Source organism: Klebsiella sp. HC6, assembly GCF_022605325.1.
Taxonomy (GTDB): domain Bacteria; phylum Pseudomonadota; class Gammaproteobacteria; order Enterobacterales; family Enterobacteriaceae; genus Klebsiella; species Klebsiella terrigena.
The window spans coordinates 56,028-100,650 of record NZ_CP093278.1; the positions used below are offsets into that span (position 1 = coordinate 56,028).

Annotated in this window: 40 protein-coding genes and 4 pseudogenes; 31 read left to right on the plus strand and 13 right to left on the minus strand. The window is 51.8% G+C overall.

All coding sequences use genetic code 11. The annotated features are described in order from the left end of the window. Window positions 1-115 precede the first annotated feature (115 nt). Window positions 116-675: pseudogene (locus MMW58_RS29880) on the plus strand (hypothetical protein). Window positions 676-1,060: 385 nt separating this feature from the next. On the opposite strand, the gene MMW58_RS29885 reads toward MMW58_RS29880, so the two are convergent. Both MMW58_RS29885 and MMW58_RS29890 read right to left on the minus strand, forming a co-directional pair. Next, complete coding sequence (locus MMW58_RS29885) at window positions 1,061-1,879, minus strand: nitrilase family protein (protein WP_239612803.1); 819 nt, start codon at window positions 1,877-1,879, stop codon at window positions 1,061-1,063. Between the two features lie 84 nt (window positions 1,880-1,963). Next, window positions 1,964-2,734: a glutamine amidotransferase gene (locus MMW58_RS29890; protein ID WP_200557564.1), complete on the minus strand. Its 771-nt coding sequence runs from the start codon at window positions 2,732-2,734 to the stop codon at window positions 1,964-1,966. Window positions 2,735-2,949: 215 nt separating this feature from the next. Between MMW58_RS29890 and MMW58_RS29895 the strand changes: the two genes are divergently transcribed. From MMW58_RS29895 to MMW58_RS29915, 5 genes are read left to right on the plus strand one after another with little or no spacing between them, the layout of a single operon-like run. After that, window positions 2,950-3,948 (plus strand): ABC transporter substrate-binding protein, encoded by a 999-nt coding sequence (locus MMW58_RS29895; RefSeq protein ID WP_200557563.1) that lies wholly within the window; start codon window positions 2,950-2,952, stop codon window positions 3,946-3,948. 13 nt (window positions 3,949-3,961) lie between these two features. Further along, window positions 3,962-4,651 carry a M24 family metallopeptidase gene (locus tag MMW58_RS29900; protein ID WP_200557562.1) on the plus strand — a complete coding sequence of 230 codons (690 nt, stop codon included), beginning with the start codon at window positions 3,962-3,964 and terminating at the stop codon, window positions 4,649-4,651. Between the two features lie 37 nt (window positions 4,652-4,688). Next, window positions 4,689-5,468: an ABC transporter ATP-binding protein gene (locus MMW58_RS29905; protein ID WP_200557561.1), complete on the plus strand. Its 780-nt coding sequence runs from the start codon at window positions 4,689-4,691 to the stop codon at window positions 5,466-5,468. Further along, window positions 5,461-6,252 carry an ABC transporter permease gene (locus tag MMW58_RS29910; protein WP_200557560.1) on the plus strand — a complete coding sequence of 264 codons (792 nt, stop codon included), beginning with the start codon at window positions 5,461-5,463 and terminating at the stop codon, window positions 6,250-6,252. The genes MMW58_RS29905 and MMW58_RS29910 overlap by 8 nt, the downstream gene beginning before the upstream one ends. A gap of 19 nt (window positions 6,253-6,271) precedes the next feature. Continuing rightward, window positions 6,272-7,324, plus strand: coding sequence for a LacI family DNA-binding transcriptional regulator (locus MMW58_RS29915; protein ID WP_200557559.1), 1,053 nt, complete (start codon window positions 6,272-6,274; stop codon window positions 7,322-7,324). Between the two features lie 87 nt (window positions 7,325-7,411). On the opposite strand, the gene MMW58_RS29920 is transcribed toward MMW58_RS29915, so the two are convergent. Together MMW58_RS29920 and MMW58_RS29925 are read right to left on the minus strand one after the other, a co-directional pair. Continuing rightward, window positions 7,412-7,603, minus strand: coding sequence for a hypothetical protein (locus tag MMW58_RS29920; protein ID WP_200557558.1), 192 nt, complete (start codon window positions 7,601-7,603; stop codon window positions 7,412-7,414). Between the two features lie 186 nt (window positions 7,604-7,789). Further along, window positions 7,790-8,146, minus strand: a complete 357-nt coding sequence (locus MMW58_RS29925; protein ID WP_241723822.1) for a hypothetical protein — start codon at window positions 8,144-8,146, stop codon at window positions 7,790-7,792. Here MMW58_RS29925 and MMW58_RS29930 point away from each other — a divergent pair. Next, window positions 8,145-9,125: an IS5-like element ISKpn26 family transposase gene (locus MMW58_RS29930; RefSeq protein WP_000019450.1), complete on the plus strand. Its 981-nt coding sequence runs from the start codon at window positions 8,145-8,147 to the stop codon at window positions 9,123-9,125. The genes MMW58_RS29925 and MMW58_RS29930 overlap by 2 nt on opposite strands. Before the next feature lie 131 nt (window positions 9,126-9,256). On the opposite strand, the gene MMW58_RS29935 is transcribed toward MMW58_RS29930, so the two are convergent. The 3 genes from MMW58_RS29935 to MMW58_RS29945 all read right to left on the minus strand — a co-directional run bounded on the left by MMW58_RS29935 (window position 9,257) and on the right by MMW58_RS29945 (window position 11,905). Next, window positions 9,257-9,610: a hypothetical protein gene (locus MMW58_RS29935; protein ID WP_241723823.1), complete on the minus strand. Its 354-nt coding sequence runs from the start codon at window positions 9,608-9,610 to the stop codon at window positions 9,257-9,259. Between the two features lie 36 nt (window positions 9,611-9,646). Then, on the minus strand, window positions 9,647-10,759 hold the full coding sequence (locus MMW58_RS29940; RefSeq protein ID WP_241723824.1) for a response regulator: 1,113 nt from the start codon (window positions 10,757-10,759) through the stop codon (window positions 9,647-9,649). Between the two features lie 165 nt (window positions 10,760-10,924). Next, entirely contained in the window at window positions 10,925-11,905 is a 981-nt protein-coding gene (locus tag MMW58_RS29945) for an IS5-like element ISKpn26 family transposase (RefSeq protein WP_000019450.1), read from the minus strand. 67 nt (window positions 11,906-11,972) lie between these two features. On the opposite strand from MMW58_RS29945, the pseudogene MMW58_RS29950 reads away from it, so the two are divergent. From MMW58_RS29950 to MMW58_RS29980, 7 genes and pseudogenes are all read left to right on the plus strand, one after another. Next, window positions 11,973-12,185, plus strand: a pseudogene (locus MMW58_RS29950) (helix-turn-helix domain-containing protein); the annotation flags it as partial. Window positions 12,186-12,304: 119 nt separating this feature from the next. Then, a complete protein-coding gene (locus MMW58_RS29955; RefSeq protein ID WP_016241603.1) occupies window positions 12,305-12,595 on the plus strand; it encodes a putative quinol monooxygenase in 291 nt (96 codons plus the stop codon). 172 nt (window positions 12,596-12,767) lie between these two features. After that, the gene (locus MMW58_RS29960) at window positions 12,768-13,748 is read left to right on the plus strand and encodes an IS5-like element ISKpn26 family transposase (protein WP_000019450.1); all 981 of its coding nucleotides are present in this window, start codon (window positions 12,768-12,770) and stop codon (window positions 13,746-13,748) included. Window positions 13,749-13,894: 146 nt separating this feature from the next. Then, a pseudogene (locus tag MMW58_RS29965) lies at window positions 13,895-14,089 on the plus strand (IS3 family transposase); the annotation flags it as partial. A gap of 16 nt (window positions 14,090-14,105) precedes the next feature. Beyond that, window positions 14,106-15,269, plus strand: a complete 1,164-nt coding sequence (gene dhaT, locus MMW58_RS29970) for a 1,3-propanediol dehydrogenase (protein WP_004150927.1) — start codon at window positions 14,106-14,108, stop codon at window positions 15,267-15,269. A gap of 20 nt (window positions 15,270-15,289) precedes the next feature. After that, window positions 15,290-15,643, plus strand: a complete 354-nt coding sequence (locus tag MMW58_RS29975; RefSeq protein ID WP_054627500.1) for a glycerol dehydratase reactivase beta/small subunit family protein — start codon at window positions 15,290-15,292, stop codon at window positions 15,641-15,643. Next, window positions 15,644-16,174: a cob(I)yrinic acid a,c-diamide adenosyltransferase gene (locus tag MMW58_RS29980; RefSeq protein ID WP_004210508.1), complete on the plus strand. Its 531-nt coding sequence runs from the start codon at window positions 15,644-15,646 to the stop codon at window positions 16,172-16,174. It begins immediately after the preceding gene. Here MMW58_RS29980 and dhaR read toward each other — a convergent pair. Then, entirely contained in the window at window positions 16,152-18,077 is a 1,926-nt protein-coding gene (gene dhaR / locus MMW58_RS29985; protein ID WP_096000324.1) for a dihydroxyacetone kinase operon transcriptional regulator DhaR, read from the minus strand. The genes MMW58_RS29980 and dhaR overlap by 23 nt on opposite strands. 101 nt (window positions 18,078-18,178) lie before the next feature. Then, the gene (locus tag MMW58_RS29990) at window positions 18,179-19,276 is read right to left on the minus strand and encodes a glycerol dehydrogenase (RefSeq protein ID WP_096000325.1); all 1,098 of its coding nucleotides are present in this window, start codon (window positions 19,274-19,276) and stop codon (window positions 18,179-18,181) included. Window positions 19,277-19,841: 565 nt separating this feature from the next. On the opposite strand from MMW58_RS29990, the pseudogene MMW58_RS29995 reads away from it, so the two are divergent. From MMW58_RS29995 to MMW58_RS30020, 6 genes and pseudogenes are all read left to right on the plus strand, one after another. Beyond that, window positions 19,842-20,156, plus strand: a pseudogene (locus MMW58_RS29995) (dihydroxyacetone kinase subunit DhaK); the annotation flags it as partial. Window positions 20,157-20,225: 69 nt separating this feature from the next. Next, a protein-coding gene (locus tag MMW58_RS30000; RefSeq protein ID WP_096147877.1) for an IS3-like element ISSen4 family transposase occupies window positions 20,226-21,346 on the plus strand; the annotation gives its coding sequence in 2 pieces (ribosomal slippage) (window positions 20,226-20,484 and window positions 20,484-21,346; 1,122 coding nt in all). 227 nt (window positions 21,347-21,573) lie between these two features. Beyond that, the gene (locus tag MMW58_RS30005) at window positions 21,574-22,527 is read left to right on the plus strand and encodes a cation diffusion facilitator family transporter (RefSeq protein WP_001198018.1); all 954 of its coding nucleotides are present in this window, start codon (window positions 21,574-21,576) and stop codon (window positions 22,525-22,527) included. A gap of 111 nt (window positions 22,528-22,638) precedes the next feature. After that, a complete protein-coding gene (locus MMW58_RS30010) occupies window positions 22,639-23,013 on the plus strand; it encodes a cytochrome b562 (protein WP_011977761.1) in 375 nt (124 codons plus the stop codon). A 437-nt stretch (window positions 23,014-23,450) separates the two neighbouring features. Next, complete coding sequence (locus tag MMW58_RS30015; protein ID WP_011977760.1) at window positions 23,451-24,032, plus strand: cytochrome b/b6 domain-containing protein; 582 nt, start codon at window positions 23,451-23,453, stop codon at window positions 24,030-24,032. 135 nt (window positions 24,033-24,167) lie between these two features. Next, window positions 24,168-24,857: a VIT1/CCC1 transporter family protein gene (locus tag MMW58_RS30020; RefSeq protein WP_016240364.1), complete on the plus strand. Its 690-nt coding sequence runs from the start codon at window positions 24,168-24,170 to the stop codon at window positions 24,855-24,857. Between the two features lie 142 nt (window positions 24,858-24,999). On the opposite strand, the gene MMW58_RS30025 is transcribed toward MMW58_RS30020, so the two are convergent. After that, entirely contained in the window at window positions 25,000-25,311 is a 312-nt protein-coding gene (locus MMW58_RS30025; protein WP_011977758.1) for a hypothetical protein, read from the minus strand. A 172-nt stretch (window positions 25,312-25,483) separates the two neighbouring features. On the opposite strand from MMW58_RS30025, the gene MMW58_RS30030 reads away from it, so the two are divergent. Beyond that, window positions 25,484-26,691, plus strand: a protein-coding gene (locus MMW58_RS30030) for an IS3 family transposase (protein ID WP_135735428.1) whose coding sequence is annotated in 2 segments (ribosomal slippage) — window positions 25,484-25,805 and window positions 25,805-26,691 — 1,209 coding nt in all. Because the reading frame shifts where the segments join, the coding sequence is not laid out codon by codon here. 536 nt (window positions 26,692-27,227) lie between these two features. Next, window positions 27,228-28,223 (plus strand): IS110 family RNA-guided transposase, encoded by a 996-nt coding sequence (locus MMW58_RS30035; protein ID WP_047650692.1) that lies wholly within the window; start codon window positions 27,228-27,230, stop codon window positions 28,221-28,223. A 219-nt stretch (window positions 28,224-28,442) separates the two neighbouring features. Here MMW58_RS30035 and MMW58_RS30040 read toward each other — a convergent pair whose 3' ends face one another. Then, a complete protein-coding gene (locus MMW58_RS30040) occupies window positions 28,443-29,276 on the minus strand; it encodes an oxidoreductase (RefSeq protein WP_116967863.1) in 834 nt (277 codons plus the stop codon). 104 nt (window positions 29,277-29,380) lie between these two features. Here MMW58_RS30040 and MMW58_RS30045 point away from each other — a divergent pair, with 104 nt between their 5' ends. Further along, on the plus strand, window positions 29,381-30,301 hold the full coding sequence (locus tag MMW58_RS30045; protein ID WP_012540028.1) for an AraC family transcriptional regulator: 921 nt from the start codon (window positions 29,381-29,383) through the stop codon (window positions 30,299-30,301). 295 nt (window positions 30,302-30,596) lie between these two features. Here the strand turns inward: MMW58_RS30045 and MMW58_RS30050 are convergent, their stop codons facing one another. Together MMW58_RS30050 and MMW58_RS30055 are read right to left on the minus strand one after the other, a co-directional pair. After that, complete coding sequence (locus tag MMW58_RS30050; RefSeq protein ID WP_116967864.1) at window positions 30,597-32,030, minus strand: alpha,alpha-trehalose-phosphate synthase (UDP-forming); 1,434 nt, start codon at window positions 32,028-32,030, stop codon at window positions 30,597-30,599. A 44-nt stretch (window positions 32,031-32,074) separates the two neighbouring features. Further along, window positions 32,075-33,493 carry a glutamine synthetase family protein gene (locus MMW58_RS30055; protein WP_116967865.1) on the minus strand — a complete coding sequence of 473 codons (1,419 nt, stop codon included), beginning with the start codon at window positions 33,491-33,493 and terminating at the stop codon, window positions 32,075-32,077. Between the two features lie 293 nt (window positions 33,494-33,786). On the opposite strand from MMW58_RS30055, the gene MMW58_RS30060 reads away from it, so the two are divergent. The 8 genes from MMW58_RS30060 (at window position 33,787) to MMW58_RS30090 (ending at window position 43,894) form a co-directional block, all read left to right on the plus strand. Beyond that, window positions 33,787-34,116, plus strand: coding sequence for a hypothetical protein (locus MMW58_RS30060; protein ID WP_130951664.1), 330 nt, complete (start codon window positions 33,787-33,789; stop codon window positions 34,114-34,116). Window positions 34,117-34,329: 213 nt separating this feature from the next. Then, window positions 34,330-34,419 carry a K(+)-transporting ATPase subunit F gene (gene kdpF, locus MMW58_RS30410; RefSeq protein ID WP_116967867.1) on the plus strand — a complete coding sequence of 30 codons (90 nt, stop codon included), beginning with the start codon at window positions 34,330-34,332 and terminating at the stop codon, window positions 34,417-34,419. Further along, window positions 34,419-36,104: a potassium-transporting ATPase subunit KdpA gene (kdpA, locus tag MMW58_RS30065; RefSeq protein WP_132135960.1), complete on the plus strand. Its 1,686-nt coding sequence runs from the start codon at window positions 34,419-34,421 to the stop codon at window positions 36,102-36,104. The genes kdpF and kdpA overlap by 1 nt, the downstream gene beginning before the upstream one ends. 18 nt (window positions 36,105-36,122) lie before the next feature. Continuing rightward, entirely contained in the window at window positions 36,123-38,165 is a 2,043-nt protein-coding gene (gene kdpB, locus MMW58_RS30070; protein WP_116967869.1) for a potassium-transporting ATPase subunit KdpB, read from the plus strand. A gap of 10 nt (window positions 38,166-38,175) precedes the next feature. Continuing rightward, window positions 38,176-38,751, plus strand: coding sequence for a potassium-transporting ATPase subunit KdpC (gene kdpC, locus MMW58_RS30075; RefSeq protein ID WP_116967870.1), 576 nt, complete (start codon window positions 38,176-38,178; stop codon window positions 38,749-38,751). A gap of 9 nt (window positions 38,752-38,760) precedes the next feature. Further along, the gene (kdpD, locus tag MMW58_RS30080; RefSeq protein ID WP_116967871.1) at window positions 38,761-41,463 is read left to right on the plus strand and encodes a two-component system sensor histidine kinase KdpD; all 2,703 of its coding nucleotides are present in this window, start codon (window positions 38,761-38,763) and stop codon (window positions 41,461-41,463) included. Beyond that, window positions 41,460-42,128 carry a two-component system response regulator KdpE gene (gene kdpE / locus MMW58_RS30085; protein ID WP_116967872.1) on the plus strand — a complete coding sequence of 223 codons (669 nt, stop codon included), beginning with the start codon at window positions 41,460-41,462 and terminating at the stop codon, window positions 42,126-42,128. The genes kdpD and kdpE overlap by 4 nt, the downstream gene beginning before the upstream one ends. 323 nt (window positions 42,129-42,451) lie before the next feature. Beyond that, the gene (locus MMW58_RS30090; protein WP_241723825.1) at window positions 42,452-43,894 is read left to right on the plus strand and encodes an IS1182 family transposase; all 1,443 of its coding nucleotides are present in this window, start codon (window positions 42,452-42,454) and stop codon (window positions 43,892-43,894) included. The last annotated feature ends 729 nt before the right edge of the window (window positions 43,895-44,623 follow it).

Genomic DNA, 44,623 nt, shown 5'->3' on the forward strand with positions numbered 1-44,623 from the left:
TCGAACTCTGGTACCACCTGACGATGGCGGGCCGTGCCCCGGAAGAAGTCGCCGACAGGGACCATCTGCGCCTCACCGAAATGCTCCTTCGCGCTACCACAGCAGAACAACGTTCATGGCAGCAGTAACAACCTTCCGCAGGCCGTCGCCGCTGCAGCGACGGGTGCTGATTGTGCTGGCCGCTCTCGATGCGAAACGTCGGGGGCCGGTGGCGACAAAGAATATTGAGCGGGTGCTGGAGCAGGGCGGGGACGTCCCGGTGTACGGGCCGAACCTGCGCGCCTCCTGCCGGCGCATGGAAGCCGCGGGCTGGCTGCGCACCCTGCGCGCCCCAAATTTGCAGCTGGCCGTCGAGGCGGCATTGCAGAGCCGCTCTTCCAGGCAGAACGCGAGGCTGAAACGGCACGACAACGACTGACAGACGTCCGGCGTCTGCCGTTACGCCAAACGGCTGCCGGTGATGCGGTGGAGCTGCAGCTGGGTGACGGCCGTTACTCCCTGCGGGAAGCGGCCTACGTGATCCGTCTGGACGGTACCACCTGCCTGCAGCTGACGGATGCCGGCGGCATACGCCGGATAAAAGAGGGCGATCCCCTGCAGGTGGCCTGCTGGTATCAGACCTGTTTTGATGCAGGCCTGCCGGTCACCGTCCAGGTGAATGAGAGCCGGGGCTGATCGCCACCACACAAGGAACAGGAGTATAAAATGAAAGTCACTGAACCCGGACTGAATACGCTGATCGATAACCTCCATCTATCCCGAATGAAGCCGCGCCTGCAGCGATAATGAGCTGACTATTGCAGAAGAGTAGCTATTAATTTTACATTAAATGTATGATATTTAACATAAATAATATGAGCCGCCATGTCCTCAGTAACGCACATAATACATCTGCGCTCCCACACGAATAAACGATAAACATGTGACTTCGGATGAGATTGATTTTCTCTATGAGCTAGCGAAGGGAGATTCACAAGCATAGAAATTCCCAGTACATTCAAGTAGTCACCATCCTCCCTGGCTGGGGAAGGATGGTATTTTATTTAAGTCCTTTCGCCATTTAATAGTGAGATTGGGGATATTGATCACTATAAACTTCAGGACGCCGGTCTTTTAACACCTGATTAAAGTCATTCCAGTTGCGATGTCGCCTCGCATTGGCAAGATTCAATTCAGCCAACAGTATCTCCGGAGAAGTGCGACTCGCAGGACCTGCGACCGGCCATCCTGTATAACTGACAATCAGGCTCTGGCCTATGAAAGGCTGCTCACGTTCAGTCCCAACCCGATCGGCAGCGGCAACATAGATGGAATTGCTATGGGCAGCCGCCATCAACAAGATATTTGCCATCGCTTCGCGCTTTTCATCCTGACCGGGGATAGGAACCCAGTTAGTAGGAACACAAATTATATCAGCCCCTTGTAACGCTGCCAGACGAAAACTTTCAGGGAACCACGAATCGTAGCAGATGTGACAACCTAGGTTACCAATGGGGGTTTTGAAAACCGGAAAACCCAAGTTACCCGCTTCAAAAAATAGTGCTTCCTCGCCCCATAAATGTACCTTTCGGTAGCGACCAAGAAAACCATTTGGCCCAATGATCACTGCGCTATTATAGAGAACATCTCCGTCACGCTCGGTAATCCCAGCGACAAGCCAGATTTGCAGTCTTGTGGCACAGGCGATCCACGCCTGCGTGGTTTTTCCATCTGGAATGTGTTCACCGAGACTAAAAGCCTCTTCCCTTGTGTGGAAAACATAGCCCGTGTTACATAACTCTGGCAGCACAATCAGTTTCCCCCCCTGCGCAGCAGCTTCTTCAATAAGATGAATTGAACGGGCAACGTTTTTATCAACCTCACCAAACAGTGGTTCCATTTGTAAACAGGCAACAGTAACTTGCGCTTCAGGCACTTTGGTAGCCATACAGACTCCTGGTAACAACGGGTCGTCCCGCGAGGGTTATTTTTGGGTCATCCAGTCCAGCATATTGATTAACAATTGCTTATAGCCTGGCCAGTCGATGAAAGACTGGGGTAACCAGTGTGGGCTGATGTCAGAAGTCCAGACCAATGTTTTTCCCTGGTGATACTTGCCAGTGACGAGCAAAGGATGCCCGCCTTGATCTTCCGGCAGCCTTGCCAGTATGGTGCTTTCTGGTTTGACAATCACTTCGTTGATGCCCAGCAGACAGGGCCATTCTCCGGTAATTCCCTTGAGTATCGGATGAGACTGATGAGCAGGATCGATCACCGCGTGGAACCCCTCAGGCACCTCAATACGGTCATCATAAGGCAAGCAGTTCACTGGTAAGGCTTGCTCTACCGCAGTGCATCGCCAGCGTGCTTTTCCATCAATGCCTTGAAAACTGAAGTAACCACCGAACATTGCCAGAGAGCCGCCCTCAGCCGTCCAGTCTCTTAAAATATTAAGACGATTTGGTACTGTTTTACCGTGTAACCAGACATCGGGATGTAGCAGTAATGAGTTGGCGCCGATATCGGAAAGTAATATCGCACTGTATTGATTAAGCTCTTGTTTACTGAATGGAAAATCTTCCACAGCATCGTGGGCGGACAGATGAACCAATGAATAGTCTGTGTCCTTTAAGGCTGCTTTAACCGCTCTCGCACCTGAGTGAAAGGTAACGCTTCCAAATTGATCAAAGCCTTTAAAATGAGTGGAAGAACTCACCCATGTCTCTCCAACTAACAACACTTTTTTATTATTCATAACGATTCCCTAGGATTTAGATGGATCATATTTGTGCATCTGGCGCACTATTTTGGGGCTTTTTACGCAATTATATGAATCGGTTCATTTTATTAAAAAATCATATACTATCAATTAGTTATGACTAATAAAAAATGTAATTGACAGTCATTATTGAACCGATTCAATATAGATTGTCAGATCAATTTATCATTAGTCAACACCGGGGAAAGAAAATGAAAAAAAAGGCATTTTTGCAGAGCACAATGTTGGCGGTAACATTCATGGTGGGAAGTTCTATGGTCACTTCCGCCCAGGCAGCAACAGCACCACTGACAAAAGTCAATTTTGTCCAGGAATGGCCTGTCGCAGATGGTTTCTGGATCCCTTGGGTATTAGGCAAGGAAAAAGGCTTTTATGCCGAAGAGGGGATTGACCTCAATATTATTGCTCCACCGACGGTGGCTGATACCATGAAATTTCTTGGAACCGGTCGAGCTGAAGTCGCTTTCACCACGGTGATGGATATCATTTTTGCCAAAGAGCAGGGTGCTCCGGTTGAGTCAATTGCACGTTATGGTCGAGGAAATAATTGGGGCATTATTAGTTCACAAGGGAAAGCGCTGACCGTTGCCGATCTGAAAGGAAAAACGATCGGTATATATAATGATGCCTGGACCAAAGCTCAGCTCTCATTGATGCTGGAGAGTGCGGGTTTAACCTTATCTGACGTCATTATGGTCACAGCAGCCGATGATACCGTGCCACTGCTTTTACAAAAACGCGTGGATGCCATTACCGGGATCACCAACGCGGAAGGCACGGAGATGGTCACGATGGGTAAACAGACTCTGGAATTTCTCCCTGCCGTCGGCCACGGTGTTCCAAACACGCCAATCCTGATGTTTGCAGGAAACCAGGACTGGATGAATAAGCACCCCGAATTAGCCAAAGCGTTCCTTCGAGCAACCAGCAAAAGCATCAGCTATGCCGTTGCACATCCTGAAGAGGGCGTCAGTGCTTTTGCAGCCGCGTTTAGCAAATCCTACGATCCTGCGTTTATCACTCAGCAGTGGAAAGATACCGTGCCATTGCTTTCTCCAACTGATGGTCAGTCACTCCACCAAGATGTGGCGACATGGAACAGCTTGTTGAATGCACTGCAGCAACAGCAGATTGTCAAAAAACCGCTACCTGCTGAGCAGTATTTCACCAACAAATACCTCCCTGATTAAGAGGATAATAGCAATGAAACCTGCATGGCAGTTTCGCCCCGGTCCCGATATTGCAACAACCCCCCCTATGGGACTATTTCAGGCACAGGCACTGGCCAAATCCGCCGCTCAGGTTGGTCTGGCAGCATTGAAGCCGGGTGTGAGTGAAAGAGAAATTGAAAGGGTTATCCATGATTACCTGTATCAGCAAAATGCAACCGGTATATGGACGATAACCACCGTCGGGCTCGGAGAAAATGCTCGGGTTTGTTTTCCCACTCAAGGACCAGGGGAACTGACGGCACAGGAAAAGGATGTGCTGATTGTTGATGTGCACCCGATCACTGAGCAAGGATTTTGGGGAGATTGTACGCGAACCCGGGTAATTGGCCATTACCCGGAGGCCGATCAGGCTTTGATAGATCTAGAACGCATACATCAACAGACCTTAACGCTTTGTCGCCCGGGTATGCCCGCTGGAGAATTGTTTGAGATTTCTCATCAACAACTCCTAAAGGAAGGTTTCATCCTGCTGGATCTACTAGGCAACATTGGGCACTCGCTGGGTGCAGGATCGGCTTACACGGAGGGATTCATTGATGCCAGCAACAATAAACCCATGTGGGGAGCCTGGGCTATTGAGCCTTTCGCCCAACGCGGTGATGTGGCGGTTAAAGTGGAAGATCTTGTCTGGTTTGGGCGTGATAACTGCACCGTTTTATAACGCGCTTTTCTGATTTTGAAATTATTAGGATTGAGTTATGTCATCTACAAAGTTATCCCTCAGGAAAGTTACCAAGCGTTTCGGCGATATGGTAGCACTGGCACCCACGGATCTGGATATTGAGAAAGGTGAGTTCATTTGTGTAGTGGGACCATCCGGCTGCGGTAAAAGCACATTATTTAATATGATAGCCGGCGTACTGATGCCTGACAGTGGCACCATTGCTATTGATGGTCGGGATGTAACCGGCCAGAGTGGCCAGGTTGGGTATATGCTTCAGAAAGATCTGCTGCTTCCCTGGTTGACCGTAATAAATAATATTGTACTGGGTGCAACGCTGCAGGGGGCAGTAACCAAAGCACAACTCGCCGAAGGCGTGGCACTTGCTACCCGTTATGGCTTGGGTGACTTTATTGACCATTATCCGAGTGCACTTTCGGGGGGGATGCGGCAGAGAGTGGCTCTAATGCGCACTTTAGCCATGAAGCGCGATGTCATGCTGCTAGATGAGCCTTTTGGCGCACTGGACTCACAAACACGTCTGGCAATGCAGCAGTGGTTATTGTCTGTGTGGGCGGAGCAGAAACGCACAGTCATTTTTGTCACCCATGATATTGATGAAGCAATTTATCTGGCAGATCGTGTGGTGGTTATGTCTCCAAGGCCGGGCAGAATACAGCAAATTTTGAAGGTCGAATTGCCACGACCCCGAGATATGTCGAGCCTGACAACGCCACAGTTTACGCATTTAAAGCGCCAGATACTCGATCTCATCTATAACGGAACCTTGCCTCAGGAAATCGCTGTCAATGAATAATAAATTAATTTTCTCTGTTCTGGGGCCGGTCATTGCGCTGGTAATGGTGCTGCTGGTATGGGGAATGGCTGTTCAGTATTACAACATTCCTGCCTATGTGCTTCCTTCGCCGGGGCTGACCTGGCAACATATCGTTTCCGACTGGCAGGTCTTGTGGCAAGGATTTGAGATAACCTTTGCCACCTTTTTGTTAGGGTTCATTGTTGGTGCCGGTGCCGGATTTATTTTCGCCGTGATGATGGATGCCAGCCCTTTCATACGGAGCGTGCTTTACCCGATTCTGATTGCCAGCCAGGCTGTTCCCGTTATTGCCATTTCTGCGGCGCTGACGATTTGGCTAGGATTTGGTCTCGCCCCAAAATTAGTGATCGTCGCGCTTGTGGTATTTTTCCCAGTAGTCGTTAACGTGCTGGATGGCCTCAATTCGGTTGACCGCGACATGCTGAACCTAGTGAAGTCAATGGGTGGTTCAAAAATCAGTGCATTTCGCTATGTGAAACTGCCGGCGACCTATACACCGCTATTCTCTGCCCTTAAACTCTCCGCAACTTTTAGTGTGACCGGTGCTGTAATTGGTGAATGGACAGCCTCCACCAGTGGAGGGCTTGGTGCTTATTTGTTGCAGGCGAATTCAAGGCTGAATACGGCTGGTACCTTTTCCGCTATTGGCTTCTTGGCGCTGCTGGGCGTAGTCAGTTTTTTACTGGTATTGATGTTGGAGCATGTGGTCACGCCTTGGCGAACATCCTCTCGTGCGCGCAGTTGGTCACGCTACCGTTCTTAATTTTGCAGGGGCTACATTGATGTCTGAAAGTGTTCCAAAAACAACCGGGTCACGCCGTCCCACAATTCGGGATGTTGCCCGTCTGGCTGACGTGTCCGTAGGCACTGTTAGTGCAGTTATTAACGACAGTGGACGCCCCGTTGCTGAGAGGACACGCGATCATGTCATGCGCTGTATCGCCGAACTGGGCTTTGAACCCAACAGTGCTGCTCGTAGTTTAAAACATCAGCGACTGTCGTCTATTGGTTTTGTCGTGCCAGATTTAAGTAACGCTTTTTTTGCCGCTATTGCGGAAGGTATTCACAGCATTCTGAGAGAATTTGACTGCCTGTTAGTGCTGTGTCTGACGGGTTCTGATACTCAGCGTGAAGAATATTACGCAAGGGTTTTACGCACTCAGCGGTTGAATGGGGTTATTTATCTGTCGGGTAGTGGGCTGCCATGTCAGTCACTACAGGAACTGGCGCAGATCGGCTCGGTGATATTTGTCGACGAGTGTCTACCCGGCGTTAATATTCCCTTTATCAGTTCACAGAATTTAATCGGGGCGCGAACGCTGGCAAATTACGTCCTGCAGCAAAACCATCGGAAATTAGCCATTGTCACTGGCCCACAGGGATTGTGGACTAGCGAACAACGCCAGGCAGGTTTTCGAGAAGCATTTATCGGTGCCAATATAGAACCGGAATCAGTTCCCATGATAAGAGGCGATTACACAGAAGAATCGGGACGCCGCGCGGCAGAGATCCTGACAGCACTGCCTTCGGGCCAACGTCCCACGGCAGTGCTGTGTGCCAATGACATGATGGCGATAGGATTTGTACGACGTTGTTTGGAGCTTAAAATTAACGTTCCGGGCGATATCAGTGTTACCGGTTTTGATGATATTCCTGAGTCCAGACTCATCCAGCCAGAATTAACTACAGTTCGCCAACCGGGTCACGAGATGGGACGTGCAGCGGCCAAACTGTTGTTGCAGCATATAGGTGTCAGTAGCGATGTACTTAACGAGCGAGATTTTGCTACAGAACTCTGTATCCGTCATTCTGTAGCAAAGCTGGATCCTGCGTAACCGGTAACCAGCGAAGATTACTTTGTCGCGTCACGCAGCTTTACAATGAGCTCACGGTACAACTATCAACAAGGCAGGTAGCGACGATTACCCCCCAAGATTTTCCAGTAACCGAATGCCACTGCTGCAGGTCAGTGCCTGCCGGGCACGATAAACCGTCTGCAGGTAATGGAGCTTGGCTTCTAGGCCGTATTGCGTTGGTCGAGACTGCGCCAGCACAATAAATGCTTTCTGTAATCGGATATGCACCTCGACAAGAGCCGCGCGAGTTTCAGTCATACATCCGTACTTATCAAGGTGCTGTATCCAGCGGAGCAGGGTAATGACAATTATTACGATGATCATAAGCCTGACAAAAAATAGCACGACCCGGTAATGATTTCGTGAACCCCACACCCACAATTTAACATAAAATGCATTAAGCGTAGTTGCACTGCAGTGGCTAAAGATTGGTGAAAGACACCATTAGACGCTAAAAGGAATTTTAAAAAGCTCAAACGTATTGAACGCAATTTGAACATCATGCTTTTTAATTTTGGTATTAGTATATTTATTTGAGTCATCTACCAACTGAGAGATGATTTTTTTATCTTGCTTGTTTATTTTCATACCAAAGTAGATGCCAGTCATTTGTTTTCTATCGAAACTGTAAATGCCAGATTTTTTCTTTTTTATAACTCTAACCTCTTGTTCGTATTCCCAAACCTTTGCTTTAACCAAGCAAGCATTAGTCCCTGTGGTATCTGAGTTAGGGAAGGTGCGAACAAGTTCCTGATATGAGATCATCATATTCATCCGGAGCGCATCCCAGAGGGACATCATGAGCCATCAACTCACCTTCGCCGATAGTGAATTCAGCACTAAGCGCCGTCAGACCCGAAAAGAGATTTTCCTCTCCCGCATGGAGCAGATTCTGCCATGGCAGAATATGACCGCTGTCATCGAGCCGTTTTATCCCAAGGCGGGCAATGGCCGACGGCCCTATCCGCTGGAGACCATGCTGCGTATTCACTGCATGCAGCATTGGTACAACCTGAGCGACGGTGCCATGGAAGATGCCCTGTACGAAATCGCCTCCATGCGCCTGTTTGCCCGATTATCCCTGGATAGCGCCCTGCCGGATCGCACCACCATCATGAATTTCCGCCACCTGCTCGAGCAGCATCAACTGGCCCGTCAATTGTTCAAGACCATCAATCGCTGGCTGGCCGAAGCAGGCGTCATGATGACCCAAGGCACTTTGGTGGATGCCACCATCATTGAGGCACCCAGCTCTACCAAGAACAAAGAGCAGCAACGCGATCCGGAGATGCATCAGACCAAGAAAGGCAATCAGTGGCACTTTGGCATGAAGGCCCACATTGGTGTCGATGCCAAGAGTGGCCTGACCCACAGCCTGGTCACCACCGCGGCCAACGAGCATGACCTCAATCAGCTGGGTAATCTGCTTCATGGAGAGGAGCAATTTGTCTCAGCCGATGCCGGCTACCAAGGAGCGCCACAGCGCGAGGAGCTGGCCGAGGTGGATGTGGACTGGCTGATCGCCGAGCGTCCCGGCAGGGTAAAAACCTTGAAGCAGCATCCGCGCAAGAACAAAACGGCCATCAACATCGAATACATGAAAGCCAGCATCCGTGCCAGGGTGGAGCACCCGTTTCGCATCATCAAGCGGCAGTTCGGCTTCGTGAAAGCCAGATACAAGGGGCTGCTGAAAAACGATAACCAACTGGCGATGTTATTCACCCTGGCCAACCTGTTTCGGGTGGACCAAATGATACGTCAGTGGGAGAGATCTCAGTAAAAACCGGAAATAACGCCAGAAATGGTGGAAAAAATAGCCTAAATAGGCTGATTCGATTGTTTGCGGGAAAAAAATCGGCCCAGATCCGCGAAATTTTAATCAGCGAGTCAGCTTGGGAAGAAATGACCTGCTTATTCGCACCTTCCCAAGACGCCATCTTCGCTCACGGCAAGGTTATCTTTTTCAGATCGGTCAATGGTGTGTTCTTCTGATAAAACACGTTCTGTTTCGTTTTGGTATACGGCCGTTAAGCTTTCTATTGAGAGCAGCTTCTCTCTAATGATTGCTGCTTCTCTCTCCGATGAGATCTTCAACTCTTCATTTACTTTTGTGTAAATGTATTCCATGTTGTCGGAACTGATAAAATGGTTACTTATTAGGTAAACGGCAATAAGAACCAATTCCACCAGAATGAGGGGAATGATTCCGGTTTTGACCATTGAACGCCACACCCACGATTGTGTGGTGATTTTCTTGTCTTTCATGTTTGTCTCAGAAACGGCTATAAGTACTTGTCTTATCTAGTTAGTGTATTCTTGAGCAATGGCATCGAGTTCATCTGTAATTTCAGCGAAGGCATCGATGATAGTAGGGTCAAATTGAGTGCCTTTGCCTGACACAATGATATTTACTGCGTCTGAATGTGAAAACGCAGGTTTATAAACTCGCTTGCTGATGAGCGCATCATAGACGTCTGCTATAGCCATGAGTCGGGCGGACAACGGAATTTGCTCTCCAGCAAGACCTAATGGGTATCCTTCACCATCCCAGCGTTCGTGATGTGAGTAGGCGATCTCTTTTGCGACAATCAAGAACTTCATAGGCTGGCCGCATACTTTCTCAGCATTTTTAATCGCTTCATAACCGATGGTGGTATGAGTTTTCATCACTCGAAATTCATCGTCGGTCAGGGAGCCTTCTTTCTGCAAGATGTTGTCTGGAATGCCTATTTTCCCGATATCGTGCAGAGGCGCTGATTTATATAACAGGGCAATAAAGTCATCGGTCAGTTCTGAAACATAACGCGAGTTTTGGCGTAATTGCTCTGCTAAACGTTTTATGTAAGCTTGGGTACGTTTAATGTGGTTACCCGTTTCGTTATCGCGGGCTTCGGCTAACGAAATCATGGCATAAATGGAAACATCTTGAATTGCGTGAAGCTCTTCTTTTTGCCGCAAAGCTTCGTTGGTTCGTCTTTCGACCTCTTGCTCTAGCACTTGATTCTTGTCTTTTAAGATATCGGAAGCCACTTTGAGAGATACATGTGTTTTAACACGTGCCTTCACGACCTCTGGGTTAATTGGTTTGGTTATGTAGTCAACGGCACCCAATTTTAGCCCTTTATGTTCATCGACTCTTTCAGCTTTAGCTGTGAGGAATATTATCGGGATATCACTGGTTGCTGGGTTTGATTTAAGCTGCTGGCATACTTGATAACCATCTATTTCCGGCATCATGATATCGAGCAAGATCAAATCTGGATTAGCAGTTTCGGCAAGTGTAAGCCCGCGCTCACCGCCGTTTGCCCCTTTTACCTTATAATCATCTTTAAGTAGCTGATACATCAGCGTGAGGTTTTCTGGAGTATCGTCGATAACCAATACAGTTGGCTTCGATGAAGAAAAATCGAACATACTTCCTCCTTTTGGCAGGGAAGGTGCGAATAAGCAGGTCATTTCTTCCCAAGCTGACTCGCTGATTAAAATTTCGCGGATCTGGGCCGATTTTTTTCCCGCAAACACATCGAATCAGCCTATTTAGGCTATTTTTTCCACCATTTCTGGCGTTATTTCCGGTTTTTACTGAGATCTCTCCCACTGACGTATCATTTGGTCCACCCGAAACAGGTTGGCCAGGGTGAATAACATCGCCAGTTGGTTATCGTTTTTCAGCAGCCCCTTGTATCTGGCTTTCACGAAGCCGAACTGCCGCTTGATGATGCGAAACGGGTGCTCCACCCTGGCACGGATGCTGGCTTTCATGTATTCGATGTTGATGGCCGTTTTGTTCTTGCGCGGATGCTGCTTCAAGGTTTTTACCCTGCCGGGACGCTCGGCGATCAGCCAGTCCACATCCACCTCGGCCAGCTCCTCGCGCTGTGGCGCTCCTTGGTAGCCGGCATCGGCTGAGACAAATTGCTCCTCTCCATGAAGCAGATTACCCAGCTGATTGAGGTCATGCTCGTTGGCCGCGGTGGTGACCAGGCTGTGGGTCAGGCCACTCTTGGCATCGACACCAATGTGGGCCTTCATGCCAAAGTGCCACTGATTGCCTTTCTTGGTCTGATGCATCTCCGGATCGCGTTGCTGCTCTTTGTTCTTGGTAGAGCTGGGTGCCTCAATGATGGTGGCATCCACCAAAGTGCCTTGGGTCATCATGACGCCTGCTTCGGCCAGCCAGCGATTGATGGTCTTGAACAATTGACGGGCCAGTTGATGCTGCTCGAGCAGGTGGCGGAAATTCATGATGGTGGTGCGATCCGGCAGGGCGCTATCCAGGGATAATCGGGCAAACAGGCGCATGGAGGCGATTTCGTACAGGGCATCTTCCATGGCACCGTCGCTCAGGTTGTACCAATGCTGCATGCAGTGAATACGCAGCATGGTCTCCAGCGGATAGGGCCGTCGGCCATTGCCCGCCTTGGGATAAAACGGCTCGATGACAGCGGTCATATTCTGCCATGGCAGAATCTGCTCCATGCGGGAGAGGAAAATCTCTTTTCGGGTCTGACGGCGCTTAGTGCTGAATTCACTATCGGCGAAGGTGAGTTGATGGCTCATGATGTCCCTCTGGGATGCGCTCCGGATGAATATGATGATCTCATATCAGGAACTTGTTCGCACCTTCCTTAGCCGTCTGTTTCGCCAGGAAACGGGAAAGTCACCGGCTAAAGCCATTGAAGGGCTTCGGCTGGAGGCTGCCAGGCTGATGATTGAACAAAGCCACCTGTCTCTGGATTCTATCGCCCGTGAATCAGGCTTTCGTGACGGACGCCATATGCGGGAAGTGTTTATCCGTGGTTACGGCATTCCGCCGCAGTCGTTACGCAGTGGGCGATAAACCCTGATACCCGCATTTTCACCCGAAAAGTGAAGGTATTAGCACAAAAAAAGGATTTTCAACCGCCGCCACGGGTGTATGCTTATGCCATCGCTTAACTCATCAAAAGGAATATGAAAATGCATGACGCTGTGACTATTGTGGCCACCATTACCGCGCATTCAGGCTCGCGTGAGAAAGTCCTTCAGGCGCTGAAGACGGTAGAGCGTGACGTCCAGGGCGAACCGGGCTGCGAGCTGTATCAACTGCATCTGAACCGCGAGAACGATCACCAGTTCGTGATGATTGAGCGCTGGCAGTCCGCGAAGATGCTGGAGCAACACGCTCAGGCTGCCCCTTTCGGCGCGCTGGTTCGCGCAATTGAAGGTATTGCGGATCTACAGGTCACAACCTTGACCACCTCCGTCTGACGAACGACCGGCTCGCTGGTTATCCGGCGAGTCGACGACCTGCCCGTGGCAATTGCCGATGGCTGAGAGCACAAAGGTGCGACGGTCGATAAACGAAAGCTCAGGGAAGGTGCGAACAAGTTCCTGATATGAGATCATCATATTCATCCGGAGCGCATCCCAGAGGGACATCATGAGCCATCAACTCACCTTCGCCGATAGTGAATTCAGCACTAAGCGCCGTCAGACCCGAAAAGAGATTTTCCTCTCCCGCATGGAGCAGATTCTGCCATGGCAGAATATGACCGCTGTCATCGAGCCGTTTTATCCCAAGGCGGGCAATGGCCGACGGCCCTATCCGCTGGAGACCATGCTGCGTATTCACTGCATGCAGCATTGGTACAACCTGAGCGACGGTGCCATGGAAGATGCCCTGTACGAAATCGCCTCCATGCGCCTGTTTGCCCGATTATCCCTGGATAGCGCCCTGCCGGATCGCACCACCATCATGAATTTCCGCCACCTGCTCGAGCAGCATCAACTGGCCCGTCAATTGTTCAAGACCATCAATCGCTGGCTGGCCGAAGCAGGCGTCATGATGACCCAAGGCACTTTGGTGGATGCCACCATCATTGAGGCACCCAGCTCTACCAAGAACAAAGAGCAGCAACGCGATCCGGAGATGCATCAGACCAAGAAAGGCAATCAGTGGCACTTTGGCATGAAGGCCCACATTGGTGTCGATGCCAAGAGTGGCCTGACCCACAGCCTGGTCACCACCGCGGCCAACGAGCATGACCTCAATCAGCTGGGTAATCTGCTTCATGGAGAGGAGCAATTTGTCTCAGCCGATGCCGGCTACCAAGGAGCGCCACAGCGCGAGGAGCTGGCCGAGGTGGATGTGGACTGGCTGATCGCCGAGCGTCCCGGCAGGGTAAAAACCTTGAAGCAGCATCCGCGCAAGAACAAAACGGCCATCAACATCGAATACATGAAAGCCAGCATCCGTGCCAGGGTGGAGCACCCGTTTCGCATCATCAAGCGGCAGTTCGGCTTCGTGAAAGCCAGATACAAGGGGCTGCTGAAAAACGATAACCAACTGGCGATGTTATTCACCCTGGCCAACCTGTTTCGGGTGGACCAAATGATACGTCAGTGGGAGAGATCTCAGTAAAAACCGGAAATAACGCCAGAAATGGTGGAAAAAATAGCCTAAATAGGCTGATTCGATGTGTTTGCGGGAAAAAAATCGGCCCAGATCCGCGAAATTTTAATCAGCGAGTCAGCTTGGGAAGAAATGACCTGCTTATTCGCACCTTCCTTAGAGAACAATTTATTGAATTCAATGAATTGTTGCTTTTTGAGGACCTGAATTTGTTTAATCAAAGAATGGCTGAATATCTGGTGCTGTATAACAGCAAAAGGCCACATAAATCACTCGAACTGATGACGCCAGTGGACTATATTTTACGTGAGAGTAAAAATTGCAATATGTGGTGGACCCATACAACCTGAAGCGAGAAGGTATATTATGAGCTATCGTATGTTTGATTATCTGGTGCCAAACGTTAACTTTTTTGGCCCCAACGCCATTTCCGTAGTCGGCGAACGCTGCCAGCTGCTGGGGGGGAAAAAAGCCCTGCTGGTCACCGACAAAGGCCTGCGGGCAATTAAAGATGGCGCGGTGGACAAAACCCTGCATTATCTGCGGGAGGCCGGGATCGAGGTGGCGATCTTTGACGGCGTCGAGCCGAACCCGAAAGACACCAACGTGCGCGACGGCCTCGCCGTGTTTCGCCGCGAACAGTGCGACATCATCGTCACCGTGGGCGGCGGCAGCCCGCACGATTGCGGCAAAGGCATCGGCATCGCCGCCACCCATGAGGGCGATCTGTACCAGTATGCCGGAATCGAGACCCTGACCAACCCGCTGCCGCCTATCGTCGCGGTCAATACCACCGCCGGCACCGCCAGCGAGGTCACCCGCCACTGCGTCCTGACCAACACCGAAACCAAAGTGAAGTTTGTGATCGTCAGCTGGCGCAACCTGCCGTCGGTCTCTATCAACGATCCGCTGCTGATGATCGGTAAACCGGCCGCCCTGACCGCGGCGACCGGGATGGATGCCCTGACCCACGCCGTAGAGGCCTATATCTCCAAAGACGCTAACCCGGTGACGGACGCCGCCGCCATGCAGGCGATCCGCCTCATCGCCCGCAACCTGCGCCAGGCCGTGGCCCTCGGCAGCAATCTGCAGGCGCGGGAAAACATGGCCTATGCCTCTCTGCTGGCCGGGATGGCTTTCAATAACGCCAACCTCGGCTACGTGCACGCCATGGCGCACCAGCTGGGCGGCCTGTACGACATGCCGCACGGCGTGGCCAACGCTGTCCTCCTGCCGCATGTGGCCCGCTACAACCTGATCGCCAACCCGGAGAAATTCGCCGATATCGCTGAACTGATGGGCGAAAATATCACCGGACTGTCCACTCTCGACGCGGCGGAAAAAGCCATCGCCGCTATCACGCGTCTGTCGATGGATATCGGTATTCCGCAGCATCTGCGCGATCTGGGAGTAAAAGAGGCCGACTTCCCCTACATGGCTGAGATGGCTCTGAAAGACGGCAATGCGTTCTCGAACCCGCGTAAAGGCAACGAGCAGGAGATTGCCGCGATTTTCCGCCAGGCATTCTGAGTGTTAACGAGGGGACCGTCATGTCGCTTTCACCGCCAGGCGTACGCCTGTTTTACGATCCGCGCGGGCACCATGCCGGCGCCATCAATGAGCTGTGCTGGGGGCTGGAGGAGCAGGGGGGCCCCTGCCAGACCATAACCTATGACGGAGGCGGTGACGCCGCTGCGCTGGGCGCCCTGGCGGCCAGAAGCTCGCCCCTGCGGGTGGGTATCGGGCTCAGCGCGTCCGGCGAGATAGCCCTCACTCATGCCCAGCTGCCGGCGGACGCGCCGCTGGCTACCGGACACGTCACCGATAGCGACGATCATCTGCGTACGCTCGGCGCCAACGCCGGGCAGCTGGTTAAAGTCCTGCCGTTAAGTGAGAGAAACTGAATGTATCGTATCTATACCCGCACCGGGGATAAAGGCACCACCGCCCTGTACGGCGGCAGCCGCATCGAGAAAGACCATATTCGCGTCGAGGCCTACGGCACCGTCGATGAACTGATATCCCAGCTGGGCGTCTGCTACGCCACGACCCGCGACGCCGGGCTCCGGGAAAGCCTGCACCATATTCAGCAGACGCTGTTCGTGCTGGGGGCTGAACTGGCCAGCGATGCGCGGGGCCTGACCCGCCTGAGCCAGACGGTCGGCGAAGAGGAGATCACCGCCCTGGAGCGGCTTATCGACCGCAATATGGCCGAGAGCGGCCCGTTAAAACAGTTCGTGATCCCGGGGAGGAATCTCGCCTCTGCCCAGCTGCACGTGGCGCGCACCCAGTCCCGTCGGCTCGAACGCCTGCTGACGGCCATGGACCGCGCGCATCCGCTGCGCGACGCGCTCAAACGCTACAGCAATCGCCTGTCGGATGCCCTGTTCTCCATGGCGCGTATCGAGGAGACTAGGCCTGATGCTTGCGCTTGAACTGGCTGGCGTCAATATCGTACTGCTTCATTTTGCGCCACAGGGTGGTGCGGCCGATATTGAGCAGCTGCGACATCTCCTGCACCCGCCCGCTGGTCACCCGGGCGGCGTGAATAATAGCTTCCTTTTCGATGGCGCTAAAGGTCAGGCTGGCCGGCAGCAGCGATGACGCGCTATCCCCGCCCGGCCGCTCGGAAAAGAGATATTCCGGCAGATTACTCAGGCGAATGTGGCCGTTGTCGCTGCTGATGGCGATATTCTCAATGACGCTGTTGAGCTCAAAATCATTCCCCGGCCATGAGTAGGCCACCAGCTGCGCCAGCGCGTCATCGTCCACTTTCAGTCGCGAAGAGAAACGCTTCCCCAGGCTCTTCAACCGGTTATGCACCAGCGACGGAATACTGTTGCGTCGGGCGCGCAGCGGCGGGATGACGATCTCAAAGGAGTGCAGCGCATAGTACAGCTGGCGGCTAAAGCGGTTCTGTTCCACCAGATTGGCCAGATCGACGGTGGTGGTGGCAATCACCTTCACATCCACCGGGATCAGGCGCCGGGCGTCGAGGCGGGTGAGCACCCCCTGCTTAATCACCTGCAGCAGGGCCGACTGCAGCTCCGGCGCCAGATACTCGATCTTTTCCAGAAACAGGGTGCCGCCGTTGGCCAGCTCAAGGCGGCTCAGGCGACCATTTTCATCGTCGGTAGGGGCGCTGCCCATAAAGTCCTGGCCCAGCACGCTGTCGGCATATAGCTGGCAGTTGACGGCGATGTAGGGGCCGCCCGCCCGTTCGCTTTCATTGTGGATAGCCTGGCTCAGCAGCTCTTTCCCAACCCCCTCTTCGCCGCACAGCAGCACCGGGAAGCCACCGCGCGCCGCCTGGCGGCCAAAGTGGATCAGGCGTCGGGTTTCCGGATCGTCGGCAGACATCTGCTCAAAGGTGTGGCTCACTTTACCGAGCTGGCTGGTCATCAGCTGCCGCATCTGCTCCACCGGGTGCAGCAGCAGAATAAAACTGTTGCCTTGCGCCTCGACAATCGGTTTTAAGGTGATCACCGCATCGACAAACTGATGCTGACTTTCAAAGGTGACTTCGACGTGATTCAGGCCGCGGGCGTGTTTGATGGCGCGGCGCAGCAGCGCCGGGAGGGTCACCAGATCGGCGATATTTTTCCCCTGGCTGGCCTGAGCATCAAGATGCAACAGTCTCGCCGCCTGAACATTGAGAAACTGCAGCACGCCCTGTTCGTTCCACGCCATCACCCCATCGTCCATGCTCTCCAGCAGGCCGTACATCTGATTGAGGTGACGGTTGGATTCCGCCAGCAGGCTGTCGGTAAGCAGGGAGTTACCCACCTCGCGGGCGATGGCCAGCGTCAGGGAGAGGTCGGCGCTGGACTGGTGCTCGACCAGACAGCAAAGCGAGATAGAGCCGAACAGCCGCCCGTGGTTATCAAACACCGGCGTCGAGCAAAAACTCCATGGCTGTAGCGCCTGCTTAAAATGCCGATCGCCGGCGGTGTTGATCGGCTGGCCCTGCATCGTGGCCAGCGACAGCGCGCAGGTGCCGATAATGCTCTCCGCACAATAGCTGCCGTCGCGAAATCCCAGGGCAGCCAGCTGGGCCAGGGTTTGCGGCTCGCCGCAACGGCTCAGGATGCAGGCAGACTCATCAAGAATAAACAGCGCGCAGGGGCGGCCGTCCATAAACTCCCAGGCGTCTTCCAGCGCCGCCTGGCCGATGGTCAGCAGCGCGGTTTTACGCCGACAGATGGAGTCGAAGGTCAGGCCCTGGGCCTGGTGCGGCGTTTGCCAGGTTTCGCGCTGCATAAACTTGCTGCAGCGGTGCCATGACTGGGCGATGACGGAAGAGACCACCTTCCCGGTTTCCTGAGTCTGAACAGTCATATCCTTTTCCGCGTTGTACCATAGAGAACCCCTCCGGCAGCGACTGCCGGAGGGGAGAAAGAAAAACCGCTGACCTGGGCCAGCGGTTTAGCCACCGCGAATTAACGCGCCAGCCACTGCTGGCCTAACAGATCGGCGGTGAGGATAGCGGCATGGACGCTCTCCGGGGTCACCGCAAACGGCATATTATGGATGGTTTCCCCTTCCGCGCAGGTGGCTTTCGCCACCGCGGCGATTTTCTCGTCGATCCCCTCTTTGACGCCCATCTGCGCGAGCGTCACCGGCAGGCCGACGCGCTGGCAGAAGCCCAGCACCGTTTCAATCTCGTCCATCGGGCTGTTCTGTAGCACCAGCTGCGCCAGGGTACCGAAGGCCACTTTCTCACCGTGATACAGATGGTGGCACTCTTCAAGAATGGTGAAACCGTTGTGGATTGCGTGGGCGGCGGCCAGGCCACTGCTTTCAAAGCCAATGCCGCTGAGATAAGTGTTCGCCTCGATGATGCGCTCCAGCGCTTCGGTCACTACCCCGGCCTGCGCCGCCAGACGGGCCTTTTCGCCCTCCGCCAGCAGCGTATCATAGCACAGGCGCGCCAGGCTCAAGGCCGCCGCCGTGGACTGCCCGCCCGCCATGCTGGTGGCTCGCGCATCGAAGCAGGCCTTGGCTTCAAACCAGGTGGAGAGCGCATCGCCCATGCCGGAGACCAGCAGGCGTACCGGCGCTTTGGCGATAATCGCCGTGTCCATCACCACCATATCCGGGTTTTTCGGGTAGATCAGATACTCTTCAAACTCGCCCGCCTCGGTGTAGATAACCGACAGCGCGCTGGTCGGCGCATCGGTTGAGGCGATGGTCGGGATCACCACCACCGGCAGCTTCTGGTAGTAACCGATCGCCTTCGCGGTATCGAGGGTTTTACCACCGCCGATCCCGACCACGCCGCGGCAGCCCTGTTTTTGCAAAATCGCCATCAGACGGTTGATTTCCGCATGGCTGCATTCGCCGTTAAACCGTTCCGCATGGCAGCGAATATCGTGGCTCTGCAGGCCATTCACCACTTTCTCTCCCGCCAGCTTCATTACGAAATCGTCGGCGATGACGAAGAAGCTCTCCGCCAGGTTTTTGGCATATTGACCGAACAGAACAGCAGCATCAGGACCCTGAAGATATTTGGCTGGAGATTGAATAACTTTTAGCATTCCTTTCATCCTCAAATAAGTACATGTTTTCACATGGTGAGCCCTGGCGTTAACCCGTTTAGCCTGATGTTGACGGCGAAAGCGGACGTACCGGAGCGATGTAATAACTGTATGGCGAGGCGTGTACAAAAAAATCTTTCGTCATTTTGTTCTGATATGGAACAGATAAAAATGACATGCGTTTCATTTTGGAATGCTTAACCACAAAAATAATGAGATTTGCGATCTCGATCCGTTCCGTTCCGTTACCGCGAAATTACCGACAAACACGATGATAAATTTCCCCAATTACGCGCCATCCTGGGTAAAGCCCCGCAAAAAAGACTGACTGCGCCGTGTGGCCTGCTCTGATCGCAGGAGGAAAAAGTCGAGCGAGTTCGCATTGTGATGATTTCTCGCCTAATTAAGTTTCATTTCGGAACAAAAAACAGCAATCACGTTTCGTAATGAAACTCATTTTCGTGTTGTTTTTTTCCATGCTGACTTCGCCAGAATCTCTCTATCGCCTCCGCACCATGAACATGCATTCGGGGGGTTGTCTTACACTCAACCTCGAGGAGCCGTTATGTCTCAATTCTTTTTTAATCAACGCCCCCATCTCGTTAGCGACGTGATCGACGGTACAATTATCACCAGCCCGTGGAATAACCTGGCGCGTCTGGAGAGCGACCCGGCGATCCGTGTAGTGGTACGCCGCGATCTGAATAAAAACAACGTGGCGGTGATTTCCGGCGGCGGCTCCGGCCATGAACCGGCGCACGTCGGCTTTATTGGTAAAGGCATGCTGACCGCCGCGGTCTGCGGCGATCTGTTCGCCTCGCCGAGCGTCGATGCGGTACTCACCGCGATTCAGGCGGTGACCGGCGAGGCGGGCTGTCTGACCTGCTCCCCGTTGATTAGTACACCCCGATGTTAGTAATGTCTTCATAAGCCACATGAGGACATCCCCATGAAGAAGCGTTTTTCCGACGAACAGATCATCAGTATTCTCCGCGAAGCCGAAGCAGGGGTACCCGCCCGTGAACTCTGCCGCAAGCATGCCATTTCCGATGCCACGTTTTACATCTGGCGTAAGAAGTATGGCGGTATGGAGGTGCCTGAAGTTAAGCGCCTGAAGTCGCTTGAGGAAGAGAACGCCAGACTCAAGAAGCTGCTTGCCGAAGCCATGCTGGATAAAGAGGCGCTTCAGGTGGCTCTTGGGCGAAAGTACTGACGACAGACCAGAAGCGGGAAGCCGTGATGTTGATGTGTGATGCGACCGGTCTGTCGCAACGTCGTGCCTGCAGGCTTACAGGTTTATCCCTGTCGACCTGCCGCTATGAGGCTCACCGTCCGGCTGCTGATGCGCATTTATCAGGGCGCATCACTGAGCTGGCACTGGAGCGCAGGCGTTTTGGCTACCGTCGTATTTGGCAGTTGCTGCGCCGTGAAGGGCTTCATGTTAATCATAAGCGCGTGTACCGGCTTTATCACCTCAGTGGCCTGGGCGTAAAACGCAGAAGACGTCGTAAAGGGCTGGCAACAGAACGTCTGCCGCTGCTCCGTCCGGCGGCGCCCAATCTGACCTGGTCGATGGATTTCGTCATGGACGCACTTTCCACCGGTCGCAGGATCAAGTGTCTTACCTGCGTCGATGATTTCACAAAGGAATGCCTGACGGTCACTGTTGCCTTTGGGATTTCAGGCGTTCAGGTCACGCGTATTCTGGACAGCATTGCACTGTTTCGAGGCTATCCGGCGACGATAAGAACTGACCAGGGGCCGGAGTTCACTTGCCGTGCACTGGATCAATGGGCCTTTGAGCATGGTGTTGAGTTGCGCTTAATCCAGCCGGGCAAGCCAACGCAGAACGGATTTATTGAGAGCTTTAACGGACGATTTCGCGATGAATGTCTGAATGAGCACTGGTTCAGCGATATCGTTCATGCCAGGAAAATTATTAATGACTGGCGGCAGGATTATAACGAATGCCGCCCGCACTCCACGCTGAATTATCAGACACCGTCTGAATTTGCAGCGGGCTGGAGAAAGGGTCATTCTGAGAATGAAGATTCCGACGTTACTAACTGAGTGTTGTATCTAATCGTGGGGGCAGGTCAGTGGTAACTGTCAATTTTTTCATATTCTGTTAAGAATAAATTAATGTTTAAAAATTATGATAAATGAATGTCATCACAAACATGGCACGTCCTTTACAGGAATAAATCTCACCAATTATTATATTTTCGCCACAGAACCTGTCCGGGAAGGATAGTCTGTTTAGTATTAACTGTTGATGCTGTTATAAGGAGTTTCTGATGCAGGTAAACAAATTTACGGATGATATTGATATTAGTTCTCATGAGCGTTTCATCGCGGCCCGTAAAAGTACGTGGGTTAGTGTGCTTGTTAATTGTTTTCTGACATCCGGGCAGGTGATTACTGGTATATTTTCTGGATCTCAGGGACTTATCGCGGATGGTATTCATTCCCTGTCTGATTTAGTCTCAGACTTTGTTGTACTCATTGCAAACCATAAAAGTAAAAAAAATCCCGATGATGACCATCACTACGGTCATCATCGTTATGAAAATGGTGCATCATTAATTCTGGGGACAATTTTATTTATTGTTGGCATCGGCATGTTATGGTCAGCAGTAAATAAAATGAAACAACCAGATGATATTCCTCAGGTACATATTGTTGCTCTGTGGGTGGCTTTAGCCGCACTGGTTATCAAAGAGCTTCTTTTTCGCTATATGCTTGCCGTAGCAACCCGAGTAAAATCCACTATGCTGGTCGCTAATGCCTGGCATGCACGCTCTGATGCCGCTTCGTCTTTGGTTGTGGCTATTGGTATTATTGGGAACTTATCAGGTTTTAAATTACTCGACCCAGTTGCTGCAATGGTTGTCGGACTGATTGTAACCAGAATGGGATATTCATTTATGTCAGATTCGCTTCATGACTTGATGGACAGATCCGTGGATATTGAAACTGAAAATAAAATAAAAACCACATTATTGTCAACGCCTGGAGTTGAAGGTATCCATGATCTCAAAACCCGTAAAATGGGAGATCTTGTTGTTGTTGATGTTCATCTGGAAATTAATGGTAATTTATCAGTGAAAGTAGGGCATGACATTGCTGTTTTAGCCAGGAAATCAGTTTTAGATAATCATCATGTATTAAATGTCATGACGCATGTTGACCCTTTTTTTAAGGAGGTAAGTGGCCTTGATTATGGAAGTGTAAATAATCATAAACAATAATTTTAATGCTGATTTTCTTCGGGGAAATTGGCAAATAATTATTTTCTTTGCTCAATGTTACGTCTTCGGATTGTGATTTTTTTAAATGATAGTAAACAATGTGGGGTTATTATGAGAAAAATTATGCATAGTGTTATAATAGGAACAGCCCTTGTTTTATCTACCAGTGTAATAGCTGGTTCTGACGGTGTTGAACATGCCATGAAGATGATGAATAAAAGCTACCGCGCAGCACTTAAGGAGGAGGACGTTACATCTTTCAGGAAAGATATGCAGGATCTGAAATCAACAGCAGAGTCCATCTTGAACGGCCCGGTAGAGGGGTATGACAGGGAAACGTATGTTGCAGGTATGTCACTTCTGATTGATGAGGTAACTGCTGTTGAAAGTACCGCTGAAAAGGAAGGTCTTGACGCTGGGAAAATTGCAGCACAGAAACTGGGCAGTATGATGAGAAAATACCATAATAAACTTGGCGTTGACTGAACCGGGAACTATCAGGAGAAAGTAGATATGCTGGAAAGATATCCCGGAACTGACATGATATAGCTGCTTGTATTAGAATGGATAGTTATGCCCTGGTGAAGAAATTATAATACGTTATCTTATCTGCTCAGTACATATAAAAATGTTGGGGTCGCAAACATGCTTACCGATGCTACATTGCCTCAACATAAGCTAAGTCCTATTGATGTTGCACGGGGCGGATATACCCGCTTCGTGCTTCACTGAAACATACTGATGATCTCTTGGCTGGAAAAACACTTCTTCATGGTAATCTCTTCATATTACTGATGTGATGTACTATAGGTTTAGATACCATTCTCTGATTAAAGAGTATTGTTTAGTTCCGATAAGTTAAGGTTTCGTTAATAAAAAGGCATGTTGATTTGGTCAACCACCCCTAACAAAGTGGCTAAATTATGAATGAAAATTTACGTAATGCTCTCCCTCACAAAGACACACCATTTCTACGTGTGCTTCATATCATCTTAGCTGTATTGATTTTATTGCAGATTGTTAGTTCAAATCTTACCGAAAGCGATGCTCTCAGTGACTATACTCTCACAGGGTTCGTTACATGGTTCCATGTTATCACTGGATTATCACTGATTGTTCTTGGGTTAATCATGCTTGCATGGATGCTAACACAACGAGGATTTCATTACTATTTTGCTTGGCTGACTCTTGATTTTCGAGGTGTGGTTGAAGATATCAAAATGCTGATGTCATTCCGTCTCCCTGAAGCTCATGCTGGTGGGATTGCTGCCTTAGTCCAGGGGCTTGGTGTACTTGCGCTATTGGGCGTTGCATCATGTGGTGGTTTCTGGTTTGCACTCAATACAATTCCTGGAATGTCGCCAGTGCTGACAGAAAGTGTCCTAAATTTGCATAAGTTTCTGACTGTATTTATTGAAACCTATTTCTGGGCGCATGGTTCGATGGGGTTGCTGCATATATTTCTCACCATCCGTAGCCAAATGAAAAATTCCGTTACGGAATAGTGTGATAGATTGATGATTAATAAAGTGTGCTGTAATGGCTGGATAAAATTGACTACAATAGTTTAATTATCTGTCAAGGCATTCTTATATGTCCGTAATTCCGATTAGTGTGCGTAGTTGAAGGAAAGCAAAGATATGCATCTTGAACGACACAGCATCGAAAAAGTGGGATGGCTTCGGGCGGCTGTACTGGGGGCAAATGACGGAATTGTTTCGACAGCAAGCCTTGTCCTTGGTGTTGCGTCAGCAAACACCAGTTCTTCGGGAGTTTTACTTGCTGGTGTTGCCGGACTGGTTTCTGGTGCGATGTCGATGGCAACGGGAGAATATGTTTCAGTCTCATCTCAGGCTGATACCGAAAACGCTGCACTTGCTCAGGAAAAAAGGGAGTTGGAAACCGATTATGAAGGTGAAATGCAGGAACTGACTTCACTTTATATACAACGTGGACTGGATCCTGTGCTTGCCTATAGGGTTGCAGAGCAGCTCATGGCGAGAAATGCTCTGGATGCTCATGCCCGTGAAGAACTTGGGCTGACGGATACAAACTCTGCACAGCCCCTTCAGGCTGCTGTCTTTTCTGCTCTGAGTTTTTCTGCTGGTGCCGTGTTACCTTTAATAGTTGCATGGTTATCTCCTCCAAAGCAGGTTTTTTTGTTTATTATCCTTTCCACCCTTTTTTCACTGGTGGTCCTTGGTTATATATCCTCTGTTGCAGGTAAAGCACCTCCTGTCAGGGCGATCATAAGAATTATGTTCTGGAGTACACTGGCTATGTTTTTGTCGATGGGGATTGGTCATTTTGCAGGGCAGGTCCTGCTTTAATGTTCTGTCGCGATATTTCGAGTCGTATGTCATAAAAAAAAACGCTAATGTAGCTCCTTACAGGTTTTATTCCCCTTGGTACAGTGTCCATTGAAGAAAGATGCAGGGGCTTGGCCCCTGCATTTGAAGAGAATAAATAATGTTACTTAAGACAAATCTCCCGATCATAGACTCCACCATTCACAGCCAACATTTGCCTTTTCTTTTTTGAAATCATACCAGTCATGATTTGCGAATCATCTAAAAAAATACCTTCAAATGTTCCAGGACGTGCATTCCATCCTGCAATAATTACTGTATCTCCAACGTTTAACTTTGCTACCTTATCGTTATTATAATCCGTATTTTCAAAAATAAACTTTAGTCCTTCATTTGAACCAGAAATATACAATGTAACTAACGGATTCTTACTGAATGTAACAGTACCGATTTTTTTTATTTTACCTGTAACCATCAATCGGCACTTTTTGAAATCGTTAGTTGCCCTAAACTCATGTTCTTTAAATCGTGAATAAACCTCTTCAGCTGTATAAAGTGATGTAGCCCCCTGAAACACCGGACAGTAGCTGTATCTCCAGATAAGAGATAGGCTTGAATATATGTCTAACACTAACGCCAATTTTGAGATGACCGGGATCCTGTTAGGGCAAGAAGCCCGTAAACGTAAAACTCCTCAGGAGAAGATCGCCATTATCCAGCAGACGATGGAGCCGGGCATGAATGTCTCCCATGTCGCCCGCCTGCATGGTATCCAGCCCAGCCTGCTGTTTAAGTGGAAGAAGCAATATCAGGAAGGCAGCCTCACCGCCGTTGCGGCCGGAGAGGAAGTCGTTCCTGCTTCTGAGCTTACTGCTGCTCTGAAGCAGGTCCGGGAACTTCAGCGCCTTCTGGGCAAGAAGACGATGGAAGTTGAGATCCTGAAAGAAGCCGTGGAGTACGGCCAGTCGCGAAAATGGATAGCGCACGCGCCCTTGTTGCCAAAGGACGGGGAATAGCCCTGGTCAGCCGCACCATGGGCGTGTCGCGTGCGCAGCTGTCACTGCGGATTAACCGTTCTGCCGACTGGCAGGACAAGCGCTGTAACCGGCGTAATGACGAAGCAGACGAAGAAATACTGTCGGCTATCCTCGACATCATCAGCGATATGCCGAGTTATGGTTATCGACGCGTGTGGGGCATCCTGCGCAAGCAACGTCGCACAGAGGGACAGCCACCTGTGAACGCCAAACGGCTTTACAGGATAATGAGCGAGCATAACCTGTTGTTGTTGCATGACAAACCAGAGCGACCGAAGCGTGAACATAAGGGCAAGATAGCGGTGGCAGAAAGCGATATGCGCTGGTGTTCAGATGGCTTCGAGTTCGGCTGCGACAACGGCGAAAAACTGCGGGTAACGTTCGCGCTGGACTGCTGCGACCGTGAGGCCATAGACTGGGCAGCAAGCACGGGAGGCTATGACAGTTCAACCGTGCAGGATGTGATGCTGAGGTCGGTGGAAAAGCGCTTCGGCGACAGGTTGCCCGATACAGCGGTGCAGTGGCTGACGGACAACGGTTCAGCGTATACCGCGTATGAAACGCGGAGGTTCGTGAGAGAGCTGAATCTGGAGCCCTGCACAACAGCGGTGAGCAGCCCGCAGAGTAATGGCATGGCCGAACGGTTCGTGAAAACGATGAAAGAAGACTATATCGCGTTCATGCCAAAACCGGATGTGAGAACAGCACTGCGAAACCTTGCAGTAGCGTTCACGCATTACAATGAAAACCACCCGCACAGCGCGCTGGGATATCACTCCCCGAGGGAATACCGGCGGCAGCGGACATCGTTAACTTAAGATACAAAAGCTGTTCGGAGATGGAGGGTCAAGATCATTGAAGAACTGGCTCATCAACGGGACCTGGCAGAACTGGTTGTTCGACTGGTGCCCATTTTGCTGGCCGGGTGCCATTTTATACTCCCTTAACGTAAAAAACTGGTAAGCCTGAGGGCAAAAGACTAGCGCGCCAAAAGGAAATGTCACCGGATGCCGCGTCAGCGGCATGGAGGCGCCAGCTGAAGTTAAATGGAGTGCCGCGGGCAAATGGCGCCGTCGCCCGGCGCAGCCGGCTGCTGTTTTGACAGGTTCTGCCTATCCCACCCCCTTCCCTTGTATCTAACAGTTTGTGGTGATTAGCTACCACCACTGAAGCAGAGTGAGCCGCCCCCTTCCCTTAAGGTCAGAAAAGTCGGCACCGCTGAACCTTGATTTGCAGCATATGGCCCTCCGCTTCACCTTTCACGCCAGCACATCAGGTTGAACGGTTACCGGGAGCTCGACTCCGTATGTACAAGGCGAACAGGCGTGACGGTTTATGTGAGAGGAGTTTAACCATGTTTCCAGTCGGCATTGACGTAAGTAAAAACACCCTGGATCTTTGCATGCTTTATGACGGTATCAAAGGACGCATAAAAACCCGTAACATCCAAAATAACAGACATTCAGTTGAAAATATTCTTCGCTGGCTCAGGCTCCAGCACTGCGGTCCGGAAGATGTTCATGTGGTGATGGAGGCTACCGGGGTTTATCACGAACGGCTGGCTACTGAGTTACATGATGCTGGTTTCTATGTCTCTCTGGCCAACCCTCACCGTAGCAGAGAGTTTGCACGCGGCATGGGAATAATGACAAAAACGGATAAGGTGGATGCGTATATGCTGGCCTGCTACGCATTCCTTAAGAACCCTCACCGCTGGGAGCCGCCGGCACCCGAAATCAGATATCTCGGTGCACTCCTGCGACGGCGGGATGTTCTGCTGGGTGATGCCCTGCGTGAGGAGAACAGGCTGGAGAAATACCTGTCCACAGACACACCTGCAGATATTATCAGTTCCTGCATGCATATGGCGCAGCTGCTGCGCGACGAGGTAAGCAATATCGAGCGGCAGATTAAAGCGCATATCAAAGCCAGCCCTGCACTGAGGCGTGATTATACACTTCTGACCTCAATTAAATCTGTTGGCCCCCAGCTGGGAATGCATATGCTGGTCGTGCTTCGCAGCCATGACTTTTCATCAGCTGAGCAGGCTGCCGCATTTCTGGGCGTGGTGCCGATCGAGAAACGTTCAGGCACATCGGTTCGGAGCCGGCCCCGGATGTCGAAAATCGGTCCGCCTCAGTTGAGAGCGAAGCTTTACATGTCTGCGCTGTGCGGAAAAATCTACAATAAGCGAATGCGTAATATTTACGATGAGATGTGCCTGCGGGGTAAACCTAAAATGGTGGCCATTGGCGCGCTGATGCGGAAACTGGTGCACTGGTGTTATGGCGTCCTGAAGACCGGAACCGTTTTTAATGACGAAGGCCTGAAACAGGTACTGTCAACCTGACTGTACCAGGCAGGCATTAAACTCAAGGTAACGCTCACTGCGATAAGTGAGCGCAGTCCGCTATGAGCGAGGAGCGGAAGTTGATTTCACCGCAAGCCTGGAAGCCTGAAAGTAAAAAGGCTGAACTGCAAGGGCATCAGCATGATGCCCGAGCGAAATGAGCGCTTGTGCGACCAGCCATAATCCATTATCCAGTATGCTCTCTGTCTCAGCAGCTGATCAGCCATCCGTTGAACGTGTTATTTCTTCCCATTGTTCTATTTCATTACCTAATGCCTCGAGCTTTTGCCGCACTAAACTTAATGCATCACTGCCTAACAATAAATGCGTTGGAGGGTTCTGACTCTCAATCATTGCCAGCATGGCATGTGCGGCCTTAACGGGATCGCCGAGTTGCTTACCGCTTTTTTCTTCACGTGCCTGACGAATCGGATCAAATAAAGCGTCGTAGTCCGGGATGCTGCGAGCGCTGCGTACCATCGATCGTCCGGCCCAGTCGGTGCGAAACGAGCCAGGTGCCACGGCGGTTACGTGTATGTTGAACGGAGCCAGCTCTTTACTTAACGTTTCTGATATTCCTTCCAGCGCAAATTTGCTGCCGCAGTAATAGCTGATGCCGGGCAGGGTAATGAAACTGCCCATCGAGGTGATATTAATAATATGGCCATGACGACGCTGGCGCATGCCCGGTAGCATGGCTTTGATCATTGCCACTGCGCCAAACACATTGACTTCAAACTGGCGGCGCATCTCTGCGAGCGAGGATTCTTCCATTATGCCTTCATGACCGTAACCGGCATTGTTTACCAGCACATCAACCGGACCGACGGTAGACTCAATCTCCGCAACCACCTCATCAATATGCTCAAAGTCCGTGATATCGAGCAGACGGCCGAAAGCCCGCTGCGAATGAAGCGCCTCGAAATCGTGCTGTGCTTCGCGGCTGCGCACGGTACCGATGACCCGATGGCCTGTGGCGAGGGCTTCCTGCGCCAGTGCACGGCCAAAGCCACTGCTGACGCCGGTGATTAAAATCGTTTTTGCAGATGTCATAAAAGAACTCCCATGAACAATGAAGGTTGCATGGTATTCTACGTCCTGCCGCATTTTTAGGCCGTATCTTCTATTTTTCTTGCCTGATTTTATGAGGTGCTGTGATGCCCGGGATGATTACCTTAGTTAAAGCACTTGCGGTGCAGGAGGGATATAACCTTACCGCATTGCCTGATGTGCGAATATTGCGTGCCGATCGTCCACTTGCCAGAACGCCAGTGCTTTACGATCCGGGGATCGTGATTGTCTGCCAGGGGAGCAAACGCGGCTATTTTGGTCAGCAGACCTATTTATATGATGAACAGCACTACCTGGCGGTTTCGGTGCCGGTGCCGTTTGTGATGGAAACCGACGCGTCCGCTGAACATCCGTTGCTGGCGATTTATATGCATCTGGATTTTCATTTGGCCGCTGAACTGATGTTGCAGATTGAACAGCATGACGCCCGATATCCTCTCGCCGCGCCGCAAAGCATGATGTCGAGCCCAATGGACGACGCGGTAAAAACGGCCGTGCGGCACTTGCTCGAAGTCCTTAACAATCCGCTTGAAGCGGCGATCCTCGGTCCTGCACGGGTACGTGAGCTCTATTTCCGCGTATTAACAGGCGCACAGGGAAATGCCATGCGCGCCGCGCTGACCTTGCAAGGGCAATTTGGCAAAATCGGTAAAGTGCTACAGCGCATCCATGCTACCTACGCTGAGCCGTTAACGCTGACGCAACTGGCGATGGAAGCCGGAATGAGTGTGCCGACGTTTCACAGCCATTTTAAAGCGATAACCCGGATGCCGCCGATGCAGTATGTTAAATCGGTACGCCTGCACCAGGCGCGGATGTTGATGGTGCGTCAGCAAATAACTGCTGCTGCAGCGAGTTACGCCGTCGGTTATGAAAGTCCGTCGCAATTTAATCGCGAGTTTAAACGCCTGTTTGGTCTGCCACCCGCAGAGGAGATTAAACGTATGCAGCGATACTTCGCCGTTCCGCCTGTACAGCAAGCGTCGATATTTGTTTCATCGCATTAAGGCTTATTCGCCTGAATATACCAAGAAGTATGAAAGGTCCGCTTTTGGCACAAAGCGGACATGCTGGCTGAGCTGGAGGTCCGCTATGAGCGAACAGCGGACGTTGGCAGCTGATCGGAGCTTGTGGGTAAAGACGTGGGAGCCTAAACAGTAGGAGATTTCAACCCCACCACCACATTTTTCTGGGTCGATAGCCCCATAAAAGACCTAAATACCGACAGAAAAAAGCAATGTCAGTCTGTGTTGCTTTTTTTGGCCGCTCTGGAATTCCCGCCAGACTTGGCGGGAATGATGTTCAATACAATTGCTTCGGGGCGAAGACCGTGTAACTGGCCGCGCTCCGCCATCCCTGAGACATGCCTGAAGGCAATTCATTTTCCTCAAGCGCCGCCTGAAACGCATGCCGCCACCAGTGATTGTCCTGGCGGGTGACTTTTTGCAGCAGATTATGGTGGCGACGTTTACGCTCATGAAGCGGCATCATCAGCGCGGAGTGCAACGCCTCAGCCGTTTCTGCGGCGTCATAGGGATTGATCACGATAGCATCGCTGAGCTGCTCTGACGCCCCGGAGAAAATCGAAAGAATAAGCACGCCAGGATCTTCCGGATTCTGGGCAAGAATGAACTCTTTTGCCCCGAGGTTCATGCCTTCACACAGCGATGTGAACATCGCCACTTCCGCTCTGGCATAAAGCGCGAACATCACATCACGAGAGCACAATCCATTGTGAATATAGTTCACGGGATACCAGGTAAAATCGCCATACTGCCCGTTAATTTGCCCGCAAAATCCCTCGAGTTTTTCACGCAGATCTGGCGACGAGCGCGGATACTCATGAGCAGGGTCGGAGATCTGCAACAAACTCACATCGCGAACAAACTGCGGGTAGGTATTCAGGAAAGAACGCATCGCATCCAGGCGATAATAAATACCGCTGATATCGTTGATGACGTCGTTGCTGATGATGATTCGACGATGGTATTCCTGAATCACGGCATCGGTTTTGTGGGTATTCTTTTTCCAGTTCAGCAGAGGGGCGGTGGCTATCCCACAGGGGAAAACACCGACGCTCAGGATGTGGCCATTCACCTTCATGACGCTCCCGCCCAGACGTTCGGTACGATAGAAGCGGGTGATGTAGGAAATAAAGTTATTGGCATCAGACGCCGACTGGAAGCCAATCAGGTCGTAATGCAACATGGATTGCAGCAGCCATTCGTGTTCCGGCAAGGAACGGAACACATCTCCCGGCGGGAACGGCTGATGCAAAAAGAACCCACACTGATTGATAAAACCGGTTTCTTTTAACATCCGGCCCACGGCCAGATGGTGATAATCGTGCACCCAGATAAGATCGTCCGGGCACAATTCTTTGGCCACTTCGTCGGCCACTTCCGCGTTGTAGGCCTTGTAGGTCGTGAAGTACTCCCGGCGATAAACGGCAAGGTCGGGGCGGTTATGAAAGACGGGCCATAACGTCTGATGGACGTAGCCGTGGTAGTAGTTTTCATATTCATTTGGCGACATATCCCATGCGTGATATTCCGCTTCACCGGTTGTGACCGCCTGATGATGTCGCGGACGTTTTCCCTGATTTAATTTTCCATTCCAGCCAAAGCGCACGCCGCCATGTATCTCAATGTTGTTATTAATCGCCTCATCAAGCGGGTCAAGGGGCGTATTTTTTTCCGCATAACAATGGTTTGTAACGAGCATTAAACGAGACATAGTCTTCTCCGGAGAGTGCAAAATTGTCATGAAAACGGGCTATATCAAAAAGACATCGCCGACTCTTCCGCCGTAACGATGGTTTCGAACTGGGTCAGTGCCTCCAGCTTGCTGAGCACCCACTGCTGCGAAAAATCCCGTCCCAGGCTCTCCATCAGGTAGTGACAATCCTGATAGGCCGTGATGGCCTGCTGCTGGAATAAGGGCAACGCGGGGGGGGTGTTGAAAATGCGCTCCACGGCGTCACTGTCAACTTTTTCGAGGCCATACAGCATGCCGGTCAGGACTGCCGCCATCACTAAATAGGGATTGGCATCTGCGCCCGCGAGTCGATATTCGATACGGCGGTTATCTTCGGTTGAACACGGAATGCGCAATGCCGCCGAGCGCTTGTTGTACCCCCAGGAACTGAACAGCGGCTCATTCAGGTTTTTGCGCATTCTGCGGTAGGCATTCACGGTCGGTGCCAGAATCGCCACGGACGCTGGCATCAGGTGCAGCAGACCCGCCAGACACAACCGGGTCATTTCACTGAGCTCGTTTGCCGGTGAAGCGAACACGTTGTCGCCGTGAATATCATTCAGGCTGATATGAAAATGCAGGCCGTTGCCCGCCAGATGCGAGAAGGGTTTGGCCATAAAATTCGCTTTATAGCCGAACTCACTCGCTACCACGCTGGTTAACCGACGCATGGCAAGGACGTTTTCACACACGTCCACCACCTGATGAGAGTGCCGGAGGTTAAGCTCAAACTGGCCCGGTTCGGCTTCGCTGACAATGCCTGTCAGAGAGAGGTTTTGTGCTGCCGCCATCTCTTCGAGTTTTTCGATGAAAGGCGCATAGCTGGATGGCACCGCCATTTGATAACAGCCCTGTCCCTGAATATTCCGGGGATGCTCTTGCGTCAAATAGAACTCAATCTCCGGCGCGATGACCGGATACAATCCATGGTGGTGAAAACGGCGCAGCACATTTTCAAGGATCACACGCGGTTCCAGCCCACAGGGCCCGCCGTCACTGCCACGCATGGTCAGCAAAAGTTGGGCGTTTTCTTCCGGTTCATACGCCGAGGGGCGCAATGTCCCTTTCACCGGCAAACAAAGCCTGTCGGGTTCATCCAGCACAACCTGGCTTGCGTCATTGCCAATGATTTTCCCCTTCCAGTCCATGGAATAGACCGACTGCGGGAAATAACATCCTTTTGCTATCGACGGTAAATCGCCAACGTTAATTCTCTTCCCTCTGAACGTGCCATTAATATCATTCAGATAAACATCGACATGTTTTGTTCGGGGGTAGCGCAGAAGATAGGTTTTAATTTCCTGACAAAATGCCTGATGTGAATCGGTTGAGTCTTGTAATAACGCTTTACCCGCAGCGTTAGCGGAAACCGCTTCAAACTGAGTAGAGGCAAGAAATGCACGCAGATTCTGGAGCAGAGGATGTTTCATCATTGAGTTCATAGTGTTTTTTCATGTATGCCTGACGGCGACAGCTGGAGTATAAAATAACACTTCTTTTAATGATATATACAAACAATAAAGAAAAAGGCCGCAGTATAAAAATCCTATCAATTTACGTTACTCTGCAATTCTCAATAAAAATACAGACAGCAGTCTAAAAGCAGTTCAATTCAATATATGAATTATATATATTAAGTCATGCTTGTTTTACATCTTGTTTATTTACTTTTCGGTGACTGAAATAATAATAAATGCATCACACTACATCAGTGCCGAAATAGATACCCGGAGGGATGATGAACATCAGATTGGTCGGCAAGCTGTCAGCATGGGCGGTGTTGCTCATGTCATTCAACGTCTTCGCGGTCTCACCTGCCCCCCGTTTCAGTGATGAAACCTTGTCGATGCAGCAGCAGAAGGCCATCGGGCAGGTCGCCGCCCAATACCTCTCCTCACACCCCGATGTCTTGCTGAGCGTGCTGGAAAAACTCTGCACCGAGGAAAGAATGAAAATGCAGTGCGGAAAAAACATTAACAATGCCGCCATTAGTCATTACCCCGACAGTCCGGTCGGGCATCAGGATGACGGCGTTTGCCACGCCTGCCTGCTAGCCAAAAATTAGCCCATCCGAATCACCTCCCTCAAACGGGCCGCTCTCTGGTCCGTTTCGCATTTGTAACATTCACGCCTCCCTTCAGTCTCGAAAAAACAATTATAAAACAATCAAATATATCGTTTTTATACTTTCTTTATATCGCAATTGTTAACATTTACAGTTTTTTTACATGCCTTTTCTTACACTTAGCGCGAACTCAACGAATACGGGGAGATTACCGTGAGTCTAGGCATCGTTATCGGCATTGCGCTGGTATTTCTGTTACTGGGTTATCTAATTTATGCCCTCCTTCGGGCGGAGGAATTCTGATGGCTGCCGAAGCGTTTTTACTGTTGGCTTGCTACATGGCCGTTTTGCTGGTTCTGGCAAAACCGTTAGGTGATTACATGACTGGCCTGGTGCAGGATCGCGCCTTACCGGGCACCCGGGGGTTTGAAAACCTCATTTACCGCGTTTGCGGCGCTTCCAGCGATGAAATGAACTGGCGTCAGTATCTGTTTGCCATTCTTTTTGTGAACGGAACCGGGATTGTTTTTCTCTTTTTAGTGCTCTTTTTCCAGGGGGCGCTGCCGCTTAATCCGCAAAATTTACCCGGCCTCTCCTGGCATCTGGCGCTCAACACAGCTATCAGCTTTGTAACCAATACCAACTGGCAGGCCTACGCCGGTGAATCGTCGATCAGCTACTTCAGTGAAATGGTCGGACTGGCGGTACAGAACTTCTTATCCGCAGCCACCGGGATGGCCATCGTCTTTGCCCTGATGCGCGGCTTTGCCCGTCACACCACGGACAAGCTCGGTAACGCCTGGCGCGATCTGACCCGCATCACCTTATTCGTGCTGCTGCCGCTGTCGTTGATTATGGCGCTGTTCCTGGTCAGCCAGGGTGTGATTCAAAACTTCAGTCCTTATGTCACGCTGACGACTCTGGAAGGCGTGCAGCAGATGCTGCCAATGGGGCCTGTTGCCTCGCAGGAAGCGATTAAAATGCTGGGCACCAACGGCGGCGGGTTGTTCAACGTCAACTCCGCACACCCGTTTGAAAACCCGACATCCTTAACCAACTTCATTCAGATGTTGTCCATCTTCATCATCCCGGCAGCGCTGTGCTTTACCTTTGGGAACGTGGTTCGCGATCGCCGTCAGGGACACACCCTGCTGTGGGCGATGTCGATAATCTTCCTGGTAGCGGCAGCCGTTGTGATGTGGGCGGAACTGAGCGGTAACCCGCACTTCACCGCTCTTGGTGCGGACTCTGCCATCAATATGGAAGGGAAAGAGAGCCGTTTTGGGATCCTCAACTCCAGCCTGTTTGCGGTTATCACCACCGCAGCGTCCTGTGGTGCGGTTAACGCCATGCATGACTCCTTTACTGCGCTCGGTGGCATGATCCCAATGTGGTTGATGCAGCTTGGGGAAGTGGTGTTCGGCGGCGTCGGGGCAGGCCTGTACGGCATGCTGATGAACGTGCTGCTGGCGGTGTTTATTGCGGGTCTGATGATCGGTCGTACACCGGAATATCTCGGCAAGAAAATTGGCGTGCAGGAAATGAAAATGGCCGCCATTTATATTCTTATCACCCCGTCTCTGGTGCTGCTGGGCACGGCGTTGATGATGATGACCGAAGCCGGTCGTGCCGGGATATTTAACCCTGGCCCGCATGGATTCAGTGAAGTGCTCTACGCGGTTTCCTCCGCGGCCAACAACAACGGCAGTGCTTTTGGTGGTGTGTCAGCCAATACCCCGTTCTGGAACCTGTTACTGGGTAGCGCAATGCTCTTCGGGCGTTTCCTGCCGTTCATCCCGCTGATGATGATTGCCGGGTCACTTGCCGAAAGAAAAATTCAGCCCGCAAGCCCGGGCACGCTGCCAACACAAGGTCCGCTGTTTGTGTCTCTGATTATCGGCGTAGTCCTGCTGGTCGGCGCTCTGACCTTTATTCCGGCGCTGGCACTGGGTCCAGTAATTGAACATTTACAGATGCTTGGGCATTAATTGCCGGAGAAATTGGGTATGTCACATAAACTTCCGTCACAGCAACAATCAGGCATCATGCGCAGAGCGCTGATTGATTCGTTTAAAAAACTGGATCCGAGGGTGCAGTTCCGCAACCCGGTCATGTTCGTCGTCTATCTGGGCAGTATTCTGACCACGCTGATTGCGCTGGGCGTGGTGTCTTCAGGCGGGGCTTCACTCTTTACGGCCATTGTGAGCGTATGGTTGTGGTTTACCGTTCTGTTTGCCAACTTTGCAGAAGCCCTTGCCGAAGGACGCAGCAAAGCTCAAGCCGAAAGCCTGAAAGGGATCAAACGCACCAGTTGGGCGCGAAAACTGACCAGCGCGTCGAAGGATGCCCCGCAGCAAAAAGTGCCTGCGGACAGCATTCGCAAAGGCGACTTTGTGCTGGTTGAAGCGGGCGACATTATCCCCTGCGACGGCGAAGTACTGGCTGGGGGCGCGTCGGTTGATGAGAGCGCCATCACCGGTGAATCTGCGCCGGTGATTCGTGAGGCCGGTGGCGACTTCGCGTCCGTCACGGGCGGGACGCGTATTCTGTCTGACTGGCTGGTCATTAAGTGTAGCGTCAACCCAGGCGAAACCTTCCTCGATCGCATGATTGCGATGGTTGAAGGTGCCAAACGCCGTAAAACGCCAAACGAAATCGCGCTGACCATTCTGCTCATTTCGTTGACCATCGTCTTCCTGCTGGCAACCGCGACGCTGTATCCCTTCTCGGCCTGGGGCGGCACCCCAGTTTCGGTGACGGTGCTCATGGCGCTGCTTGTGTGCCTGATCCCCACCACCATCGGGGCGCTGTTGTCTGCCATCGGGATTGCCGGGATGAGCCGTATGCTCGGTGCCAACGTGATTGCCACCAGCGGACGTGCAGTTGAAGCCGCCGGTGACGTGGACGTGCTGATGCTGGACAAAACCGGGACCATTACGCTCGGTAACCGTCAGGCAACCCAGTTCTTACCAGCCAGTGGAATCAAAGAAGAAGATCTTGCCAATGCAGCACAGCTGGCTTCTCTTGCCGATGAAACCCCGGAAGGGCGCAGCATCGTGGTGCTGGCTAAACAGCGCTTTAACCTGAGAGAGCGCGATCTTCAGACCCTGGAAGCGACGTTCATTCCGTTCTCCGCCCAGACCCGCATGAGCGGCGTGAATATCGGGCAGAAAATGCTGCGCAAAGGGGCGGCAGATGCCATTCGCCGTCACGTTGAAAGCAACGGCGGTAAATTCCCGGCTGACGTCGAAGACCTCGTCACCTCTGTGGCAAAAACCGGGGGCACACCGCTGGTGGTTGCCGAAGGTAATGCCGTCATGGGTGTGGTGGCGCTGAAGGATATCGTCAAAGGCGGTATCAAAGAGCGCTTTGCCGAACTGCGCAAAATGGGCATCAAAACGGTCATGGTCACCGGGGATAACCCACTGACGGCGGCCGCCATTGCTGCGGAAGCCGGTGTGGATGATTTCCTCTCTGAGGCCACACCGGAAGCGAAGCTCGCGCTGATTCGTCAGTATCAGGCCGAAGGCCGCATGGTGGCGATGACCGGTGACGGCACCAACGACGCCCCGGCACTGGCTCAGGCGGACGTGGCGGTTGCCATGAACTCCGGTACTCAGGCGGCAAAAGAAGCGGGCAACATGGTGGACCTCGATTCGAACCCCACCAAGCTGCTGGAAGTGGTCCACATTGGTAAGCAGATGCTGATGACGCGCGGATCGCTCACCACCTTCAGTATCGCCAACGACGTGGCGAAATACTTCGCCATTATCCCGGCGGCGTTCGCGGTCACCTATCCGCAGCTCAATATGCTGAACGTGATGGGGCTGCACTCGCCAACGTCAGCCATTCTGTCCGCCGTTATTTTTAACGCGTTGATCATCGTGCTGCTGATCCCTCTGGCCCTGAAAGGCATCAGCTATCGCCCGATGTCGGCAGCGGCGCTGCTGCGCCGAAATCTGTGGATCTATGGCGTGGGTGGGCTCGTGGTGCCGTTCATTGGTATCAAGCTGATTGACATCATTCTGACCGTGATGGGACTGGGTTAAGGAAAAAATCATGACTATTTTGCGTCCTGCAATCTCCCTGTTTGTTGTGTTAACACTGCTGGTTGGGGTCGGGTATCCGCTCTTAACCACCGGGCTTGCGCAGTGGTGGTTCCCAAGTGCTTCAAAGGGCAGCCTGATTGTGCACAACGGCGAAGTGCGCGGTTCAGCCCTGATTGGCCAGAACTTCACGCGCCCGGACTACTTCCAGGGCAGACCGTCCGCAACAGGCGATAAGCCTTACAACGGCCTGGCCTCTTCAGGCAGTAACCAGGCCGGCAGTAACCCGGCTCTGGATGAGGCCGTCAAGCAGCGCGTAGCCGACCTGCGCAAAGCCAACCCTGATGCCAGCGCCACGGTTCCAGTGGACCTGGTCACCGCATCAGGCAGCGGCCTCGATCCACAGATCTCGCCTGCCGCCGCGATGTGGCAAGCGCCGCGCGTAGCCAAAGCCCGTAACCTTCCGGAAGCTGAAGTGAAACGCCTAATCGACGAAAATACAGATAAACCGCTGCTTTACTTTATCGGTGAGCCCGTCGTCAACGTCCTGCAGCTCAACATGGCTCTGGATAGCCTGCAGAAAAAATAAGGACAGGCCATGACCGAAGAACCTCTGCGTCCCGATCCCGATGCTCTGCTGGCGCAAACCGATAACGAAGTCCGGGGTAAGCTAAAAATTTACTTTGGGGCCTGCGCGGGCGTCGGAAAAACCTGGGCCATGCTACAGGAGGCCCGGCGTTTACGGGCGCAGGGGTTGGATGTCCTTATTGGAGTGGTGGAAACCCATGGACGCCAGGAAACAGCGGCGCTGCTGGAGGGGCTCAATGTGCTCCCTCGCCGCGCAACCGGAAAGAGTCACCATCAGGAGTTTGATCTTGATGCGGCCCTGGCACGGCGTCCGGCGGTGATATTGATGGATGAGCTGGCCCACTCCAATGCCCGTGGGTCACGCCATCCTAAACGCTGGCAGGACATTGACGAACTGCTGGATGCGGGCATTGATGTCCTGACGACGGTCAATGTTCAGCATCTTGAAAGCCTGAACGACGTGGTCAGCGGCGTCACGGGGATCCGGGTGCGTGAAACCGTACCCGACCCGTTCTTTGACACGGCCTCGGAAGTGGTACTGGTCGACCTTCCCCCTGACGATCTGCGTCAGCGTCTTAAAGAAGGCAAAGTCTACATCGGCGACCGGGCTGAACGCGCCATCGAAAACTTTTTCCGCAAAGGTAATCTTTACGCGCTGCGTGAACTGGCCCTGCGTCGTACCGCCGATCGCGTGGATGATCAAATCAGAGCGTGGCGCGATGCCAGCGGACGCGATGAAAAAGTGTGGCACACGCGGGATGCTATTTTGCTCTACATCAGTGAGGGTTCCGGCAGTGAGAAACTGGTGCGCATTGCCGCGAGGCTTGCGGCAAAACTGGGATGCGAATGGCATGCCATTGCGGTAGAAACCCCTACCCTTTACCGACAGCGAGAGACGCAACGCCGCAGTATCCTGCGCACGCTTCAACTGGCGCAAAATATGGGGGCGGTCACGGCCACCCTTTCCGACCCGGATGAAGCCAAAGCGGCGCTTCGCTACGCCCGCGAACATAACCTGGGGAAAATTGTGGTGGGCCGCTCCCTGCAGCGGCGCTGGTTCTTCTCTGAACGCCTCTCCAGTCGGTTTGCCAATCGCTTAAGCGCACTTGGCCCTGATCTGGATCTGGTGGTCATTGCGCTCGATGACGCCCCGGAACCCAGCGTCAACAGAAGTGCAGAGCTGCGCGGCACCACGGAAAAATGGCGTCAGCGACTCTACGGCTGCCTCGCGGCGGCGGCACTCTGTGCGGGAATTACGTTAACCACGAAACTGCTGTTTCCAGGCTTCTCCCCGACCAACCAGGTGATGATCTATTTACTCGGCGTGGTCCTGATTGCCATTGGGTTCGGGCGACTGCCCTCCGTGGTGGCGGCGGTGCTGAACATTATCGCCTTTGATCTGTTTTTTGTGGCACCCATCTGGCTGTTTGCCGTTTCAGATGCCCAGTACATTGTCACCTTCGCGGTGATGCTGGCGGTGGGCGTTATCACCGGTAACCTGACCGCGGGCGTGCGCTACCAGGCGAAAGTCGCCCGCCATCGTGAGCAGCGGGCACGCTATCTGTATGAGCTTGCCGGGGGCCTCAGCAAAGCGCTGGAGCCTTCCGATATCACGCAAATTTGCCAGCGCGTCGTCGGCGCAGCGCTCTTTGCTCGCTGCGAAGTCTGGCTGCCAGACAGCAAAGGCGAGCTTGTCCCACCGGCGGAAAAAACGCTAAGCGTGGCCCCGGACAGTGCCATCGCGAAATGGAGCTTTGAAAAAGAGCAGGCCGCCGGCGTCGGCACCGACACGCTGCCGGGCGTGCCCTACAAAATTCTGCCGTTAGCGTCGGCCTCCCGCACGCGGGGCCTGCTCATTATTGAGCCACAAAACGCCCGTAACCTGATAATCCCCGAACAACAGCGGCTGCTCGATACCTTCTGCATGCTGATTTCTGGCTCGCTGGAAAGGCTGGAGCTAACCCGCAAAGAGCAAATGTCGCGGCTGGCCATTGAGCGGGAAGAGCTGCGTAACTCGCTGCTGGCCGCCTTATCCCATGACTTACGTACACCGCTGACGGTGCTGTTTGGTCAGGCGGAGATCCTGACGCTGGATTTGTCCGCGGACGGCTCGAAGTATGCTCACCAGGCCAGTGAGATCCGCATGCAAACGCTCAGCACCATTCGCCTTGTCAACAACATCCTTGATATGGCCCGCATTGAAGATTCCGGTTTTCGTTTGCGTACCGACTGGATCTCGCTCGAAGAGATTGTGGGCAGCGCCATGAAATCCCTGGAGGCGCTTTTACCCTCCAATGAGGTTCAGCTCCAGCTGCCTCAGGAACTCATATTGCTGCAGGCTGATGGCCCCTTGCTGGAGCGCGTTTTCGTGAACCTGCTGGAGAATGCCATCAAATATGCCTCCGGTGAAAAAGGCGAGATAGGTATTCGCGCGCAGGCGTTATCCGGACAGATAAAAGTGGAGGTCTGGGATAACGGCCCTGGTCTGCCGCCGGGCAAGGAAAAGCAGCTCTTTGACAAGTTCACTCGTGGCACCACTGAGTCAGCTATTCCTGGCGTCGGCATGGGCCTGGCAATTTGCCGCACCATTGTTGAAATGCACCGGGGGGAAATTCATGCTCACAACCGGCCCGAAGGGGGCGCCTGCTTCACCTTCACCCTGCCGCTGCCTGCTGCCCCTGTACTGACCGAAACCGTGGAAGAAAATCCGTGAAAAATATTCTGATAATTGATGATGAGAAGCAGATCTGCCGCCTGCTGAGCACGTCCCTTCAATGCGATGAATTTAAGGTTTACGAGGCCGAATCTTTAGCCCGTGGGCTGAGCACAGCCGCCTCAAGGCAACCCGACCTCGTGATTCTTGACCTGGGCCTGCCGGACGGCGATGGCGTGGATTTTATCCGCGAGTTTCGCCAGTGGAGTAACAAGCCGATTATCGTTTTATCGGCGCGTTCAGGCGAAGAGGACAAAATAGAAGCGCTGGACGCCGGAGCCGATGACTTCCTCTGCAAGCCGTTTGGCATTGGCGAACTTCAGGCCAGGGTGCGAGTGGCTCTGCGGCGAAATGAAAGTGAAAAAGAAGCCGTAATTTCATTTTCCGATATCGTCATTAACCTGCATGCCCATACGGTGACGCGCGCCGGGGAACACGTTCACCTGACCAAAACCGAATTCCGGCTGCTGGCTTTGCTGGTCAGCAATCCCGGCAAGGTGCTGACGCAATCTCAGATACTGAAACAGGTATGGGGGCCTTCCGCTGACAACAGCCAGTATTTACGCATTTACATGGGACATCTGCGGCAGAAGCTGGAGGATATTCCCGCTCAACCAAAGCATCTGTTAACCGAAAACGGGGTTGGCTACCGGTTTATTCAGTGAATAACCTACATTGAATTTATTTCAAAACAACGTGTTATATGTAATTAATTTCCATCAGGTACCTGCCATGGGTCCGTATGCCTTCTTCACGTTCTGAGATTTTGCATTAGTTGTAGAGGTAATCACCGTTGATCTGCTGCTCTCGATTAACACATTACACTGTTAGCAACGTCCGCTTCTGGCACAGGCTGTGTGAAAACTGCTGATCACGTTTTGGTCTAAGCAGTGGCTTAATATGATCAACCATTCTTGATAAACCCATGCAGCAGCCTACTTTATTTAATAAAATTATAATCATACGATTAAATATTGCAGGCGCAGGTATGACTCATCATATTAAAGGCCAAGGCAGATATCAGGTGACGTTGCTCCCTGAAGTGCTTGATGATTTTGTCACAGAAGACAACGCTGTCAGGGTTATTGATGTCTTTGTTGATGAATTACAACTTGATGCACTTGGCTTCGAGCGCGTTAATGCAAAACAAACTGGGCGGCCTGGATATCACCCCGCAACCATGCTGAAACTGTACATTTATGGATATCTCAACCGAATTCAGTCATCCCGCAGGTTAGAAAAAGAAGCCCATCGCAACGTTGAATTAATGTGGTTACTTGAACGATTAACGCCTGATTTTAAAACCATTGCAGACTTCAGAAAAAACAATGGTAAAGGCATCAAAAATGCTTGTCGGGCTTTCATTGATCTGTGTCGGCAGATGCAGATGTTCACCGATGTAGTGGTTGCCATTGACGGTAGTAAGTTCAAGGCGGTAAACAGCAAATCGAACAACTTCACGCCCCAGAAAACAAAAGGCCACATCGAAAGGGTTGAGCAAAGTATCGCTCTTTACCTGAATAAACTCGATGAAGCTGACAAGGCTGCGGAGCCCGATAAAGGTGCAGGTTCAACCGCTGAAAAACTGGCATGGCTCCAAAAACGACTGAAAGAACTCAAGAAAATCCAGCATGCTGTTGTTCAGCACCCTGATAAGCAGCTGTCACTGTCAGATCCTGATTCCCGGCTAATGAAGATAAACAATGTTAACCGCCAGGTTAGTTATAACGTTCAGACTGCTGTTGATGCTAAATATCACCTGATTGTTGCGCATGAAGTAACGAATACACCAGACCGTGGGCAGCTAACATCGGTGACAAAATTAGCGCAGAACGCTGTTGGCAAAGCGGATATTACCGTACTGGCTGATAAAGGTTATTACAGCCGGGGAGATATTAAAGCAACGCAGGACTTAGGTGCCGTAGCCTTAGTACCAAAAGGCGATACCTCTGGCGCTGACCGTAAAGGTCTTTTCAATCGTTCATTGTTCAAATATGACCAGGAAAAAGATATTTATATTTGCCCGATGGGTAACGAGCTTCAGAACCGATTTACGATGGTTGAGGATGGTTTAGAACAGCAAATGTACTTTAACAATATTGCCTGTCGCGATTGCAGTCAGCGGTCAAGATGCACCACATCAAAACGCGATCCAAGACGGATAAGGCGTTGGGTTCATGAAGCAGAAATGGAAGACATGCAAGCCAGGCTTAATGCATCGCCACAAACAGCTGTCGTGCGAAAGCAAACGGTAGAGCATCCATTCGGGACAATTAAAATGTGGATGGGAGCGACTCACTTCCTGACTCAAAGGTTTAAAAACGTCAGCACAGAAATCAGTCTGCATGTACTGGCTTATAACCTGAAAAGGATGATGTCCATCTGGGGTACCGAAGGACTGGCCACTATGCTGCGAGAACGATGCAACTAGCGGCACTGGCCGCTTTAACCCCTAATAACAAGTCATTAGCACTCAATTTTCAGCACAAAGCCTCGTTTTGCCTCTACATACAAATCACTGCGAATACGGTCCATATCAGGAATATCTTGCATCCCTAGCTAGTGTTAGTCCTCAGATACTGTAAAAACCGAGTTTATACACAGCCTGGGCACAAAGCAGACATTAAAGACTACAGCATCGGATGCCGCGTTAGCGGCATGGAGGCGCCAGATGAAGCTGCATGTATCTGTGGAGTCAAATGGCGCCGAAAGCCCGGCGTAGCCGGTTACCTGGCTATAAATTCTGCCACCCTCCCCCCTGCCCTGATTAGCCTTAACCCGCTTACAGCAATGAAGAAGTTAAAGTAATCCCTTTTAACCCCGGTGAGCGGGCTTTACGGCGTTTACGACGTAAAGGGCGTGATTTCCGGGGCCTTAGCGGCGGCAGCTTGCTGCTGACGCTTAGGGGGATGTTCTTCAGTTATTTCAGCAACACCAGGGAACTTAACACGGTAGCTGCAAAGCTATACCCGCTCAAAACATCTCAGACGCCTCTGTACGCGGTCGGAGTGGTCCCGGCAAGGCGACAGCCGCAGTCGGGGCGTATCTCCGCGTTAGCGGCCCGCAGGGCCGCTTACGAGCGTGTACCAGACAACTGACCGCAGCTCCACCCACAGCGATGAAGAAGAGTAGTTACAACACCCATCATTAAAAGCGATGG

Bases quoted from the DNA above. Each gene is read 5' to 3' on its own strand.
- MMW58_RS29975 (WP_054627500.1), top strand. From the start codon at position 15,290: ATGTCGCTTTCACCGCCAGGCGTACGCCTGTTTTACGATCCGCGCGGG.
- MMW58_RS29935 (WP_241723823.1), bottom strand. From the start codon at position 9,610: ATGAAAGACAAGAAAATCACCACACAATCGTGGGTGTGGCGTTCAATG.
- MMW58_RS29900 (WP_200557562.1), top strand. From the start codon at position 3,962: ATGAAACCTGCATGGCAGTTTCGCCCCGGTCCCGATATTGCAACAACC.
- MMW58_RS30035 (WP_047650692.1), top strand. From the start codon at position 27,228: ATGTTTCCAGTCGGCATTGACGTAAGTAAAAACACCCTGGATCTTTGC.
- MMW58_RS30015 (WP_011977760.1), top strand. From the start codon at position 23,451: ATGAATGAAAATTTACGTAATGCTCTCCCTCACAAAGACACACCATTT.
- MMW58_RS30090 (WP_241723825.1), top strand. From the start codon at position 42,452: ATGACTCATCATATTAAAGGCCAAGGCAGATATCAGGTGACGTTGCTC.
- kdpA (WP_132135960.1), top strand. From the start codon at position 34,419: ATGGCTGCCGAAGCGTTTTTACTGTTGGCTTGCTACATGGCCGTTTTG.
- MMW58_RS29885 (WP_239612803.1), bottom strand. From the start codon at position 1,879: ATGGAACCACTGTTTGGTGAGGTTGATAAAAACGTTGCCCGTTCAATT.
- kdpC (WP_116967870.1), top strand. From the start codon at position 38,176: ATGACTATTTTGCGTCCTGCAATCTCCCTGTTTGTTGTGTTAACACTG.
- MMW58_RS29930 (WP_000019450.1), top strand. From the start codon at position 8,145: ATGAGCCATCAACTCACCTTCGCCGATAGTGAATTCAGCACTAAGCGC.
- MMW58_RS30010 (WP_011977761.1), top strand. From the start codon at position 22,639: ATGAGAAAAATTATGCATAGTGTTATAATAGGAACAGCCCTTGTTTTA.
- MMW58_RS30060 (WP_130951664.1), top strand. From the start codon at position 33,787: ATGATGAACATCAGATTGGTCGGCAAGCTGTCAGCATGGGCGGTGTTG.
- dhaR (WP_096000324.1), bottom strand. From the start codon at position 18,077: ATGACTGTTCAGACTCAGGAAACCGGGAAGGTGGTCTCTTCCGTCATC.
- MMW58_RS29890 (WP_200557564.1), bottom strand. From the start codon at position 2,734: ATGAATAATAAAAAAGTGTTGTTAGTTGGAGAGACATGGGTGAGTTCT.
- MMW58_RS30025 (WP_011977758.1), bottom strand. From the start codon at position 25,311: ATGGTTACAGGTAAAATAAAAAAAATCGGTACTGTTACATTCAGTAAG.
- MMW58_RS30005 (WP_001198018.1), top strand. From the start codon at position 21,574: ATGCAGGTAAACAAATTTACGGATGATATTGATATTAGTTCTCATGAG.
- MMW58_RS29990 (WP_096000325.1), bottom strand. From the start codon at position 19,276: ATGCTAAAAGTTATTCAATCTCCAGCCAAATATCTTCAGGGTCCTGAT.
- MMW58_RS29960 (WP_000019450.1), top strand. From the start codon at position 12,768: ATGAGCCATCAACTCACCTTCGCCGATAGTGAATTCAGCACTAAGCGC.
- MMW58_RS29940 (WP_241723824.1), bottom strand. From the start codon at position 10,759: ATGTTCGATTTTTCTTCATCGAAGCCAACTGTATTGGTTATCGACGAT.
- kdpD (WP_116967871.1), top strand. From the start codon at position 38,761: ATGACCGAAGAACCTCTGCGTCCCGATCCCGATGCTCTGCTGGCGCAA.
- dhaT (WP_004150927.1), top strand. From the start codon at position 14,106: ATGAGCTATCGTATGTTTGATTATCTGGTGCCAAACGTTAACTTTTTT.
- MMW58_RS29895 (WP_200557563.1), top strand. From the start codon at position 2,950: ATGAAAAAAAAGGCATTTTTGCAGAGCACAATGTTGGCGGTAACATTC.
- MMW58_RS29905 (WP_200557561.1), top strand. From the start codon at position 4,689: ATGTCATCTACAAAGTTATCCCTCAGGAAAGTTACCAAGCGTTTCGGC.
- MMW58_RS29925 (WP_241723822.1), bottom strand. From the start codon at position 8,146: ATGATGTCCCTCTGGGATGCGCTCCGGATGAATATGATGATCTCATAT.
- MMW58_RS30040 (WP_116967863.1), bottom strand. From the start codon at position 29,276: ATGACATCTGCAAAAACGATTTTAATCACCGGCGTCAGCAGTGGCTTT.
- MMW58_RS30055 (WP_116967865.1), bottom strand. From the start codon at position 33,493: ATGAACTCAATGATGAAACATCCTCTGCTCCAGAATCTGCGTGCATTT.
- MMW58_RS29980 (WP_004210508.1), top strand. From the start codon at position 15,644: ATGTATCGTATCTATACCCGCACCGGGGATAAAGGCACCACCGCCCTG.
- MMW58_RS29910 (WP_200557560.1), top strand. From the start codon at position 5,461: ATGAATAATAAATTAATTTTCTCTGTTCTGGGGCCGGTCATTGCGCTG.
- MMW58_RS30045 (WP_012540028.1), top strand. From the start codon at position 29,381: ATGCCCGGGATGATTACCTTAGTTAAAGCACTTGCGGTGCAGGAGGGA.
- MMW58_RS30020 (WP_016240364.1), top strand. From the start codon at position 24,168: ATGCATCTTGAACGACACAGCATCGAAAAAGTGGGATGGCTTCGGGCG.
- MMW58_RS29955 (WP_016241603.1), top strand. From the start codon at position 12,305: ATGCATGACGCTGTGACTATTGTGGCCACCATTACCGCGCATTCAGGC.
- MMW58_RS29920 (WP_200557558.1), bottom strand. From the start codon at position 7,603: ATGACTGAAACTCGCGCGGCTCTTGTCGAGGTGCATATCCGATTACAG.
- MMW58_RS29945 (WP_000019450.1), bottom strand. From the start codon at position 11,905: ATGAGCCATCAACTCACCTTCGCCGATAGTGAATTCAGCACTAAGCGC.
- kdpB (WP_116967869.1), top strand. From the start codon at position 36,123: ATGTCACATAAACTTCCGTCACAGCAACAATCAGGCATCATGCGCAGA.
- MMW58_RS29915 (WP_200557559.1), top strand. From the start codon at position 6,272: ATGTCTGAAAGTGTTCCAAAAACAACCGGGTCACGCCGTCCCACAATT.
- MMW58_RS30050 (WP_116967864.1), bottom strand. From the start codon at position 32,030: ATGTCTCGTTTAATGCTCGTTACAAACCATTGTTATGCGGAAAAAAAT.